The organism is Paenibacillus sp. PAMC 26794 (genome assembly GCF_000316035.1).
Taxonomy (GTDB): Bacteria; Bacillota; Bacilli; order Paenibacillales; family Paenibacillaceae; genus Paenibacillus.
Window position 1 is genome coordinate 1 of the sequence record NZ_ANHX01000026.1, and the last position, 41,859, is coordinate 41,859.

At 46.2% G+C, this 41,859-nt stretch carries 29 protein-coding genes, 1 tRNA gene and 1 pseudogene; 4 read left to right on the forward strand and 27 right to left on the reverse strand.

Annotation, left to right across the window (positions count from 1 at the left end; genetic code table 11):
* Positions 1–687: 687 nt before the first annotated feature.
* Positions 688–9,000, reverse strand: coding sequence for an immunoglobulin-like domain-containing protein (locus D829_RS33215; RefSeq protein WP_051153962.1), 8,313 nt, complete (start codon positions 8,998–9,000; stop codon positions 688–690).
* Positions 9,001–9,395: 395 nt separating this feature from the next.
* Between D829_RS33215 and D829_RS0113695 the strand changes: the two genes are divergently transcribed.
* Positions 9,396–13,010: an S-layer homology domain-containing protein gene (locus D829_RS0113695; RefSeq protein WP_017689470.1), complete on the forward strand. Its 3,615-nt coding sequence runs from the start codon at positions 9,396–9,398 to the stop codon at positions 13,008–13,010.
* Between the two features lie 247 nt (positions 13,011–13,257).
* Here D829_RS0113695 and D829_RS0113700 read toward each other — a convergent pair.
* Both D829_RS0113700 and nrdR read right to left on the reverse strand, forming a co-directional pair.
* Positions 13,258–13,330 (reverse strand) — tRNA-Ala (locus D829_RS0113700).
* Between the two features lie 184 nt (positions 13,331–13,514).
* On the reverse strand, positions 13,515–13,982 hold the full coding sequence (gene nrdR / locus D829_RS0113705; RefSeq protein ID WP_026081166.1) for a transcriptional regulator NrdR: 468 nt from the start codon (positions 13,980–13,982) through the stop codon (positions 13,515–13,517).
* A 116-nt stretch (positions 13,983–14,098) separates the two neighbouring features.
* On the opposite strand from nrdR, the gene D829_RS0113710 reads away from it, so the two are divergent.
* Positions 14,099–14,320 (forward strand): alpha/beta-type small acid-soluble spore protein, encoded by a 222-nt coding sequence (locus tag D829_RS0113710; protein WP_017689472.1) that lies wholly within the window; start codon positions 14,099–14,101, stop codon positions 14,318–14,320.
* Positions 14,321–14,402: 82 nt separating this feature from the next.
* On the opposite strand, the gene D829_RS0113715 is transcribed toward D829_RS0113710, so the two are convergent.
* From D829_RS0113715 to D829_RS0113765, 11 genes are all read right to left on the reverse strand, one after another.
* Positions 14,403–14,966, reverse strand: a complete 564-nt coding sequence (locus D829_RS0113715; protein ID WP_017689473.1) for a lytic transglycosylase domain-containing protein — start codon at positions 14,964–14,966, stop codon at positions 14,403–14,405.
* Positions 14,963–15,559, reverse strand: a complete 597-nt coding sequence (coaE, locus tag D829_RS0113720; RefSeq protein ID WP_017689474.1) for a dephospho-CoA kinase — start codon at positions 15,557–15,559, stop codon at positions 14,963–14,965. Before coaE ends, D829_RS0113715 begins: the two co-directional genes overlap by 4 nt.
* Positions 15,560–15,568: 9 nt before the next feature.
* Positions 15,569–16,384: a manganese efflux pump gene (locus D829_RS0113725; RefSeq protein ID WP_081595005.1), complete on the reverse strand. Its 816-nt coding sequence runs from the start codon at positions 16,382–16,384 to the stop codon at positions 15,569–15,571.
* A 100-nt stretch (positions 16,385–16,484) separates the two neighbouring features.
* Positions 16,485–17,312: a DNA-formamidopyrimidine glycosylase gene (mutM, locus tag D829_RS0113730; RefSeq protein WP_017689476.1), complete on the reverse strand. Its 828-nt coding sequence runs from the start codon at positions 17,310–17,312 to the stop codon at positions 16,485–16,487.
* Between the two features lie 118 nt (positions 17,313–17,430).
* Positions 17,431–20,085 (reverse strand): DNA polymerase I, encoded by a 2,655-nt coding sequence (gene polA / locus D829_RS0113735; protein ID WP_017689477.1) that lies wholly within the window; start codon positions 20,083–20,085, stop codon positions 17,431–17,433.
* A gap of 197 nt (positions 20,086–20,282) precedes the next feature.
* Positions 20,283–20,942, reverse strand: a complete 660-nt coding sequence (gene phoU, locus D829_RS0113740; protein ID WP_017689478.1) for a phosphate signaling complex protein PhoU — start codon at positions 20,940–20,942, stop codon at positions 20,283–20,285.
* A gap of 63 nt (positions 20,943–21,005) precedes the next feature.
* Complete coding sequence (pstB, locus tag D829_RS0113745) at positions 21,006–21,761, reverse strand: phosphate ABC transporter ATP-binding protein PstB (protein WP_017689479.1); 756 nt, start codon at positions 21,759–21,761, stop codon at positions 21,006–21,008.
* Positions 21,762–21,988: 227 nt separating this feature from the next.
* The gene (locus D829_RS31035) at positions 21,989–23,170 is read right to left on the reverse strand and encodes a methyl-accepting chemotaxis protein (RefSeq protein ID WP_017689480.1); all 1,182 of its coding nucleotides are present in this window, start codon (positions 23,168–23,170) and stop codon (positions 21,989–21,991) included.
* A 152-nt stretch (positions 23,171–23,322) separates the two neighbouring features.
* Positions 23,323–24,051, reverse strand: coding sequence for a response regulator transcription factor (locus tag D829_RS0113755; RefSeq protein ID WP_017689481.1), 729 nt, complete (start codon positions 24,049–24,051; stop codon positions 23,323–23,325).
* Between the two features lie 116 nt (positions 24,052–24,167).
* On the reverse strand, positions 24,168–25,988 hold the full coding sequence (locus D829_RS0113760) for an ATP-binding protein (protein ID WP_017689482.1): 1,821 nt from the start codon (positions 25,986–25,988) through the stop codon (positions 24,168–24,170).
* Positions 25,989–26,355: 367 nt separating this feature from the next.
* Positions 26,356–27,228: an SDR family oxidoreductase gene (locus D829_RS0113765; protein WP_017689483.1), complete on the reverse strand. Its 873-nt coding sequence runs from the start codon at positions 27,226–27,228 to the stop codon at positions 26,356–26,358.
* 389 nt (positions 27,229–27,617) lie between these two features.
* Between D829_RS0113765 and D829_RS0113770 the strand changes: the two genes are divergently transcribed.
* Positions 27,618–29,177, forward strand: coding sequence for a histidine kinase N-terminal 7TM domain-containing protein (locus tag D829_RS0113770; RefSeq protein WP_017689484.1), 1,560 nt, complete (start codon positions 27,618–27,620; stop codon positions 29,175–29,177).
* A gap of 265 nt (positions 29,178–29,442) precedes the next feature.
* Here the strand turns inward: D829_RS0113770 and D829_RS0113775 are convergent, their stop codons facing one another.
* From D829_RS0113775 to citZ, 4 genes are all read right to left on the reverse strand, one after another.
* Positions 29,443–29,862 carry a hypothetical protein gene (locus D829_RS0113775; protein WP_036610969.1) on the reverse strand — a complete coding sequence of 140 codons (420 nt, stop codon included), beginning with the start codon at positions 29,860–29,862 and terminating at the stop codon, positions 29,443–29,445.
* Between the two features lie 141 nt (positions 29,863–30,003).
* Entirely contained in the window at positions 30,004–30,945 is a 942-nt protein-coding gene (gene mdh, locus D829_RS0113780; RefSeq protein ID WP_017689486.1) for a malate dehydrogenase, read from the reverse strand.
* A gap of 15 nt (positions 30,946–30,960) precedes the next feature.
* Complete coding sequence (gene icd, locus D829_RS0113785; protein ID WP_017689487.1) at positions 30,961–32,253, reverse strand: NADP-dependent isocitrate dehydrogenase; 1,293 nt, start codon at positions 32,251–32,253, stop codon at positions 30,961–30,963.
* Between the two features lie 147 nt (positions 32,254–32,400).
* Entirely contained in the window at positions 32,401–33,513 is a 1,113-nt protein-coding gene (gene citZ / locus D829_RS0113790; protein WP_017689488.1) for a citrate synthase, read from the reverse strand.
* Positions 33,514–34,044: 531 nt separating this feature from the next.
* Between citZ and ytvI the strand changes: the two genes are divergently transcribed.
* Positions 34,045–35,163 carry a sporulation integral membrane protein YtvI gene (ytvI, locus tag D829_RS0113795; RefSeq protein WP_026081167.1) on the forward strand — a complete coding sequence of 373 codons (1,119 nt, stop codon included), beginning with the start codon at positions 34,045–34,047 and terminating at the stop codon, positions 35,161–35,163.
* Positions 35,164–35,265: 102 nt separating this feature from the next.
* On the opposite strand, the gene D829_RS0113800 is transcribed toward ytvI, so the two are convergent.
* The 9 genes and pseudogenes from D829_RS0113800 to D829_RS32965 form a co-directional block, all read right to left on the reverse strand.
* On the reverse strand, positions 35,266–35,664 hold the full coding sequence (locus D829_RS0113800; protein ID WP_017689490.1) for an FxsA family protein: 399 nt from the start codon (positions 35,662–35,664) through the stop codon (positions 35,266–35,268).
* Positions 35,665–35,671: 7 nt separating this feature from the next.
* Complete coding sequence (locus D829_RS0113805; protein ID WP_017689491.1) at positions 35,672–36,178, reverse strand: thioesterase family protein; 507 nt, start codon at positions 36,176–36,178, stop codon at positions 35,672–35,674.
* 131 nt (positions 36,179–36,309) lie between these two features.
* Positions 36,310–37,737, reverse strand: a complete 1,428-nt coding sequence (pyk, locus tag D829_RS0113810; RefSeq protein WP_017689492.1) for a pyruvate kinase — start codon at positions 37,735–37,737, stop codon at positions 36,310–36,312.
* A gap of 105 nt (positions 37,738–37,842) precedes the next feature.
* Positions 37,843–38,874: an acetyl-CoA carboxylase carboxyltransferase subunit alpha gene (locus tag D829_RS0113815; RefSeq protein ID WP_017689493.1), complete on the reverse strand. Its 1,032-nt coding sequence runs from the start codon at positions 38,872–38,874 to the stop codon at positions 37,843–37,845.
* Positions 38,875–39,768: an acetyl-CoA carboxylase, carboxyltransferase subunit beta gene (accD, locus tag D829_RS0113820; protein WP_017689494.1), complete on the reverse strand. Its 894-nt coding sequence runs from the start codon at positions 39,766–39,768 to the stop codon at positions 38,875–38,877.
* Positions 39,769–39,831: 63 nt separating this feature from the next.
* On the reverse strand, positions 39,832–40,086 hold the full coding sequence (locus D829_RS33710) for a hypothetical protein (RefSeq protein ID WP_017689495.1): 255 nt from the start codon (positions 40,084–40,086) through the stop codon (positions 39,832–39,834).
* Between the two features lie 87 nt (positions 40,087–40,173).
* Positions 40,174–40,362 carry a hypothetical protein gene (locus D829_RS0113830; protein ID WP_017689496.1) on the reverse strand — a complete coding sequence of 63 codons (189 nt, stop codon included), beginning with the start codon at positions 40,360–40,362 and terminating at the stop codon, positions 40,174–40,176.
* Between the two features lie 284 nt (positions 40,363–40,646).
* Positions 40,647–41,138 carry a phosphatidylglycerophosphatase A gene (locus tag D829_RS0113835; protein ID WP_017689497.1) on the reverse strand — a complete coding sequence of 164 codons (492 nt, stop codon included), beginning with the start codon at positions 41,136–41,138 and terminating at the stop codon, positions 40,647–40,649.
* Between the two features lie 309 nt (positions 41,139–41,447).
* Positions 41,448–41,672 (reverse strand): annotated as a pseudogene (locus D829_RS32965) (hypothetical protein); the annotation flags it as partial.
* Positions 41,673–41,859: the final 187 nt, after the last annotated feature.

Here is a 41,859-nt window from a genome sequence, read left to right on the forward strand (position 1 = left end):
CCCGTCACCGGCCTTTTAGGAAAAATATGGTTCTAAACCAATCTCCTTCCATTTACCCTGAGGTGTCGAAGTTGTAAATCTAAGAATGAGAGAGAAAACAGGCGAAAACATTACTTTTTAGTGGGAGGGTTGTTATCTACCCAGCAGGAAGTCAAGCACGTAGAATCTCAAATTATGGGTTTGTAGCGCCTATCCTGATGGGTTAGATATACTTGTCCTCCACAGGAGCATGCTCTCAGCCGATGGTCAAGCCAGCTGTTTATTGAATTGATGTCGTAGAAGCTGCGATTGCCTTTCAGCAACAATTGAGCCTTTACAGCAACAAAACAATCGTACTCGCCAATTCACAGTACATGGTGAGCCAGTTCAATAACGTCACGCTTGAGTGCAAAATCAACTCAACCCACCTTTTCGCTCCTAAGGACAAAGACCTGATCGAGCAAGCGTTTTCCATTTTAGATATAAACGGTAACGAGCTTGTTAAGACGCTAGGCTAACGTAATCGCCACCCCCTACGCCAAAACCCCAGCACCTTAGGAGCCACTTTACGGCGTTAAATTAAACAGATAAAAAAGTGGACGGAAAAAGTTCTTCCGCCCAACTTTTTTTGTATCAATTATTTATTAGAGCACCCACATTTCATATTATCAGAGTGAATCAATAGCAACTGCATTATACTTAACGTGTCTACATCAAACCCAACAAATTATAGATCATTAATGCTGCTTCTGCACGGCTAGCATTCTTCTTCGGTGCAAACTCATCGTTACCTACACCGTTTATTATGCCTGCTCCCTGTATTGCCTCTACCGCTTGCTTCGCATAACTTGCGATGTTTGCTTCATCCTTGAAGGCTGTAGCTTCACCACTTGCTAACGCTAGTTGCTTCATTTGGATCGCCTTGTATACCATAACCGCCATATCTTCTCGCGTAATGTTCTCATGAACTCCGAATCGTCCATTTGGTTTCCCATTCACAATCCCCAGCTTCTGCGCGGTTGCGATATTTCCATGGTACCATTCTCCTTGCTTCACATCACTAAAACTTGTCGTTGCGCTCTCATCCGATAGTTCAAACAACTTCATCAGCATGGTGATGAATTCTGCTCTTGTCACTTGACCATTCGGATTAAACTCGCCGTTGCCCATACCCTTCACAATGCCTCTTGCTCCCAATGCTGAGATCGCATCCTTCGCCCAGTCTTGGGTCACATCCTTAAAGCTCGTTGCAACATACGCTACCGTATACTTGCTCAGATACGTTGGCTTGAACTCTACTTTTCCTGTCGCTGCATTGTATTTACCATTCGTCACCACTCTTAGCTCTCCGTTGTCCTTCACATCGTATACAACGACGTTGTTTGGATTTTCGTTAGCCTTTAGTGTGTATGGCAATTCAATCACAAGATCATCTCTGCCATCAAACTCTGTAAGTTTCTTACCATCAATCGTTAGCTCGATATCGTATACGACCTCACCGTTCAGCTGAGCTTGTGCGCCAGCTGGCAGTTGATTCGCTGCAATTTTCTTAATCGAAAATCCTAACGTTTTTCCCGCACTTGTTCCTGTTCCAAGCAGTTCGGTTGCCACGGTTACAACTGCAGAGCCTGTGTTGATCTCGATGCGATCTACCGTAGAAGATCCACTTGTTAAGCGCGGATCTACGGCTAGCTCAATCGTTAGCCCATTCAAGCTTGCATCAGCTTCAACTCGCACCTGTAGCTTACCGCCTATCGTTTGATCAAGCGCACGCTTCATTGTATCCGCACTTAACTTCACTTCAGAAGTACCGCTCTCATTTACAACTGGTTTAATGTTTATTTGGCCGTTGTCCATGACCACTGGCTCATTTCCACCTGGAGCTGTTGGTACTGTAGGTGCAGGAATGTTACCGTCACCGCCACCATTTCCATTACCACTGCTTGGTGCTTGTGGTGTTCCTGACACCACAACCCCTGCGGATTCATGTCCCGCTGCGTTTACCGTAGTAATACGGAATTCATAACGCGTACCATTCGCAAGTCCTGTGACTTCATAACTGCTAGCCGCATTGTTCAGCGTTACCGTCTTAAACTCTGTATTTCCAAGACCTGTAATCTTAATAGCGACTAGATCGCTGTCTGTAGGATTACTCCATCTCAAAGTCAGCTTCTGATTACCTGCTGTTACACTTGTTCTTGTCACTTCTCCTGGTGCAGTCGGTTCAACCGATGGTGTTACCGTTACCGTAGCGCTTGATGATAAACCACCATCCACTGTAGTTACTGTAATCCTTGCTGTTCCTGGTGCCATCGCTGTTACTTGACCTGTCGCACTTACAGTCGCTACAGCTGTATCGCTAGAGCCCCATGTTACTGCTTTTTTCGTTGCATTAGCTGGTGCTACCGTAGCTGTCAATTGCCCTGATTGACCTTCTACGATGGACAACGTCGTTTTGTCCAAGCTAATTCCGCTAACGGGTACGTTCTTCCCACTGAGTGCATCATACTCACTTTGTGTAATTGGAATTACCGTTCCGTGACGCGGACTAGCTGGTAAGTTGTAGTTAGAAGATAATGTCCAGACACCTGACGCAAGATTTGTTGTCTCGAATGGAACATAACCTCTTCCACCAAACTCATCTACGAATAAATACCATTTTTCATCTGTATTCGATTTGAAGATCGTTGGACCCTCGACCCATTTGATATTACCAACGCCTTGATTAATCATCTTGAAGGTTGGATCTAAGATCGAGTCACCCACCTCTTGGAAGATCATCTTGCCAAATGGAGCAGAAGCTCCGTTGTTTTGCTCATCCTTCGTAAAGCGATACACTTTTCCTTCATGCTCAATCATCGTTGTGTCAATGATTGAATATCCATAATCCAAATAAAGTTGCGGTTCACTAAACGTATAGAAATCTCTTGTCTTGCTATACATCATTTTTTGATAAGCATCGCCTGTATGGGATGCATCATCAAACATTCTTGATGCCCAAAATACGATATATTCACCCGTTGTCTTGTCGTACATAATTTCTGGTGCCCATGTATTACCCGCTTCTTCCGGTGCAACCTCTACCATGCGTTGATCTGTCCAGTTGACCAGATCATTCGATTCCCAAACCATAATGGAACGACTGCCCCATGTGTGTGCTCTGCCCCAGTTACCATTGCCGTTAATTTTCAGATCGGTAGCGATCATGTAGAACTTGTCACCTTCAGGCGAACGAATAATGAACGGATCACGTACTCCCTTCTCCCCTAAGCTAGAGGTCAATACAGGTTTACCATCATTCAATTCTCGCCAGTTCAACGGATCATTGCCGTTACTTAGTGCAAAGTAAACTTGCTCGCCTGTTGCAGTACCTTCTCCTGTGAAATATGTGAAAAAGTATCCCGCATATTTTTCATCAGCAGGCAGTTCCTTCACCTTCGCAATGAATTCCTTCGTCGTGGATGCTAAATTTAATGTAATCGTAGCTGTAAGCTTCACGTCTACATTTCCACTACCGTGTGCCGGACGTTTTACTTCTCCAGTAACTGAAACGACGTTCGGTTGAGCAGAAGCCCAAGTAATTGTTGTTCCGTATAGTCCAGATGCTGGTAGTGCTATATGACCTCTTACATCATTCATGTTATGAACGACTAGTGCTGCTTTTGCTTCATCTACAGAAGTGACATCGTTTGGCAATGCCTTAACTGTCAACTGGAAAGTTTTGTTAACTGTCTCTGTACCATCTGTAAATACTGCTGTTAACGTTACAACTTGATCACCTTTTGCGTTAGCTGGTCTGGTTACGGCACCTGTAGTTGAAATCACATTCCCCTTATCTGAAGTCCAGCTTATTGTTGTGCCATAAGCACCTGATGTTGGCAATGTCACATTGCTTATAATCGCATCTTTTGATGCATTAGCAGCAAGAAGATCATGAATCGTTAATTTCTCCGTCGCAGCTGATACAAGCATGCCCTCCATCAAAGCAATCTTCTGATCTGCATGAGCCTTAAGTGATGTAATATCTGCCGCAGTCATAGCACCATCATAGATTTGGAAGTCTGCAATCATACCGCCGAAGTATGGATCAGCTGTATAGAATGACTTACCGATGGTTCCACTACTGCCTGAAGTATTTTTTATTTGTTCTAGTGTCATTCCATTCGTTGAGCCTGATGCAACAGCAACACCATCGATATAAAGCGTTAGTGTACCATCCGTGCCTGAAACAACAGTCGTAACGACTTTCCATTCATTATTCTTTAAGCCCGTGGTAGAAGTTGAAGACTCATTATTCCAAGCATTCGTCGCGATACCTAAACGAGCTAGACCGTTAGCGTTATAACGTGGTGTGAAATACGTATAGTGCGTATTATTGTTTGGTCTTCCTAATGCATATAACCACTCGGCAGCGTTTTTACCGCTCCAGTTCACAATGGATGAAACGGTCATATCCGTTAATCCATCGAGAACTCCTTGTGGCAGTTCTACATAAGAGTTAGTTGTGCCACCAGTAAAGCTTAGTACACCAGCATCTTGTGTACGAATCCATTCTGCTTTAGACGGATTCATCCATTTTCCGTTGAAGTTTCCTGTTTGGTCAATAACCGTCGCACCATCGATATCATTCATATCGTAGTGAAGAATGAGCTCTGCCCCAGATGGCTGCTCTACTGGAGGAGTAACGTCTTCATCAGCTAATGTTGCAATCTCTTCAACGGATAATGCACGATTATAAATACGGAAATCATCAAATTCACCATCAAATAAACTATGAGAGCTGTTTCTCGATTTACCAATATAATTCATCGTTGTTTCCAGTAACATTCTCGGCTCAACGTTAAATGTCGAGCTACGTTTAACCTCTTGACCATTCACATACAATACTGCATCAAATTCATCCATTGTAATTGCAACATGCTGCCAAGTCTTCGTTGGTAATAACCCGGAATTTCTCACCGCATATTTATATTCTGATCCCAGTTTCGTGCTGTCATTGCTAAATTTCTCTGTAAAAGGTGTTACGACAGCGAACTCTAGACTACCTGTATCACCTTGTGTGCTCAAGTACATGGTGTTGCGGTTAACCTGTCTGCCTGTTTCGGAAGCAAAATCAAATATTCTTTGATTTGCTTGATTGCTGTCCATTTGAACCCATGTAGAGAACGTAGCCTTCTCCAGATTCAAGGATTGAATCAAGTTATCTGGCAGCTTCACATATCCTGTTGATCCATTAAGCTCTAGTGCACCACCCGTTTTACCGATACGATCCTCTTCATTAATCGTTGCTCCACCTACTAGAGCTGCGTGATGACCATTACCAGAAATGTCATTCAACGTTGTACCATTTACTGTATCTTCATCAAATGAGTAATGTACAACCGGGTCTGTTGATGGTGCTGGACCTTTCCATGCATACTTCTCTTGCAAAGCATCATACTCTGCACGTGAGATTGGAATTACCGTCCCGTGTCGTGGTCCTGGCGGCAGTGCATATTGATCACTACTTAATACATTGTTCATATATTGCGTGCTACTATCCAGATCTGTTGTATATCGAACATGATATGGCCATGAATCAAGGAACAGATACCATTTGTCTTTTTTATTATCCTTAAAAATCATTTGCCCTTCGTTGTTTCCATTATTTCCGATCAAGCCAAGTTTATTATCACGTGTACCCGGAACAGCGTCGTATTGAAGGCCGTTAGCTGCAATATTGTCCTTGTCATAGTAAAAAGTTGGTGCTTTCTCCACATACACTTTAGTATTCACTTCTGATTTGGTGAATCGGTACAACATATCATTATGCTCAATAAACGTTGTATCAATTGTCGGAAGTGACTCATCAATCATGACCTTTGGCTCAGAGAAGTTGTAGAAGTCTCTTGTTGTTGTGTAGTACATCACATTGTACTGACCTGCAGGTCTTCCGTTATAATCACCATATGTCTCTGTGTTTTTCATCGATGATGCCCAAAATACGATATACTCTCCAGTTACTGGATCATAGACAGCTTCTGGTGCCCACGTATTTCCTCCAGTCTTAGGAGCAACCTCGATCATACGCTGCTCGCTCCAATGAACGAGATCCTCCGACTCCCAAATCATCATGTAATGACTACCCGTAATTTGAGCTTGATCGAAATTTGTACTTTCGCCCATTTTCAAATCGGTTGCCAGCATATAGAATTTATCACCTTCTGGTGACCGAATAACAAATGGATCACGAAGTCCTTTTTCACCCATATCAGATTGAAGGACCGACTTACCATTATTCAGCCCTTTCCAGAACAATGGATCTTCAGCTGTAGCGAAGGATATCTCTTCACCACCCTCATATTCACCTGTAAAGTACGCAAAGAAGTAAGCATCATGCTGTACTGGCGCAATTGCTTGTTTAATCGTAACGTTAAACGTAAGCTGTTTAGAAGCTGCACCATTTGTAATTGTAGCTATTAGCGTAACGGGCGTATCCGTAGCTTGACGGCTTACCCAGCCTAGCTGTGTAGCGTTACCATCCGCTTCAGCCGTTCCTTTCACAACTGCCGGTCTGCTAGATACCCATGTAATTGTGGAGCCTTGTTCACCTGTAGCAGCAAGACGTAAGTTACCTTTAACGTTGTCAGCATTGTAGATCTCTATTTGTTCAGCGTCCAGATCAACCTTCTGCTGATCATCGAATTGCTTCAAGATCGTAACAGGGAATACAGCTGTAGTTGATACTCCTTGATACGTTAAAGTGGCCGTAAGCTCTGCCTGAACATTACCTGCTTGAACAGCTGGACGTTGTACAGTGCCATGGTTAGAAATGACAGTAGGATGACTAGAACTCCAAGTAATGCTCACGCCGTTTTTACCGTTTGTCGGTAATGTAACGTTTCTCGTTATCTTATCGGTGCTCTTATCGCCTTCACCTAAGTAACGACTGATGTTCAGTTGATTCGCTGCATCATCAACAGTGAGCTGACGTATTTTTGAGATGTGAGTTGTTCCTTCTTGTTGATATAACTCGCCTACTTCTTGCTCCGTCAACGCGCGATCATATACTCGAAAATCAGCCACGCTACCTTGAAGATATGGATCGTTTGAGAAGATTGATTTACCGATAAAGCCAGAGAAAGTAACATCCGGATTAATAATTTCTGACAGCTTTAGTCCTTTCGCATTACCCGAAGCAGCAACCTTAACTCCATCAACGAATAACGTTATCGTATTTCTAGCTTCGGAGAAGGACACCGTTACATGCTTCCACTGTCCACCGATAAGGTTTGAGTTTGCGCTACCTGTAACTAATGCTTCGTTCGGCCAGCCATTTCTAGAGATACCTGTCGCAATCATATTACCTGATCCACTACCGTGACGTGGTGTTACGAAGAAATATTTGTTCGTTTCTGGTGTTAATACAGTACCCAAACCGAAGATCCAGCGATTCGTACCATCATTCGTCCAGTTCACGATTGAAGATACTGTAATCTCGTTCAGACCGTGTAGTAGATCTAGTCCATTTGAGCCCTTAGGAATCTCAACATGTCCACTATTAGATGTAGAGCTTCCACCATTGAAGGAAACAAAGCCAACCTCACTGTTTGAAATGAATTGTCCATTGTTTGGATTTCTAAATATTCCGTCAAATGTAACTGCCTTGTTGGCAACATCCTTCAGTACGAGTTGACCGTCTACTTCTTCGGTCGTTTTCATGTTGTAATGAAGAATAAGGTCATCTTTTAGCGATTTTCCCTTAACGGTAACGGCTGATGTAGCTGTAAACTCTCCATCTTCAGTCTGTACCGTAATTATGGCTGTACCTCCACTAACAGCTGTAACTTTACCCGTTGAATTGACAATCGCTACACTGGAGTCACTAGATGTCCAGATAACTCTTTTATTCGTTGCATTTGAAGGTGAAATCGTAGCCACTAATGTCTCGCTGTCCCCCACTGATAAAATAAATGTAGGTTCATTAAGCAAGACACTCTTAACGGCAATCTGCTCAATAGAGTCATCCTTAGGTAGTAAGGTAACAATAAACTCCTTCGTTGCCTGGCTTCCACCTAAAGAAATGGTTGCAGTTAACGTCACTTGTTGCTCCATTTCTCGTAAGAACACTTCCCCGGTTGGACTAATCGCACTCTCATCACTAGAAGTCCATGAGATCATTGCGCCATTCTTATCTTGAGTAGGCAGTTCAAGAGATTCTGTAACTGCCGATATATCACCTAACGTTAGCTCTATTTTGCCTTGTTGTATTTGCTTTTCATTAAACGATTGTTCATATACTACAGCGATATCTTCATTATTTAGTGCCTCTCCGTAAATTCTTAAATCTTGAAAGCTGCCGGCAAAAGTAGCATCCTCTAAATAATTGGAGCGACCGATGTAAGCATGCAAATCAGTACCAAAACTTGCTGTTGTTTTCTCTTTGGCGGTCGTGCCTATACTTACACCGTTAATGTAACCTGTAATAGAGCGTTCTGTAATGACCGTCGTATAGTGAACCCATTGACCTTCGTACTGTGTCGTTGAAGTGCCTGATACCCCTACCTCAGTCGTCCAAGGCTGGTCAACATTATTGTTATTCGTAAATACTGACTTAAAATCACCACTTGGATTCGATGGATTAAACATCCAGTAATTCGTTGGCAAGTTATTGCCAGCTGCTGGAGTACCGTAGAATAATGCTGAGTAGTTCCCACTTCCAGTGTTGCTCTTGATCCATACAGATATCGTTGTATTTTCTTGATTATCAAACAAACCAGTAGGAAGCTGAACGTAGTTTGTATTACTATCTGTTCCCCCAGGTAGAGTGAGACCATCGGTGTACGTAATGTCTCCTACGGCCGTTCCATGCTTTTCATTACCTGATATATCCTGTACATCCTCAAGCAATGGATAATGCGCCAACATCGTTGGTGTTATTGTGCCCGCTGAAGCTTGATTGCTAAATGGCAGAACAAGATTAAACCAGCTACTGAAGGTCATAAGTAAAACTAACATTAGGATTGTAATTTGCTTCCGCATAGCATTCTTCCCTTCGATTAATTTTCAGAAGCATACAACCCATATCTCTCACCTTTAAAACCAGACCACCTCGCTCAAGGAAATAGAGATACGTTTTAATAAAAAGAATGCGCTTACATTTCTTCTCATATTACGTCTTCAACACTTCCAATTCAATGTAGTATCTTGTTCATAAGGTGGATTTTTTTATTGCAATTCACGCAAACTTCAACACTATCCCTATACTTCGAAGTAATCGTTTTCATTCTAAATATACTCTATGTTTAAATTAAAGGATTGAACGCCTGATAAACATAATATATATAGTTGGGCGCTTGTCATATGCACAACGTGTCCGAATACGATGCGGTAAGCCATGGGCGCACCGCATCGAAAAATAAGGAGGATTTTCATTTATGCCAAAACGATTTAGCAGAATGCTCGCGTTCCTCTGTTGCTTGGTAATGGTGGCGTCGCTAATGCCTACCAGCTATGCCGCCGCCACTGACAACATCGAGAACGCAGAAGCGAATGAAACACCCACCGCCATTTTTGGAACTCCCGAACTCGGGTCAAACGACCCACTCTGGGGACAGACCATGGAGCATCACATCAACAAAAGCACTGTGCCCGCCGATCCCAGACCCCATGCCACGGGCACAGCCAGAATCCTTTGGGACCATGACTACCTATATTCCCGAGTAGTAGTGAATGACAGTAATCTATATCAGGGAGCTGGCGGAGATCACCAGTACGACAGCCTGGAGTTTTATGTCGGCACCGGAACCGGAGGCTCAAACCAATGGCGCGTCAGCGCGACGGGCGTGTTCTCAGGGCAGGCCGCTCCGGGCAGAGCTGCATGGACCCAGGTCACGGAAACAGGATATATCGTGGAGATGAGAATACCCAAAAGAACCTTGACCTTGGAGGAGGGCAAGCTTACCTTTGAGGTTTATATTAATAACTCGACGGAAAAGGGCGGTGACCGCTATGAAGTCGTGTCCAGTTTCGGAGATCCGGACGCGGCTTACACCAGCGCTGCTTCTTTTACAGACAGCCTGCAGCTCTCTTTAGCCAATGAAGTGGACACCAGATTCTCAATCACCGCCACTGCGGGACCGGGCGGCTCAATCATGTCGAACCCACCCGGCGATGTTCTGAGAGTAGATCGGGGCTCTAACAAAGAAATTACGTTTACCCCCGATTCCGGCAAAATTGTGGATACCGTAACGGTAGACGGCGTGACCGTGACTCTATCTGCTGGTACTTATACCTTTTCGAATATTGAGGCTGATCATACCATTCATGTGACATTCAAGAACGATCCGGACGCGGGGATACTTCCCTTTATCGTATGGAATGACAACTTCGCCAGTGGCGAGTACACAACGGCTGTTATCATTGATTTAGGCGAGGGGAAGTCGGCGTTAGGCTCCGCGCTTAATCCGGACTTGTTTACCTTGTCAGCCAGGAACACAACCCTGAACGGCGAAGCAGTGACCTTTGAAGGGACGCGCAAGATCACAAGGGTATACGCTAATGACGAACCGAAGGTACGCGGCTATCTGGGGCCGGTAAGCAATTCACCGGATTATCAGGACGGACTGGCAAGTGGCCGTTACATCGTAGTTGAGTCTGAGTTTTATTCAGCGAGCGGCGGCAAAACAACGCTGGATGGCAGCAGTAACTCGACAAAGCAGGTTTACAACATCGTCCCAAACGGAGAGATCGTAATGACAGAGGGGAGTCCACTTCGCAACGTGGTTTTTGAACAGGAAAAAGTTGTGAATCCGATCCTTGACAAGTTTACAACGTTTACGGGCAATTCGGTCAATCGCTCGCTCTACCTTCACAAGGATGAAGACGGTAAGGTGATCAAAGGATTGCCGCTGTATGTTTATACCCACGGCATGTCACGCGGCGGCACAAACGCTGCGACAGACCAAAAAGCGGCCATGAAATCCGCCAACGGCTCGGTCGCTCTAATGAAAAAAATGGAGAAAAATCCTGACAAGTACGCCAGCCATGTACTGAATATTTCCTATAATGGCGTATCTGTTCCCTCAACAGAGAATGTTAAGAAGGTCATAGACGCCCTGATTGCCAGCGGCGAAGTAGACCCTAATCGTGTTTACGCGGCGGGCTTCTCATGGGGCGGCCAGTATACAAACAACTTAGTTAACAGCCATCCTGGCTTCTTCGCCGCCGCCGCACCTATGGCCCCGGTAAGCGGTTCACCCAACGCTAATGCCAATGACGCTCACAACACCTTGGCCTATTGGATGTTTTTAAATGCTCATAATGTTGGAGGCTACCAGACTAACCTCAATAACTTCATAAATAACAATATGCCGAAAATGATCAACGCGAGGGCTTCGCGCTTTGAGAGTAATGAGGTCCTTACGTGGCCCTACAATCAATTTGATCAGCCGAATCTGAGGCCGAATCCGGCCAACACACCTGTTCTGGCTGATTACATAGCCCACGAAGTTGAAGCGGCGGTTCTTTACAACCAGATAACTATGGGGAATTGGAGCATAGCTCCCACGGCGCAGTCCTCTAACTTGCCAGCTTGGAACAATGACTACACAGACGTCTTTGATTGGATGTTCTCGCAGAGAAAACCGGTCGTGCCCGGTGCTCCGAGCGGCTTCAAGGCGACAGCCGGTGACGGACAGGTCACATTGAGCTGGACCGCCCCTGCTGACGACGGTGGCAGTGCGATCTTGGGCTACAAGGTATGGTATGGCAACGTGAAGCCGGTCACACTGGATGCGACGGAGACCAAATATACCTTCAAGAACCTGACAAACGGCCAAGGCTACAACTTCACCATCATTGCGGTGAATGCGAAGGGCGACGGCGCGGAGATCAGTGCGACGACGACGCCGATGAAGACGACGACTCCCACTGTGCCTAATTCTGGCGGCAATACGGGCAACACCGGAAACACCGGGAACATCGGTAATACGGGCAACACCGACAATACGGGCACCGGGACAGACGCTGGAACGTTGAAGTCGACATACACAGTGAATACACCGAAGGATAAGCCCCCGGTCACAGACAAAAACGGCAACACCACCCTCCCCGGCGGTGGCGAGATTGTGACCAAAGGCGGGACCAAGATTGAGGTACCCGAAGGCACAACGATAGACTCAAACGGTAAGGTAACCATTCCGGCAGACAAGAGCGCCGAAGTGACACTACCCGGCGGCAACAGCACAGTGACCATTTCGGGCGGCTCCACGATAGCGAGCGACGGTACGGTTACAGTAGGCGGCAAAGACGCGTATGTGGACCTGCCCAACGGCAACCGTGTGCATATCCACGGCGGATCGAAGATACGGAGCGCGGGAGCGGTTGTGGTAGGACCGAGCGGCGCAAGAGTTGGCTTAGACAACGGCATGTCGCTGAACATCCGTGAGGGTACGGAGCTAGCATTTGATGACGCCACCCCACTGGGCTTCCTCGTGCTATCGGGCAATCCTTTCAGGGATGCCAACATGGACGACTGGTTCTACAACGATATAAATTTCGCCTACACATACGATCTTTTCAACGGCACGACGTCCACGACGTTCTCACCGGGCACCGCAATGACGCGTGCAATGTTCGTGCAGGTACTGGCCAATCTTGAGAACGTAAACCTCTCCAGCTACACGAGTTCCCGCTTTAACGACGTGACGGACGGACAGTGGTACACGGCGGCAGCCGAGTGGGCAGCCGAAAAAGGCATAGTCAACGGTACAAACGCAGACCTGTTTGACCCCAATTCACCGATGACGCGCGAGCAGATGCTGGTGATACTGTACAACTACATGAAGTACAAGGGCTATGAGATACCTGAAAGCCACTCAAAGTCCTTCGCGGACGAGAGTGAGATCAGCTCCTGGGCGTTGGAGGCCGTTCAAGCGCTGCGGGGCATCGGCATTGTATTAGGCAAGACGGACAACTTTTTTGCTCCCAAAGCCATCTCCACCCGCGCCGAAAGCCACAATCTTTGTAAGGTTCGTCGAATATTCGGCTAAGTGAAAGCGTATACAGAATAATGCAGACCCTTCCGGCTGGACAATATCCCGCCGGAAGGGTCTCCTTATTTTCAAACTACACTTTTTTTGACAACTCCACGGTCAGGAATTAAACCCTCGATTTTTTCATCTAGAATATTCGTCCCCAAGCTCGACCCCAAGTCCAAAAATTCTAATTAATGCATGTTCTGATTTATTTCACCACAAAAAAAACGCCATCGCAATAATGTGATGGCGTTCTTAATTATGGAGCCTAGGGGGATCGAACCCCTGACCTCATCGCTGCCAGCGATGCGCTCTCCCAGCTGAGCTAAGGCCCCAGGATATGAAATAGATAACCTGTCCAACACTGCAACGTTCCACAGGCGACTCCTATATCATATAAAATCCAGCTTTCGCTGTCAATCACTTTTTAAGATCCAAAGTGATTGGAGAAGAACAACCGATTTCTCTGGTACACACGGACTGGAACTCCAGACTGCTCTTCTCCCTTTACCAACTTCACTAATCCTCCAGATTGTCTTTGGACAACAGGGATTTTAGTTCTTTCATGAACATATTGATATCTTTGAACTGACGATACACCGACGCAAAACGGACATACGCCACTTCATCGACCGGAAACAACTGTTCCATCAATAACTCACCAATCTGGCGACTCTCCACTTCAGCATCAGCTGTATTACGCAGAGATTTCTCCACTTCAGATACCATCATCTCCAGGGTCTCTACGGAGACTGGACGTTTCTCACAGGCACGAATAAGCCCGCGGAGAATCTTGTCCCGGCTGAACTCTTCCCGGCTACCATCTTTCTTAATAACGATCAGTGGAGTCTCTTCAATCATCTCAAACGTTGTAAATCTTCGGGCACACTGCTCACACTCACGGCGACGACGAATGGATTTTGCTTCGTTGGCCGGACGCGAATCAAGCACTTTGGTACCCATATAACCGCAATAAGGACACTTCAAAACAGATCACTTCCCACGTTTTACTTTTTACCACATATTCCCTGTACTGATTTTGTAATGAAAAACGCATTGCCGACACATAATACTTTTACCAACCCGCGAGGAGGTGAACAGCAATGGCACAAAGCAATGGTAACTCCAACAACTTGGTGGTAACTAAAGCTTCCGCAGCACTCGAGCAAATGAAATATGAAGTTGCTCAAGAACTCGGAATCAGCATCCCACAAGACGGATACCAAGGTAACATGACTTCTTACGAGAACGGTTCGATCGGTGGATACATCACGAAGCGTCTGGTAACAATTGCAGAACAGCAATTGGCAGGTCAATACCAATAATATCTGCATCGTAATACGCTACACAGAGGAGCATGGAGCGGCCGGTGAATAACCGGCCTGCTCTGTGCTTCTACTTATATACTTAGAACGTATTATAGATCTTTACATACTGATTATAATAGTAAATGACTCTTTGTACATAGTGACGCGTCTCACCAAACGGAATATCTTTCACTGTATCGAACGAGCCATCCCATACACCATCTCTAAGCCAACTGTTCACTTTGCCTGGACCCGCATTATAGGCAGCGATCATAACTGCTTCATTGCCATCGAATTGATCGGCCAGATTCCGCAGATACCATGTGCCTAATTGAATATTTCGTTCAGGCTCGTGCTTCAATTCCTCCAGCGAAGTGTCGGGAATTTTGGCTTGTTCCAGTATCCAGTTGGCCGTGTCTGGCATCAGTTGCATGAGACCAATGGCACCTCGTTTGGATTCCTTGCTTGTCTTGAAATTGGTCTCCACCTTGATAATGGAAGCAATCAGAAACGGATCAACCTCATAGCTCTGAGATTGGGCACGGATCTCTTCCTTATAATGTATGGGATAGAACCATGCCATCCAGTTTGTATTCAGAAATAACACCAGTACAAAGGACACAAACATCAACAGCAGTACACGTTTTTTACGCAATATTCTCATAACAAACCCTTACGCTGTAGATATGAGTCAATTTGCTGCTCCGTCGCAGGCCATAAGCCGCTGTTATCGATGACAATGTCTGCCAGCTGCTTTTTGCGCTCAATATCCATCTGTACATCCATTCGAGCCTCGGCCTGTGCTGCAGTCATTCCATCCCGACTCATCAAGCGATCTCGTTGCACCGATCTCGGGACATATACAACCATGACTTCCTCGAAACCGTCCTCCAGGCCTGATTCGTAGAGCAAAGGAATATCAGACACCACAAGTTTATCCGGATATTGCAACGCGTATGCAGCAGCCCGTTCGCGCATCTCTCTTCGGATCGCCGGATGTGTGATAGCCTCCAATGCCTTTCGTTCCTCGGGTTGTTCGAAAACAATACTTCCAAGCTTTTTCCGATTCAGTGTTCCATCTTCGTTCAGTATGGCTTGTCCAAACCGCTTAACAGCGGCGGCCAACACGGGATGCCCGGGCATCATAACTTCCCGGGCAATAACGTCTGCATCGATGAGCAACGCTCCCTTACTGGCGAGATAGGCGGAAACACTGCTCTTGCCTGTCGCGATCCCGCCGGTTAAGCCTATATTCATCGTTTCACCTCATAACAACTTCATTATTCCCATAATCATTAACAATAGCGCTGGCAATACAGACAGTCTTCGCATCCAGCGCAGAGCTGAGAATCGTAGGCCAACCTTCATGCCGAGTGACAGAAACGCCCCACTAAACAGTGCAATAATGAGTGCTGTCCATAGTGTAGGGAATCCCAGAAGTGCCGCTCCCAAACCTGCTCCAAACGCATCCAGAGACAGGGCAATACCCAGCCACATCGCTTCTTGGGCAGATATACTCCCCGAGTTATCCATATCCGCCTTGGAGGGACTGCGAAGAATCTGAATGACAACGCCCAGCTTGCGCAGCTCCAGTGTAAATACCATTCGTTCCAGTGATCCATTTGAAGCCGACTGCTCCAGATCCAGTGCGAGCACCTGATTTCTGCCCTTTGAAGCCGACAGTCTCTCTTGTGCTACCCCCACTCCAGTTACCGTTGCTTCTGTTCCCTCACCCGTTCCCGTGTCTGTTTCCAGCTGTTCTTTGCCTTGCTTTCGAATAAGTTGCAACAGTGACCATGCACCAATACCTATCAATATAACGGCTCCCACGATCGAAGCGATATCCGGTGACACCACATGGGACAACAACACACCTACTTGCATCGACAAGGCAATAACCAATCCCGAACAGATCGAAATAACAGCGATAGATAACAGGGGAATCTTAGTCCTCCGTAACCCATATGTAATCCCGACTCCAAAACCATCTAAACTAAGCGCCAAAGCAAGCGCCAGCAATGAAATAAAATGATGCAGCACCCCGGACTCCTCCTCTGTGCGGTACTCGTGCCAACTGAAGATGCCAGTATGGGTATACGCCCGCTTATTTCTGCCATATCAGTATATGGAGGGAGGAATCCAAGGGTGCTATGATTTCATCATTTCGTTCATTCAGTTCATGTTACAGCAGCTGACAGTTCGGACAAAAATGCGTTCCACGGCCACCAACCACCGTTTTTTCAATTAACGTACCACAAGTTGTACAAGGTTCTGATTTGCGTCCATAGATTTTCAGTTGATGCTGGAACATCCCCATCTCACCCTGTCCATTCACATAGGACTTGATGGAAGATCCCCCTGCATTCACTGCATCTTGCAACGTAGCCACAATCGCTTCATGGAGCACCGTTAACTGAGCTTCGGTCAGTGTCTTGGCGATGGTCTCGGGATGGATACCTGCGCGAAATAGAGCCTCGTCCACATAAATATTCCCGATACCGACCACATATGCCTGATTTAAAAGCACAGCCTTGATTTTGGTTGTACGCTTGCCAACCGCCTCACGGAATGCAGTTACCGTAAAGGCTGGATCAAGCGGCTCCAGTCCCAGCTTCAGCAAAGGTTTGGACACCAGTTCCTCACCTGCATTGAACAGATGCATCGTACCGAACTGACGCACGTCCTTATAACGCAATTCCGTACCATCATTAAAATGGAAGATCACATGTGTATGTTTCTCCACATCTTCATGCTGCTCGTACACACCGTACCTTCCTTCCATCCGCAGATGGGAGACAAGCACCAGCCCGTCCAGCAAAATACGCAAAAACTTGCCGCGGCGCTCCACCCCAATGACGGTATGTCCCGCGAGTTCCATTGCAAATGCATCTATGTCGTCCGGCCGCTGAATAATCCGCGGCAAGCTAACGGTAACATGATCAATCGTTCTGCCCACAATAAGTTGATTCAATGTTCTTCTGACTGTTTCGACTTCCGGTAATTCCGGCATGATGTTCTCACCTCCCCTATATTATAACGGAAGATGGCGCTCAGCGGGACCCTTTTCTTATATCTCAAACATGGAAAGGCCTTTTGTAAAATACCGGAAAAAACGCGCAGCACTTGATTTATTTCGCTTCGTACCAGTTATCACCAAAGCTGACTTCGGCTTTCAGCGGAACCGACAGTTCCAATGCTTTTTCCATAACAGAAGGGACTAACTCTTTCATCAGTTCCAATTCATCCGCAGGCACTTCGAATACAAGTTCATCGTGCACCTGAAGCAACATGCGGCTCTTCAGCTGGCGTTCCCGCAGCGCTTCATCCATCTGTACCATGGCCAGCTTAATGATATCTGCCGCAGTTCCCTGAATCGGTGTATTCATCGCCGTACGCTCTGCGAAAGAACGCAGGTTGAAGTTACTGGCATTAATCTCTGGCAGGTAGCGACGTCGCTCCAACAACGTTTTGACGTAACCATCCTGACGAGCTTCCTTCACAATGTCATCCATATATCGGCGTACACCCTGGAAGACTTCAAAATACTGATCAATAAACTGCGCGGCCTCTTTACGCGTAATATGAAGGTTCTGTGATAAGCCATAATCACTTATTCCATACACGATACCAAAGTTTACTGCCTTGGCGGAACGACGCATATCCCCATCCACATCCTCAGGCTTCACGCCAAATACATCCGAAGCGGTCTTTGTATGAATATCCATATCATTGACAAACGCTTCCTTCAAGCGCTCATCGTCCGAAATGTGGGCCAGTACACGCAGTTCAATCTGGGAATAGTCTGCTGCCAAAATGGACCATCCGGGCTCGGAAGGAACAAATACCTTCCGGATTTTGCGACCTTCCTCCATCCGAATCGGAATGTTCTGCAAGTTCGGGAACTGACTGCTAAGTCGTCCCGTTGCAGCGATGGTCTGACGGTAATACGTGTGCACCTTGCCATCGCGATCGGAAATCTCTTTGAGCAAACCTTCCACATAAGTGGATTGCAGCTTGGCAAGCTGACGATATTGCAGAATATGCTTGACCACATCATTATAAGGAGCCAATTTCTCCAATACTTCAGCATCTGTGGAATAACCGGTTTTTGTTTTTTTCACCACTGGCAAGCCCAATCTGTCAAATAAAATCTCACCCAGTTGCTTCGGTGAATTCAGATTAAATTCCGTTCCTGACAGCTTGTAGATCTCAGCCATCAGCCTGCTGATCTGTTCTTCAAACTCACTGCCCAAAGCCTGCAGATCGGCTGTATTGGCCTTAATGCCCAGTTTCTCCATGTCCGCCAATATACGTGACAATGGCATCTCCATCTCATGGAAAAGCGAATTCATCTCATCCGTTTCCAGCACCTGCTCCTGAAGTGGAATAATGGCTGCTACTGCAGCAGCTTTGCGGCACAGAAAATCACCCAAGATCTCCACTTCCGGCACCTTGTACTTGGCCCCTTTGCCCAAGACTGTATCATCCTCCACGAGCGACGGCAGACCATACTTGCTCGTGAGTCCACTAATCGTCTGGTTGGATTCCGTTGGATCAAGCAAATAAGCTGCCAGTTGTACATCGAATGACGCACCCGCGAATTCAATGCCATGCGCATGAAGGGCCAAGTCTACGCGATGAAGATCATAACCGCGCTTTGGCTGGTCTGAATTACCAAGCCATGCCCGCACTGGAGCCGCTGCCTCGGAATGAAGCAATTCGGGAGATATGAACGTATATGTTCCAGAAGAACCTACAGCAAGTCCAATCAATTTCGCTTGGTGCGGGTTATCCCCATGTGTCTCCACGTGGAGGACATCAATGGAATCCAGTGAACTGAACAGCTCACTGATGTTGTCCTCTGTTGCAATGGAAGACTCCACCTCGGCAGCAGGGACTGCTTCCTGTTCAGAAATGATGTTGCCACTGAAGGACAGGCGTTCGAGCAAGGATTTGAATTCCAGCTTCGCCAATGCAGGGCCAGCATGTTCTTCTTTTAATCCAGCGAATTGCATATCCTCCCACGTCTGCTCCAGCGGAACTTCCCGGTGAATCGTCGCGAGTTGTTTGCTCATCCGGGCATCTTCGGCATGGGCCTCGATCTTTTCTTTCATCTTGCCTTTCAGCTCACTTGTGCCGTTCAGCACATCTTCTACTGAACCGAACTGGTGCAGCAGCTTCAACGCTGTTTTCTCTCCAACTCCGGGAATCCCCGGAATGTTATCGGACGCATCGCCCATCAGACCCTTGAGATCAATGATTTGCAGCGGCGTCAGACCATAACGCTCCTTAATCTGAGCAGGATCATACAGCTCAATATCGGTTACCCCTTTACGTGTCAGTCCGATATGGACATGTTCGGAAGCAAGCTGCAGCATATCTTTGTCACCCGATACAACAAGCACCTGTCTGCCCGCTTCATCTGCGCGTTTGGTTAACGTTCCGATGATGTCATCTGCTTCGAATCCAGCCAGCTCAAACTGAGCAATACCAAGTCCTTTCAGCAGTTCTTTGAGCAAAGGGAATTGCTCTGACAACTCTGGTGGTGTTTTCTCCCGTCCACCCTTGTATTCCTGATACCCTTCGTGGCGGAACGTGATTTTGCCTGCATCAAATGCAACCATGACATGTGTAGGCTTATGCTCTTCAAGCAGTCTCAGCAGCATCGTAGTGAAGCCATATACCGCATTGGTATGCAGACCTTTCGAGTTGGTCAGAGGCGGCATTGCAAAAAACGCCCTGTAAATAATGCTATTTCCATCTATGAGAATAAACTTGTCCATTCCAGCACCTCGCGTATCATATGGTCAACCTCTTCAAATTACATCTATTCTCATGATACCATACCCACCTGTCACATCAAAAAGAATAGCCTCTTTTCACTTCATTTTTACTCGCAAAAAAAGAACCTTCTCCGCAGACAGCCTGTGCACAGGCCACCCGGGAGAAAGTCCTTCATTTGGTATACAGCAATACTCTTCTATTGATTCAGATCCGGACGTTTACCTGTCACCAGGTATACCGTGCTCTCACCAATGTTGGTTGCATGATCACCAATACGTTCAATGTAACGTCCAACCATCATCAACAGCATAGCCTGTGAAGCCTGATTCGGATGCTCTGTCATTAACGTGTAGAGATCACTGATCATATGGCTGTACAGTTGATCAACCTGATCGTCCGTTTGAGCCATTTTGTAGGCCAGATCTGTGTTTTCTTTCAGGAAAGATTCGATGGATTCATCAATCATGGATTTCACGATTTCTGCCATTTGCGGGATATCCACCAGAGGTTTAATCAGCTTCTGTCCATCCATCCGGAGTGTCACCTTCGCCACGTCGAGCGCAAGATCTCCCATACGCTCCAGATCACTGGAGATTTTGAATGCCACGATAATACGTCTGAGATCCTTCGCCACCGGCTGTTGTGTGATGATCAGTTTGGAGCCAAGTTCCATAATTTTGTCTTCAAGGGCATTCAGATTCGCATCATTCTTGATGATGACCTGAGCTTTCTCCGCGTTCATCGTTTGTAAACTCTCAATAGCACCATCCAGTGCTGCTCCTACATGTTCACCCATTTGTTTGAGCAAGGTACGCAGCTCTTCAAGCTCCTGATCAAATTCTTTTCTGCGAATCATAGATTTCATGTCCTCCTTATCCATCATCTCCGGGTATGCCGGGATCATTCCAATTCAGCTCGCTTAACCGAACCTTCCAGATATATAATCCTCGGTCCGGGAATCTTGCGGTGTGGAGAATAACGTCTCCGTATCAGCTGCCTCCACCACTTCACCATTTAGGAAAAATACCGTGCGTCCAGATACCCGTGCTGCCTGGTGCATATTGTGGGTAACCATAACGATCGTGTACTTGTGATGCAATTCCTTCACCAGTTCCTCAATCTTCAATGTGGAGATCGGGTCAAGTGCGGACGTTGCTTCATCCATCAGCAGAACGTCAGGCTGTACAGCCAGCGCCCGTGCAATACAGAGACGCTGTTGTTGTCCGCCGGACAAACTAAGTGCCGACTTTTTTAATACATCCTTCACTTCATCCCACAGGGCAGCATGGACAAGACTTTGTTCCACCAACTGATCCAGTTCAGCCTTTTGGGTTAACCCGTGCAAGCGCGGTCCATAAGCCACGTTATCGTATATGGATTTTGGAAAAGGATTCGGCTGTTGGAACACCATGCCAACTCGTTTGCGCAGTGTCTCCACTTCAATCTCATTACTGTAAATGTCAGAGCCATTCAGCATAACCTGTCCTTCCACACGAACACCCGGAATCATGTCATTCATCCGGTTTAACGTGCGAAGCAATGTTGACTTACCACAACCTGACGGCCCGATGAACGCAGTAACGGTTTTTTCCGGCAGATCCATCGATATATTTTTAAGCGCGTGATGCGTATCATAATATAAATTAAGATTTTCAATGTGAATGAGGTCCTTCATGGATGTTCACTTCTCCTTCGCTGCAGGGACACGGAAACTCCCTTTACGTTGAGACCGATACTGATAATCTTTCATCGCTGCTCGGCCATCTTTAATATCCTACCCTTTCATTGTAAAAACAGTATCACTTTCATGTTAACGGAATGTAAAAAAGACATCCTTAACCTTCATGATCTGCTTGATGGATCAATCTGATTCCTGATGTCTGCCTTATTGACTACTTTATATTACTCACTATTCGAAACCATCTCATCCAGCTTCGTACGAATGTGCTCTGCGACTTCTCCAGCTTTCCCGCCTTCCATGGCGATCTCCTCTGCTATACGAGACAAATCTCTCACTGCACTGTTCAGTTGTCGGAACGTTGCTCCCCCTGCGGTGACATGCACCGAACTGTCGTCAATCTCCACTCCGCTTGCCTTAACCAGTTCAACAGTCTGAAGGGTCAATCCACCAATATTCTCTAGCAATGAAGACATGTTCCCCGCAACCTCACGGGTCTGTTTTGCGAGCGCTCGAATCTCGCCTGCAACAATCTGAAAACCTCGTCCATATTCACCGGCATGAGCTGCTTCGATGGAAGCATTCAGGGCGAGGAGACCACTTTGATCTGCCAGGGAGCGAATGGATTGTGCCATGCCTGAGCCTGTTTTGATCGAATTCAGCATGTGATCCGCATGTTGTCCTTGACTCTCCATATGCTGATGTACCCGGTTATAGGAAGCATCAACATGCTTCAAACTCTCTTCGCCCTGCTTGGACAATGCCATGATCTCACGTGCTTCATGTACAGTCTGATTAGCAGCATGCACCAGCTTGGTGACCGCATCGTTGATTCTGGATATCTCCTGCCTGCTCTCGGACACCGTACGTACCCGTTCTGCCGAAGAAGCCTGTTGCAATCTGCGGGAGAGCGACATTACGTCACGCATCGTCAACACACCGAGCAGTCTGCCTTGTTCCGTAACCAGCAGACAATCGTAGAAATGCTGTTCATTCCGTCCAAGTGCGATATCAATAATCGTTGAGGCTTCCATATGAATATCTGCAATAACGGGAGATTTATTCACTACTTGTATGACCGGCTTACGGTAGAATAGATCTGCAGCAAAACGGCCATTTAACATGCGATATAACGTCTCTCGCATTAACAAACCAGTAGGTTTCATCTGCTCATCACATAATACGATGCAAGGGTGCTCCTGATCCTGATTCATCATCATCGCAGCTTCCCCACAGGTCGTATGGATCCCGGCGACAGGAACCTGACGATAATAGTCATGCAGACGGATAACAGGTTCTTCAGCAACCACTGTTACTGTATTTTGCTCCATTTCGGGTGTAGTTAATTCTTCATTATGTAAAACAACATGAGGCTGGTCGGGTTTCACTTCGAGCAACATAGGCATAAATGCGCAATCTCCTTTACGTAATAGCTCCGTCTTGAGGCAGGTTATGTAGGTACAAAGTATCACCCAGATAAGTCCATGCTACTCCCTCTACGTAAAGGAAAATCCTCCTTTATGTTAAACGAACGTAAAATAAAACTCCCCGATCATTGCTAACTTGAATGATGGGGAGTTTTTCTTTTGACAACCAATTTATAACCTACACCACGAATGGAATCAATGTGAACCGATTCCGGGTCTAATTCCAGCTTTTTGCGTAATGAGCTTACGTGAACGTCTACGGTTCGTTGACCTCCGATATAATCGAAGCCCCACACCGCGTTCATCAGATCATCCCGTGTCAGCACCACACCTGGCTTTTTGGCCAAATATAACAGTACTTCGAACTCTTTGGGACGCAAACTGATGGATTGTCCACCCAGTGTCACTTCATACTTCAGAGGATAGATCTCCAGCTCTCCCAGAATAATTCGTGAGCCATCCTTGTCTTCAGGCTGTGGTAGATCTTCACCATTGGAATAACGTCTTAATACCGCATCCACCCTGGCTAATAACTCCGATACACCAAATGGTTTGGTAATATAATCATCGGCACCCGATTTCAGTCCCTGTACAACCTCAGCTTCACCGGTCTTCGCCGTCAGAATGATAACGGGTGTACTGACACCCTGAATTCTTAGCTTACTCAGAATGTCCAGACCATTCATACCCGGAAGCATCAGATCCAGTAAAATGAGATCAAATTCCTGAGACAAGGCCCGGTCATATCCTGCAGATCCGTGATCCTCTGCCGTAACGTCATAACCTTCCTGTGTCAGGTTATACGTGAGTAATCTTGATAATGTAGGCTCATCTTCAATAACTAGCAAACGCTGTGCCATGATACCCCTTCTCTCTTCATAGGTTGTCTGTTGCCACAACACTTTTTCTATCATAGCACTAATTTGTTAACGCGGTGTAAAACAATACACACTTTTTACATTTTGATACCAGACGCCTACATCTCTTCGTCTTGAATGAATGGAAGGATCACACGGAACGTTGTCCCCATGCCCAGTTCACTCTCTACAGACAATTTGCCATGATGCAATTCCACCAGATGTTTAACGATGGAAAGTCCAAGGCCTGTGCCCCCTGAATTACGGGATCTGCCTTTATCAACACGATAGAACCGTTCGAAGATTCGCGGCAAATCTTTTTTCGGTATGCCAATTCCTGTATCCGACACCGCAAAGACAACTTCATCATCGTTATCCATCGTCACCTGTAACTTCACTCGTCCACCATCGGGGGTATAATTGATGCCGTTGGATAACAGATTGATGAAAATCTGCTTCATCTTGTCCTCATCCGCTTCAATGTACAGTTCCTCCGGAACATGCATTTCCAGACGAATCTGCTTTTTCTCCGCCACCTTGGACAAGGTGCCCAGCACCATTTCGAAGAAAGAGTGTACATGAACAGGTGAGCATTGCAGCGGTGCGCGTTTCGATTCAATTTTGGATAACTCCAGAATATCCCCAATTAATCGGTTAAGTCGATCTCCTTCATCATAGATGATCTTCAGGAATGATCGCTCTGTCTCCTTATCCTGTACCCCGCCGCTGAGCAACGTTTCGGCAAACCCTTTGACTGCAGCGACTGGTGTCTTGAGCTCATGAGAGACATTTGCAACGAACTCACTGCGCATTGACTCCAATCGGCGAATCGCCGTCACGTCCTGCAACAGGAACAACATGCCTCGATACCCACCATCATCTTCGGACATCGGTACTCCATCAATACGGATCAGTTTTTCCTCCGGGTTGAACACACTCACTTCTTCATGCATCCGTTCTTTCAGTGCAACACTCTCTTCAATGGTACGAGTTAATTCGTAGTGTCTTTTCAATTCAGTATAAGGTTTACCCGTAACCTTTCCTGCCTGAATACCAAGCATACGCTCCGCTTCCCGATTGACCAGTGCAATGGATTGCCCTGCGTCGATCATGACAATACCTCCGGTCATGTTCGCGAGGACACTCTGTAACAACGCTTCATTGTCACGAATCGTCTTCAGCTGGGACTGCAAGCTGTCTGCCATTCCGTTTATGGCAAGCCCCAGCTGTCCGATCTCATCTCTACGCGTTACATCAACTCTGGCATCGTATTCCAGCTTGGTGATCCGATGGGCCACTTTTGTAATATGCTCAATCGGGGAGGTTAATCCACGTGCAACTCGATAACTGACAAACGCGACAATTAAGAACAATAATCCAAGTGCAGCAAACATAATCATCCAACCACGCTGAAGCCCTTGATCAACCGCATGCAGACTCATGGATAGACGAATGTAACCATCAAATTTGCCGCTAGGTATTTCAATCATGTCACTTTGATCCGAATTCACAGGTAGTGCTACATACAGCATGTCTTGTCCCAATGTCTCACTGTAACGTATGGATTGCCCGTATCCATCTCCGACAGCACCCTTAATCTCCTCACGGTTCAAGTGATTATCCATGGATGCCGGATCACTCTCGGAATCTCCAATGACCGTGCCGTCTTTATTGATGAAGGTTACCCGGGAGTCCGTCAGACGATCCAGTTCCAGCGCACGATCTGAATAATACTTTCGTGTGGCTTCCGAGGTTGGATCACTTGCATCATGGAATGGAAAAGTTGCTTTGAGCAAATTAATCTCGCGCACCATGGTTTGCTCCAATGCGGCTATATGCGTAGTCTTAAACACTCTGCCCATCGTATATCCAGCCACAATGACGGATACGCCGATCAGCACCATCATAATGATGGCAAGGCGAATTCGGAACGGTCTCATCTATCTCTTCCTTTATGATCAGATTAATATCTAATGATTTGCTCTACATTGAATCCAGTTCAATTCGGTCCCCACGGACTTGCCCCTCCGAGTATAATTGCTCGATCTATCATATCACAGATTAGGGGACTCCCAATCTTTTCAGTCAGTACTTTGTAATACGCTATCAACTACAGTCAGACAAGGCTATTAATAAATTATCATAGTTGTATCAACAGAGATGCCGACTTTTGTAAACAGGTGCTAAACCGCATCTTTGACATACATATTCACCTGATATCAAAAAGGCGCACCGCTCAGCCATGCTGAAAGCGATACGCCTCTCTATATAATCAATCTTATCCTGAATCTAAACGTCTTTAAAGTATTATCCGTTCACCACTTCGCCGCCATTCACATGCATCACCTGTCCGCTCACATACGAGGAATCATCTGAAGCAAGATATACATAGGCGGGAGCTAGTTCATCCGGTTGTCCTGGCCGCTTCATTGGCTGCGTTGCGCCGAACTCACTTACTTTTTTCTCATCAAATGTGGATGGAATGAGTGGTGTCCAGATCGGCCCTGGTGCAACGGCATTGACACGAATTCCCTTCTCAATCACATTCATCGATAGCGAACGAGTGAACGAAGTGATTGCTCCTTTGGTAGATGAATAGTCAAGCAGGGTTGGGCTTCCGCGATAGGCTGTGATAGAGGTTGTATTAATAATCGTACTGCCCTTCTTCAGATGTGGCAGGGCTGCCTGCGTCACATAGAACATGCCAAAGATATTCGTACGGAATGTACGCTCCAGCTGTTCTGGCGTAATGTCCTCCAGATTCTGCTGTGGATGCTGCTCTGCTGCGTTATTCACGACAATGTCCAGTTTGCCCATTTCATTCACTGTCTGCTGAACCGACTTCTTCGCAAAGGCATCATCACCAATGTCACCTGCAATCAAGATGCACTTGCGTCCTTCTTGTTCGACCTGACGTTTCGTTTCCTTGGCATCTTCGTGCTCGCTCAGGTATACAATGGCGACATCCGCGCCTTCCTTGGCATACGTAACAGCAACAGCACGTCCAATTCCGCTGTCACCCCCTGTAATAAGGGCCACCTTACCCGTCAGTTTACCTGCTGCCTTGTATTCAGGCTTCTCAAATTCCGGTCTGGGATGCATCTCCGATTCAATACCGGGGCGTTGATCCTGATGCTGTGCTGGCATTGTTTTTTGATTTTGTTGTGTGTTGGTTGACATCTAACATTCTCCTCTCAAAATGTGAACATGTTTGGATTACAGAAGACATGGACTCTAACTGTAACCTTCCTTGTCTTTCGTTCTCTGAAAAAGTCTCATTCTGTAGGATGGCATGAACAGTTCAGATTATTCTTCTGCGATGAACAGCAACTTAAGCCTCAGTGTGCTGTCTCTAATCGTTATTTACCACTCTCTTTGGATATCAAACAACCGATTTGCTTCTATGCCTGTTTGGCCAAAATTCGAAATTTATTCGAAATTAGACTGTTTCATGATACAAAGTGTATTCCTATGCTGCTTGGGCTGATGTACAATGTACAGTATACTGATGTGCTTTAACTCTCATCTTTATTGGTTTAATCATTCTAACCTAACATGGAGACCTGACAATGGAATCGCATATTAATTCATATATAACACTCGTCGCTACTTCAGCCGTGCTGAATGTCTTTTTGTGTTTATATACCTATTTCAGAAGATCCGAGATTCCCAGTTCCAAAATATTCATTCTCTACACAGCAGCACTCTCCATATATACTTTTGGTTATGCGATTGAGCTAGCCAGCAACACGCTGGAACAGATGAAGTTTTGGACCACCGTGGAGTATATAGGCATGCCCTTCTCCGCATCTCTTGGCCTCATGTTGATGATAAAGTACACAGGAAGAACGTTATCCAAAAAGGTAACTGCCGCGCTGTTTGTAATCCCTTCCATTACACTAGGTATGGTTGCAACCAATGACTTTCATCATCTATTTTATAAAAAAGTATGGCTGAGAGAAGATAGTCCCGTTCCTCTGATGGATATCGCAGTGGGTCAATGGTATGTTGTACACGGTGCATTTACCTTCTCCTGTCTGTTATGTGCCTGCCTCATTCTGATCGGACAATGGAGACACACCAAGAAGATGTATCGTCGTCAATTACTTACTCTCATTACTTCACAGATTATTCCTATGGTCGCAGCTTTTCTGTATTTGCTTGGTTTGACCCCCGGCGAGATGGACCCCGTACCCGTACTCATGTGTATCACATCTGCCATGTATATCTGGGCGATTCTATCCTCACGTCTACTGACCATCGTACCTATAGCCAAAGACAGTATTTTCGAGAGCATGCGTGAAGGTGTAATTGTACTGGATAGTTTCAATCGACTGGTCGATTACAACAGATCTCTGCGTGACATGTTGCCAGAGCTTAATACAACCATGATTGGCCAACCCTTGGATGATATCTGGCTTAATCTTGCTGGAAAGACTTTTCCCGTTGAATACGGAAGAGAAGGATTGCAAACCGATCTGTACTGGCAGTTAAATGGAGAGACCGTCTGTTATCAGGTCAGGACATCTTACGTGTATAACAAGGATGCACAGACTGTGGGCAGTCTGATTATGCTAATCGATATAACGGAACAACGCTTCTTGCAAGAACAGCTGAAACAACTGGCTTATTTCGATGGTCTGACCAAAATCTATAATCGCACTCAATTTTTGCATAGAGGACGGGAGATTTTGAGTCTAGCTCAGCTTAATCCGCAACCTGTTTCATTTATTTTATTTGATATTGATTACTTTAAACGCATCAACGATACGTACGGGCATGATGTTGGCGATCAGGCCATCATTCATGTGGTCTCTGTATGTAATCGATATTTAAGCCCTGAGATGTTGTTCGCCCGTTATGGAGGAGAAGAGTTTGTCATCGCTCTTCCGAATACCTCGCTTCAAGAAGCCGAGAATCTTGCAGAGCAACTGAGAGTTGCTTTGTTGAATGAACCCCTGGATGTTAAGGGAGTTCCTATTACGCTGACCTCAAGCTTTGGTATTGCCCAATACAATGGAGGGTCGGATTCGCTGGAGTCCTTGTTACGCGACGCTGATACTGCCTTGTACGAATCCAAGCGCAATGGTCGAAATGCAGTGCGTGCGTATACTGTGAGTACACCCTAACCAATGTAGACCGTGTCTGATGGATTACGTACGATGATATGTATGGTAGTGATCTTTCTAGTTTCAGTTCAAATAAACCCAGGACTGCTGATTTTATCTTGCTAATAACAAAAAAATAGACAGCCCATGAGGCTGTCTATTTTTCATTTGTTTCAACGAAACACCATCTTACATATCATCCGGCTTGTCCTAATTACGTCTGCAAACGCTTAACCTACAACTAACAATACATCTTCGTAAGGTGGATTAACCGTCCACAACGCACTTAGATCACCTGATTATTCACCATCAGGTACACCATGATTAGCAAGAATACAGCCAGAAGTGTACTGAACATACGGATCTTGCTTTGCTCAGGACCCACATCACGCTTGTTTTTCACACCTTCTGCAGCGAGTCGCAGCGGTTTACCCATAATTCCTCCAATAGCCGCAATAGCCAAGAGCAGAACAACAACGACAGCCATCCAGACATGAGAATACTCACCTTTGGTCATCAGGTAACCACCAGTAAGAAGTTGGATTACAAGTCCATACTGCGCAACTTTGTTCAAAGAACGAAGCGATGCAAAGGCTCCCTCTTGTGCTGCAGCATTCAAGGTACGGATTTTACCGACCACAAATGGCAGAATCAAATAGAATCCCATCGCCAGTGCTCCAACAATATGGAGCAGATACATAATCATTGTCAAAATTTTCATCCTCCTCAACATTTTCGGTGTGCTATACATCACATCCCATTATACTGGGGAACTTATCCAAAGAAAAGAAAACCTCCGGGTTTACCGGAGGTTTTCTTTTAGCTTCTGTTCAAAAAGTTTTCAAACTTACAGGTTTACTACCGAAATGACGTTGCGAACCGAATCAGCAGATTTATCCAACCCTGCTTTTTCTTCCGTTGTCAGTTCAAGTTCGAATATTTTCTCAATGCCGTTACCACCTAGAATGGTTGGTACACCGAGGAACAGATCATTATAGCCATATTCACCTTCAAGATAAGCGATCACTGGAATGATACGTTTCTTGTCCTTCAAAATCGCTTCGGTCATCTGAACGAGTGAAGCCGCTGGTGCATAATAGGCACTGCCGTTACCCAGCAAATTCACAATCTCGCCTCCGCCAACACGTGTGCGTTGAACAATGGACTCAATGCGTTCTGCCGGAATCAGCGTGTCAATCGGAATACCACCTACGCTCGAATAACGAACGAGTGGTACCATGTCGTCTCCGTGGCCGCCAAGAACGAATCCACGAACATCTTCAACAGATACATTCAGCTCTTGCGCAATGAAAGTACAATAACGTGCTGTATCCAGAACACCTGACTGACCGATAACACGGTTTTTAGGAAAACCAAGGGTCTGATAAGCAGCATAAGTCATCGCATCCACCGGGTTGCTTAGAATAATGACGATGGAATCAGGGCAATATTTTTTCACATTTTCACAAACGGACTTCACGATACCCGCATTCGTATTGACCAGATCGTCGCGGCTCATACCCGGTTTACGGGCGATACCAGCGGTAATGATTACAATCTCAGAACCTGCAGTATCTTCGTAGTTGGAAGTACCGACGATATGACTGTCAAATCCTTGAACAGGACTTGCTTCCATCATATCGAGTGCTTTCCCCTTCGTCGGGTTCTCCAGTTGAGGAATATCAACCAGCACAACATCCCCGAGTTCTTTTTGGGCAAGCATTAATGCGGTCGTAGCACCGGTAAAACCGGCGCCGACTACTGTGATTTTTTTGCGCTGAATAGTCAAGATTCACATCTCCCCTTACAGGTTTTTAATGATTTGATCCGCGAATTCAGAACATTTCACTTCAGTAGCGCCGTCCATCAGACGTGCAAAGTCATACGTTACTGTTTTATTGTTAATGGATGTTTCCATACCTTTGTAGATCAGGTTAGCTGCTTCTTGCCATCCCAAGTGCTCAAGCATCATTACTCCAGACAGAATAACGGAACCAGGGTTCACGACATCTTTGTCCGCGTATTTAGGTGCAGTACCGTGAGTCGCTTCGAAGATAGCATGTCCTGTTACGTAGTTGATGTTCGCTCCAGGAGCGATACCAATTCCGCCAACTTGGGCTGCAAGTGCATCGGACAGATAGTCACCGTTCAGGTTCAGGGTTGCGATTACATCAAACTCGCCTGGACGAGTCAATACTTGTTGCAGAGCAATATCGGCAATTGCATCTTTTACGATGATTTTACCAGCATCTTCAGCAGCTTTTTGTGCTGCATTCGCAGCATCTGTACCTTCGTTTTCTTTGATGATGTCGTATTGTGCCCATGTGAATACTTTGTCAGCGAACTCTTCTTCAGCCACTTCATATCCCCAGTTTTTGAAGGCACCTTCTGTGAATTTCATGATATTACCTTTGTGTACCAATGTAACCGTCTTACGGTTATGGTCAATTGCATACTGCACTGCTGCACGTACCAGACGTTTCGAACCTTCGGAAGAAACTGGTTTGATACCAATACCGGAAGTCTCAGGGAAACGGATTTTGTTAGCACCCATCTCCTGTTGCAGGAACTGGATCACTTTTTTCACTTCTTCAGAACCTTCAGCATACTCGATTCCTGCATAGATATCTTCCGTATTCTCACGGAAAATGACCATGTCTACCAGCTCAGGACGTTTTACCGGAGAAGGTACACCGTCAAAATAACGAACAGGACGCAGGCATGTGTACAAGTCAAGTTCTTGACGCAGGGCTACGTTCAGGGAACGGATACCGCCACCGATTGGCGTAGTCAATGGTCCTTTGATCGCTACGATATACTCACGAATGGCTTCCAGTGTATCATTCGGTAACCACTCACCGTATGTATCGAATGCTTTTTGTCCAGCAAACACTTCATACCATGCGATTTTTTTGTTGCCATCATAAGCTTTTTCAACAGCTGCATCCAATACACGTTTGGAAGCTTTCCAGATATCACGGCCTGTACCGTCACCTTCGATAAATGGAATGATTGGATTACTAGGTACTTGAAGTGTACCGTTATCAATTTGGATTTTTTCGCCTTCAGTTGGGTGAGCAAATTTTTCTAATTTCATAGTTAAAATTCCTCCTAGGTTTCGTATATGCAGTATTCATCATACCACTAGTCTTGTTGAGAGAAGGGTCCTGAGAGCTTAAGCCAGTAGCGCCTCTGCTTTCCAACCCTTCACCTCGTCCATATTATTATACTGTTTTTGCGGCTATTAGCGAAGTTCAATAGAAACGTATTTCTGTTCTGTAGGACCAGTGTACTCCGCACGTGGACGAATGATGCGATTGTCCGCAAGCTGTTCCAAAATATGCGCAGTCCATCCAGACACCCGGCTGATGGCAAAGATCGGAGTGAACAATTCCTGTTCGATCTCCAGTTGGGTATATACAGAAGCAGAATAGAAGTCTACGTTAGGCTTCAGTCCTTTTTGTCCTGTTACCAGTTCTTCGATCTTCACAGACATATCATACAAGCGCGTATCATTGTTCATCTCGCCAAGTTCCTTGGACATCTTCTGTAGATGTTTGGCGCGTGGATCACCGTTTTTGTACACCCGATGTCCAAAGCCCATGATCTTTTCACGATTATTCAATTTTTCCTGAATTGCCGCTTCAAGACGATCAGGCGTACCAATCTCATTCAACATTTTCATAACGGCTTCATTAGCACCGCCATGCAGTGGTCCCTTCAGTGCGCCAATGGCGGAAGTTACACCGGAATAGATATCTGACAGCGTAGCAACCGTTACACGGGCTGCAAATGTCGAAGCGTTTAACTCGTGATCCGCATGCAGGACAAGGGCTTGATCCAATGCTTTCACTGCGGTCTCGGATGGTTCTTCACCAGTCATCATATATAAAAAGTTCTCTGCGATGGAAGCGCCTTCTTTTGGAGCCACAGGTTCTTTGCCCTGACGGATACGGGCGATGGCTGCCACAATCGTTGGCAACTGTGCTTGCAACTTAACCGCTTTGTTCTCATTCGCTTCCGTTGTCATCTCATCCGCTTGCTCGTCGTACAGTGCAAGTGCAGAGACAGCAGAACGAAGTGCTGCCATGGTACTGACGTTTTTCGGATACAATTGGATTTGTGCAATCAACTCGCTCGGAATCGGCGCGTAATCGCTCAGGCTTTTACGAAGGGATTTCAGTTCATCCGTTGTTGGCAGTTTACCAAACCACAACAAATAGGCAACTTCTTCAAAGCTGGCATGTTCAGCCAAATCGTCGATATCGTAACCACGGTATGTGAGCACACCGTCTACAATAGAACTGATCGAAGAGGTTGTTGCAACGATGCCTTCCAGACCTTTGGTAGCTGTCATATTACATCTCTCCTTTAATAAGCGAAATCAGGAACCATTCCAGAGTGTCATATAAGTGCCAAAATGCACCTATTCTCTTTTTGTAAACATTTTCATTTTAAAATTAACAAATATTTCAAAATGGGGTTTTCCTATCTGTCAATCGGTATTCACTTATAACATCATACTGGATTTTGTCGTTTATGTGAACATGATGAGAGTTCATTCGCACATCAAACTTCTTTATCGGTCCGATAAAGCATTTTTGAAAGCCTTTACAAAAACAAGGTTGACATTTAATGTTTTTTAACCAATCCTGTCGTATGAAGAACTTTCTATTGCTATATTCTGTAATACTAAGGCATACTCTAGGCAAAAGAAAGAATCCCCGTAGATCTTGTTCAAAAGTCCGCTTTTGAACAAGATCTGGTAACATCCCGGCGTTTCAAAACCTTGTAAATGCTCTATATTAATTAAGATAGCCATCTATTTCTAATATTGCTTCATGGATCATACATAGGTCGGCTTAATTGAACTAAGGAGAGTTGATGCTTGGATAGAATAATAATGAAACGCCTGCTCCGTGGTTTATGGGTTATCATTGCGACCATTCTGATCGCCGTTGCCATATACTTGCTGTTCCCGCTTCTGTACCCTTTTGCGATTGCCTGGATTATCGCATATGCCATGAATCCATTAGTGAAACTGCTCCAGCATCGAGCACGATTCCCCCGCTGGCTGGCTGTGACTATTTCATTGATCCTTTATTTTGGAGCCATTGCAGTGGTACTGTCTGCGGCGATTACCCGCATGGTAAAAGAAGTCATTTCACTTACGACAAGCTTTGATCTTCATGTTGATGAGATCAAGGACACGTTTGTGCGCTGGACCCAGAATGACACCATTCAGAGTTTGACTGCGCAGATCAATGAATTTTACAAGGAAAATCCCAACTACCAGGAAACCATCAACAGCAATATTAGTAAAACGACTGAAACGGTGGGTACAGCCGTCACAGATCTGGTCACCGGATTTTTCAACATGATTCTGAGTCTGCTGACTTCCCTGCCTAACATGGGTGCGGTATTAATCGTTGTTCTGTTGTCTACATTCTTCATTAGCAAAAGTTGGACCCGGCATAGCATCACCGTATCGGGCTGGGTACCCTCTTCCATTCGCAAGCCGATATCCGACATATGGACTGACCTTAAGAAGGCACTGTTCGGATATGCAAGAGCACAATTGATCATGATCTCGATTACAGCACTATTCGTCATGATTGGACTGCTTATATTGCAAGTCAATTCAGCCTTCACCATCGCTCTGATGATTGGTTTGGTCGATCTGCTTCCTTATCTGGGTGTGGGTCTGGTCATGGTGCCTTGGGCAGCGTACCTCTTTATGAATGGGGATCTGTATCTGGGTATTGGCATTAGTATTATCTATCTGATCTTACTGATCGCCCGTCAGATTATTGAACCGAAGGTACTTGCAAGTAGTGTAGGGCTCGACCCACTCGCCACGCTCGTTGGCATGTTTGTGGGTTTGAAGTTGTTCGGTGTTCTGGGCTTGATTATTGGCCCTGTCAGTCTTGTGATCCTCGATGCGTTCAATCGGGCTAACGTATTACGCGACCTTAGAACGTATATCATCAACGGACGTGTCCGATGAGGCATCATCTTATGAGCACACAGGAAAAATAGAAAAAGGCTTCGTTCAACAGAAATCATCTGCTGAGCGGAGCCTTTTCCATTATGCAAAACAACTGGTGTTTCATTTCGGACGGCGATAAAACGTAATTTTTCCACTTTTCATTTTTTTCTCCAGCCACCCCAGGAAGAACAGACGGTAAACCGGACGTGTTAATGGAAATACCAGTGTAAACCCGATCAGATCCGTTACAAAACCTGGAATCAAAAGCAAGAAACCACCGACAAAAATAAAAAGACCATCGACCATTTTTCTTCCAGGTACCTTGCCACGCTCCATTTCGGATTTGGCGTCCACAAGTACTTTTCGCCCTTCAAACTGCAACATTGCTATACCAATCAAGGACGTGAGAATCATGAGAAGCAATGTCTTTCCGGCTCCGATCCAGTCACTCATCAGAATAAAACCAAATAATTCAATCACCGGAATGAATAAGAGTAAAGCCCACATCCATTTTCGCATTGAAGTATTACCCCTTTCCCGAAAGCCACACCTTTTCAAGCGCGCTGTATAGCTCAGAGGCTGCTTTATCCAGCCGAACTGGCTTCCAGTCCCCATTCACCCACACATGCTGGGTAGAACCTGTAACTAGCCGTTCACCGGGGAGTGATTCCTCAGTTGACCATACCCGTTCTCCAATCACCATATGCTCATCAGGTTCTTCAGACATGCGTCTTACGTCATACTCATAATTCAGTCGCAGACCACTAAATGCAGCAATACGGGTGAAAATGATAATCTCATCATCATATCGGGCAGGCTTGTGATACTTCACATCCAGTCCGGTTACGGGAAGCAGTAACCCCTGTTCCTCCATTTTACGATATGTATACCCCATTTGGCGAATCATCTCAGTTCGACCGATTTCAAACCAATTCAAATAGTTCGCGTGGTAGACCACGCCCATCTGGTCACTTTCTTGATAGCGTACACGAAGACGTGCCGCATACCAGTTACCATTGCTCTGTTCTCGCACGTTATCGGCCTCCTTCGTTCTATCATTCATACGTGTTATATCGTTGTAAAGTGTCAATAAGATGGAAAAAAAGCAACGGGACAATAAAGCCCCATTGCTTCTTTCCTGTTGCTTCTCCACCCAAGACGCTATTAAGCGTTGTTTGGAATTTGGCTTACTTTAATCAGGTTGGTAGAACCGGAACGACCCAAAGGTACACCTGCTGTGATCACAACCAGGTCTCCTTCTTTAACAAGTCCGGATTTTACGCCGCCTTCAATTGCATTTTCGAACAAAGCATCCGTGGAATCAACCAGTCTTCCTTTGACAGGAGTTACACCCCAAGCCAGAGCCAAACGACGGGAAGTTCTGTCTTCCGTTGTCACAGCGATGATTGGAGATTCTGGACGATACTTGGAAATCATGCGTGCAGTATGTCCTGATTCAGTCGAAGTAATGATCGCTTTTGCGTTCAAATCTTGAGCTTGGAGGGCAACCGATTGGCTGATTGCTTCTGTAACTGTTGTTTGTTGAGCAACACGTTGTTTCAGGTACAACTCTTGGTAAGGCAGAGCAGATTCTGCTTTTTCAGCAATACGGGACATGGTCAGAACAGATTCAACTGGGTATTTACCCGCAGCTGTCTCACCTGACAACATGATTGCGTCCGTACCGTCGAAGATCGCATTCGCCACGTCACTTGCTTCCGCACGTGTTGGACGCGGGTTACGCTGCATGGAATCCAGCATTTGTGTAGCTGTGATAACCGGTTTACCTGCAACGTTACATTTTTGGATCATGCGTTTTTGTACCAATGGTACTTCTTCCGCAGGAATCTCAACACCCAGGTCTCCACGAGCAACCATCAGGCCGTCAGACACTTCAAGGATTTCGTCGAGGTTATCGACACCTTGTTGGTTTTCGATTTTGGAGATGATTTGGATATGTCCAGCATTGTGTTTTTCAAGCAATTCACGAATCTCAAGTACGTCACTTGCTTTACGTACAAAAGAAGCCGCGATGAAATCGACACCTTGTTCGATACCAAATACGATATCGTTAGCGTCTTTTTCGGTGATACCCGGCAGAGAAATGGCAACGCCCGGAACGTTAACACCTTTTTTGCTTTTGATCGATCCGCCGTTAACGATACGGCATTTGATCTCGGTGCCTTGCACTTCCACCACAGTCAGTCCGATCAGACCGTCGTCGATCAGAATTGTAGATCCCGGTTCAACATCATTCGGAAGATCTGTATACGTAATGGAAAGACGTTCTTTGGTGCCCAGAATTTCTTCTGTTGTCAAAGTGATGTACTCGTCTTGAACCAATTCGATCGGTTCAACTTCGAGTTTACCTGTCCGAATTTCCGGTCCTTTGGTGTCCAGCAGGATCGCTACTGTTTTGTTCAACTCTTCGCATGCTTGGCGAATCGCAATGATCCGTCCGCCGTGCTCATCGAAATCACCGTGGGAGAAGTTCAGACGGGCCACATTCATACCGGCCATAATCAATTTTTTGGTGTTCTCCAGAGATTCACTGGATGGACCAATGGTACATACAATTTTCGTTTTACGCATTTTGGGTTTCCTCCGATTTTAAAGGTATTACTCTTTATCTATTTTTCTTTTTCCAACTATTAAATTTACTATACTTTTGCTCATTTGTATAGGAAATTCGTCACATTATTCAGCATTTCCCGACAAATTACTCGCAACATCGACTTCTACAAGCTCTTGAGGGGCTTCAATGGTTGCTTGAGGTTCAAACGTGACCGATCCAATTTTACGGAATTTCTCATAACGATCCTGTTTCAGCTGATCCCCGCTCCAACCCTTCATCTCGTCGAGATGACGGACCAAAGCTTTACTGATGAAAGCAGCAGACGCTTCATAATCCCGATGAGCACCGCCGCGTGGCTCAGGGACAATCTCTTCAATGACTTCCATCTCCAGCAGGTCTTTGGCTGTTATTTTCATTGCTTCAGCCGCCTGATCTGCCTTGGATGCATCCTTCCAGAGAATCGAAGCAGCGCCGTTCGGAGAGATTGCAGAATAGATCGCATGTTCCAGCATCAACACACGATTACCCACAGCCATAGCGAGGGCACCGCCGCTTCCACCTTCGCCGATGACCACAACAATAACAGGAACCGATAGCTTCGCCATTTCCATCAGGTTGCGAGCAATCGCTTCCGATTGACCTCTCTCTTCTGCAGTATTACCCGGATACGCCCCTTTAGTATCAATAAACGTAATAATAGGACGGCCAAATTTGTTTGCTTGTTTCATCAGACGCAGTCCTTTTCGGAAACCTTCTGGATGAGCGCTACCGAAAAAGCGGGCTATATTATCCTTCGTGTCTTTCCCCCGCTGTTGTCCGATTACCGTTACTGTCTTTCCATTCAGCTTGGCAAGTCCGCCAACAACCGCAAGATCGTCTCCGAACATGCGATCACCGTGCAGCTCAATGAAGTCCGTAAATATCAACTGGATCAGGTCCAGCGCCGTTGGGCGCTGCTGATGACGGGCCAGATGCATCTTCTGAGCTGCTGTTATACCAGTGTAGATCTCTTCTTCAAGTCTATGGTAACGTTCTTCCAGGCGGGCAATCTCGTCCGTGAAGTCGATCCCTTTTTCCTGTCCAAACTGTACGAGTTCATCAATCTTTTTGCGCATCTCAACCAGAGGCGCTTCATATGGCAACTCACCCGCCATTTAGACCCCTCCTTTTTCACTATGCATATCCAGAAGCTTGCCAAGAGTGGCCCGAAGTTCTTTCCGGTGCACAACCATGTCCAACTGACCGTGTTGCATATTAAATTCAGCCGTCTGGAAATCATCAGGTAACTTCTGACGGATCGTCTGTTCGATAACGATTCTGCCGGCAAAACCAAATACAGCGCCAGGTTCGGCAATGTTAATATCGCCCAAGCTCGCAAAACTTGCCGAGACTCCACCTGTCGTCGGGTCCGTAATGACCGAAATGTACAGCCCGCCCTGTTCATCCAAACGGGATAAAGCTGCGCTTGTTTTGGCCATTTGCATGAGGCTGAGAATACTCTCTTGCATCCGGGCACCACCTGATGTTGAGAAAATAATCAATGGCAAGCGCTTCTCTGTGGCATGCTCAATGGCACGAGTAATTTTCTCCCCTACAACAGAACCCATGCTGCCTGTGAAGAAATCAAAGCTCATGACAGCCACAACTACAGGCAGGCCCTCAATGGTCCCTTCCCCTGTAATTACCGCTTCCTTCAGGCCCGATTTCAGACGCTGTTGTTCCAATTTGTTGCTATATCCAGGAAAGCCAAGCGGATCAACCGATATCATATCAGCATCAAACTCAACAAATCCTTGATCATCAAGTACCATAGCAATACGCTCCATAGCATTAAGACGCATATGATAACCGCAGGCAGGACATACTTTCAGATTTTTCTCCAATTCCTTGCTATATTGAATGGTGCCGCATTTGCTGCACTTGTTCATAAGCCCTTCAGGTATTTCACGTTTTGGGCGTTCTAGGACTTCCTGGCCTTCGCCGGGAAGTGCACGCTCGGAAGGTATGGTAGCGTACTTCCGTTTCTTCTGGAATATATCTTTGAACACAACTACACCTCTCCAGCCGTTGATTTGATGGCCGCAACCTGCAGAGCGCTGCTTGTGGCAGCTTCATCCGCGTGCTACGGTAAACCGCTTACGACCCACACGCTGCCATGGGCCTTGTCCAGCATTCACAACAAAAAAATCCGCCGGTACAGGGCAAGGATCAGCGGCTTCTGTCAGCACGATTGATGTTACCTGCAATAACCGAAAGATTGTTGCGCCGATGTTTGAATCTATCTTGGTAGGGTCTCCGGGAGCAACCAGGTCGGTCCTTGTCCTAACAAAAAAAGAAGGAAGGACAGCAGCATACAATACATGCAAGTCGATTCCTCTCTCCGCTTACGCGATTAGTCCCTTATGTACCGATGGTACTTCTTCATCTGCCAAGGCACGTCGATGTCGAACGTATCAGGAATGCAGAATGGAATTCAGCACTTCCTGGACCTCTTCCAATTCCCCAGAAGGGACGCGAATCTCAAATTGCTGCTTGGATAAACTGATGGGACGGGTCTGTACCAGAAAACCTTCTTCCGAAAGCTTGGTCTTGATCTTGTCCGCAACCTTTGCTGTCGGTGCAATGTAAATCACCGTCCACATGCCTTGTCCGCCCCCTAAGCTAATGTTCAGAGCCCGTATATTGGACTAATGATAACATACCTCACTTTTTTTCTGCAAGAAAGGGTTCGGGACCTTTGGGGAGAATTTGGGATCATGAGGGACATTTATCCCCCACGAATAACTCATATGGTTGACGAAATCTTCTTGTTGATACCTCTTCCATAAGCAGCCCCAAGCTTATCAGGGCAGCGTCAGCCGCCCTTGAAGACCTTCATATGAGTCATTAGATTGACCATAGCATACAAGCATGGAAATACAGGGTGTTAAAGGTCTGAGGGGTATTTTTTGGCTTTAATATTTTTGTGTGCAATCCGGGCAGAAGCCGCAGCGGCCACCCCTGCGACAAGATCATCCAAAAAGACATGAATGGCTGTTTCATGTTCGTTCAAATCATGAATTACACCTATTTTTTCTTTATCCAGGTAACCAAAGCTGGTTAAACCGATCATACCATACACATGAGTAATGCCGAGGGCCAGAGTCTCGTCCACCCCATACAGGGATTCATCCGCTTCCATAATAGCTTGTAAAGGTTGGGGCAAGAGTCGTTTCTCCGCAAGTTCGTCGAGAGCAATACCCGTATAGAGCGTATATTGCACCTCTCGTTTCTGCAGAACGGATTTCACGCTGGTTACACAGTCGTCCATGGTCAGTTCGGGGTGGTACCCTTTTTGCAGACGGTATACAATTGCGGCGATTGCATCAATCCGTACACCCCGCCGGGCCAGCATGGCTTCTACGATTTCATATGACATATCTCGACCTCCCGCATCAATCCCCCGAGGACCGCGAGGTCCTTCGGTGTTCTCAAGTGTATGCAGCAACCTGTTAAAATGTTCATAAAATGTGCGGATGGTTGAGACCAGTCCTACCCTGGACATGTTGCAGGATTGTACATTCAGCGCTGAACTGTAGCTGGCCTATAACAAGTCTGCAATTTGTTTGTTTAAACCCTGTCGTCAGGGAACCGCGCTCGCACTAAAATAATCAAAAAAAACCTGTTCAGCATTGAGCCAAACAGGTTTCATACTATGGATAAGTGTTATAACTTACGGGACAGCCTCTTATTTAATTTTGACTGTGCCTTCACCCAGCATTTTCTCCATCTCGGAAAACAAGGTTGGCGATGGCTTAATCCGGTAGGCATCACTCAGCGCAAGCAGCTTCTGCTGCTGCTCATAGAAGAGCACCGTCGCCACAGGTCCGGGATGCTCCTGAAGCAGCTGCTTCAGACGTGCCAGAAGCTCAGGCTTCTCCGCATGCGGAGCAATCTTCACGAACACCCGCTGCTCCACCGCCCGCGGTTCGCGGCTCTGCTCCGGGCTGCCTGCCGCCTCAGCGGCACCGCCGGCCCGGGAAGCCGCCGCCGTGGCTGCGCCCGTACCCGCCGCATCGCTGCGCGTCGCTGCCGAGCCGTGGCTCCCGCTGCTACGCGCAGCGGAAACATCACCGCCTGCGCTGCTGCGCTGCGCTTCG

Excerpts from the sequence above, each read along its gene's own strand:
- D829_RS33215 (WP_051153962.1), bottom strand. The coding sequence starts at position 9,000 with ATGCGGAAGCAAATTACAATCCTAATGTTAGTTTTACTTATGACCTTC.
- D829_RS0113695 (WP_017689470.1), top strand. The coding sequence starts at position 9,396 with ATGCCAAAACGATTTAGCAGAATGCTCGCGTTCCTCTGTTGCTTGGTA.
- D829_RS0113710 (WP_017689472.1), top strand. The coding sequence starts at position 14,099 with ATGGCACAAAGCAATGGTAACTCCAACAACTTGGTGGTAACTAAAGCT.
- D829_RS0113715 (WP_017689473.1), bottom strand. The coding sequence starts at position 14,966 with ATGAGAATATTGCGTAAAAAACGTGTACTGCTGTTGATGTTTGTGTCC.
- coaE (WP_017689474.1), bottom strand. The coding sequence starts at position 15,559 with ATGAATATAGGCTTAACCGGCGGGATCGCGACAGGCAAGAGCAGTGTT.
- mutM (WP_017689476.1), bottom strand. The coding sequence starts at position 17,312 with ATGCCGGAATTACCGGAAGTCGAAACAGTCAGAAGAACATTGAATCAA.
- polA (WP_017689477.1), bottom strand. The coding sequence starts at position 20,085 with ATGGACAAGTTTATTCTCATAGATGGAAATAGCATTATTTACAGGGCG.
- phoU (WP_017689478.1), bottom strand. The coding sequence starts at position 20,942 with ATGATTCGCAGAAAAGAATTTGATCAGGAGCTTGAAGAGCTGCGTACC.
- pstB (WP_017689479.1), bottom strand. The coding sequence starts at position 21,761 with ATGAAGGACCTCATTCACATTGAAAATCTTAATTTATATTATGATACG.
- D829_RS31035 (WP_017689480.1), bottom strand. The coding sequence starts at position 23,170 with ATGCCTATGTTGCTCGAAGTGAAACCCGACCAGCCTCATGTTGTTTTA.
- D829_RS0113755 (WP_017689481.1), bottom strand. The coding sequence starts at position 24,051 with ATGGCACAGCGTTTGCTAGTTATTGAAGATGAGCCTACATTATCAAGA.
- D829_RS0113760 (WP_017689482.1), bottom strand. The coding sequence starts at position 25,988 with ATGAGACCGTTCCGAATTCGCCTTGCCATCATTATGATGGTGCTGATC.
- D829_RS0113765 (WP_017689483.1), bottom strand. The coding sequence starts at position 27,228 with ATGTCAACCAACACACAACAAAATCAAAAAACAATGCCAGCACAGCAT.
- D829_RS0113770 (WP_017689484.1), top strand. The coding sequence starts at position 27,618 with ATGGAATCGCATATTAATTCATATATAACACTCGTCGCTACTTCAGCC.
- D829_RS0113775 (WP_036610969.1), bottom strand. The coding sequence starts at position 29,862 with ATGATTATGTATCTGCTCCATATTGTTGGAGCACTGGCGATGGGATTC.
- icd (WP_017689487.1), bottom strand. The coding sequence starts at position 32,253 with ATGAAATTAGAAAAATTTGCTCACCCAACTGAAGGCGAAAAAATCCAA.
- citZ (WP_017689488.1), bottom strand. The coding sequence starts at position 33,513 with ATGACAGCTACCAAAGGTCTGGAAGGCATCGTTGCAACAACCTCTTCG.
- D829_RS0113800 (WP_017689490.1), bottom strand. The coding sequence starts at position 35,664 with ATGCGAAAATGGATGTGGGCTTTACTCTTATTCATTCCGGTGATTGAA.
- pyk (WP_017689492.1), bottom strand. The coding sequence starts at position 37,737 with ATGCGTAAAACGAAAATTGTATGTACCATTGGTCCATCCAGTGAATCT.
- D829_RS0113815 (WP_017689493.1), bottom strand. The coding sequence starts at position 38,874 with ATGGCGGGTGAGTTGCCATATGAAGCGCCTCTGGTTGAGATGCGCAAA.
- D829_RS0113830 (WP_017689496.1), bottom strand. The coding sequence starts at position 40,362 with ATGTGGACGGTGATTTACATTGCACCGACAGCAAAGGTTGCGGACAAG.
- D829_RS0113835 (WP_017689497.1), bottom strand. The coding sequence starts at position 41,138 with ATGTCATATGAAATCGTAGAAGCCATGCTGGCCCGGCGGGGTGTACGG.